Source organism: Fredinandcohnia onubensis (assembly GCF_002734215.1).
GTDB classification, from domain to species: Bacteria; Bacillota; Bacilli; order Bacillales; family Bacillaceae_L; genus Ferdinandcohnia; species Ferdinandcohnia onubensis.
In genome coordinates, this window is record NZ_NSEB01000020.1 from 1 (window position 1) to 57,671 (window position 57,671).

At 38.6% G+C, this 57,671-nt stretch carries 42 protein-coding genes, 16 tRNA genes, 1 rRNA gene and 2 riboswitches (1 of these 61 running past the window's edge); of the genes, 45 read left to right on the forward strand and 14 right to left on the reverse strand.

Annotated elements, in window-relative coordinates:
* The first annotated feature begins 135 nt into the window (after positions 1-135).
* The 17 genes from rrf (at position 136) to CKK03_RS20330 (ending at position 1,873) form a co-directional block, all read left to right on the forward strand.
* Positions 136-251: ribosomal RNA gene (gene rrf / locus CKK03_RS20250) — 5S ribosomal RNA — on the forward strand.
* Between the two features lie 10 nt (positions 252-261).
* Positions 262-336 (forward strand) — tRNA-Asn (locus CKK03_RS20255).
* A gap of 3 nt (positions 337-339) precedes the next feature.
* A tRNA-Ser gene (locus tag CKK03_RS20260) sits at positions 340-431 on the forward strand.
* 25 nt (positions 432-456) lie between these two features.
* A tRNA-Glu gene (locus CKK03_RS20265) sits at positions 457-531 on the forward strand.
* Between the two features lie 4 nt (positions 532-535).
* A tRNA-Val gene (locus tag CKK03_RS20270) sits at positions 536-611 on the forward strand.
* A gap of 24 nt (positions 612-635) precedes the next feature.
* Positions 636-712 (forward strand) — tRNA-Met (locus CKK03_RS20275).
* Positions 713-795: 83 nt separating this feature from the next.
* Positions 796-871: transfer RNA gene (locus tag CKK03_RS20280), tRNA-Asp, on the forward strand.
* Between the two features lie 8 nt (positions 872-879).
* Positions 880-955 (forward strand) — tRNA-Phe (locus CKK03_RS20285).
* A gap of 7 nt (positions 956-962) precedes the next feature.
* Positions 963-1,038 (forward strand) — tRNA-Thr (locus CKK03_RS20290).
* A gap of 16 nt (positions 1,039-1,054) precedes the next feature.
* Positions 1,055-1,139: transfer RNA gene (locus CKK03_RS20295), tRNA-Tyr, on the forward strand.
* 44 nt (positions 1,140-1,183) lie between these two features.
* A tRNA-Trp gene (locus tag CKK03_RS20300) sits at positions 1,184-1,257 on the forward strand.
* Positions 1,258-1,268: 11 nt separating this feature from the next.
* Positions 1,269-1,344 (forward strand) — tRNA-His (locus CKK03_RS20305).
* A gap of 41 nt (positions 1,345-1,385) precedes the next feature.
* Positions 1,386-1,460: transfer RNA gene (locus CKK03_RS20310), tRNA-Gln, on the forward strand.
* Between the two features lie 26 nt (positions 1,461-1,486).
* A tRNA-Gly gene (locus tag CKK03_RS20315) sits at positions 1,487-1,561 on the forward strand.
* A gap of 2 nt (positions 1,562-1,563) precedes the next feature.
* Positions 1,564-1,637 (forward strand) — tRNA-Cys (locus CKK03_RS20320).
* Between the two features lie 39 nt (positions 1,638-1,676).
* Positions 1,677-1,762 (forward strand) — tRNA-Leu (locus CKK03_RS20325).
* A 29-nt stretch (positions 1,763-1,791) separates the two neighbouring features.
* Positions 1,792-1,873 (forward strand) — tRNA-Leu (locus CKK03_RS20330).
* A gap of 125 nt (positions 1,874-1,998) precedes the next feature.
* Here CKK03_RS20330 and CKK03_RS20335 read toward each other — a convergent pair.
* A complete protein-coding gene (locus CKK03_RS20335) occupies positions 1,999-2,598 on the reverse strand; it encodes a DedA family protein (RefSeq protein WP_099364331.1) in 600 nt (199 codons plus the stop codon).
* 241 nt (positions 2,599-2,839) lie between these two features.
* On the opposite strand from CKK03_RS20335, the gene CKK03_RS20340 reads away from it, so the two are divergent.
* On the forward strand, positions 2,840-3,418 hold the full coding sequence (locus tag CKK03_RS20340; RefSeq protein WP_099364332.1) for a Crp/Fnr family transcriptional regulator: 579 nt from the start codon (positions 2,840-2,842) through the stop codon (positions 3,416-3,418).
* Positions 3,419-3,512: 94 nt separating this feature from the next.
* Positions 3,513-4,481, forward strand: a complete 969-nt coding sequence (locus tag CKK03_RS20345; RefSeq protein WP_099364333.1) for an NAD(P)-dependent alcohol dehydrogenase — start codon at positions 3,513-3,515, stop codon at positions 4,479-4,481.
* A 70-nt stretch (positions 4,482-4,551) separates the two neighbouring features.
* On the opposite strand, the gene CKK03_RS20350 is transcribed toward CKK03_RS20345, so the two are convergent.
* The 3 genes from CKK03_RS20350 to CKK03_RS20360 form a co-directional block, all read right to left on the reverse strand.
* Positions 4,552-5,652, reverse strand: coding sequence for a C40 family peptidase (locus CKK03_RS20350; protein WP_099364334.1), 1,101 nt, complete (start codon positions 5,650-5,652; stop codon positions 4,552-4,554).
* A 215-nt stretch (positions 5,653-5,867) separates the two neighbouring features.
* Positions 5,868-6,071 carry a protein YkzT gene (locus CKK03_RS20355; RefSeq protein WP_099364335.1) on the reverse strand — a complete coding sequence of 68 codons (204 nt, stop codon included), beginning with the start codon at positions 6,069-6,071 and terminating at the stop codon, positions 5,868-5,870.
* Between the two features lie 224 nt (positions 6,072-6,295).
* A complete protein-coding gene (locus CKK03_RS20360; RefSeq protein ID WP_099364336.1) occupies positions 6,296-7,144 on the reverse strand; it encodes an MBL fold metallo-hydrolase in 849 nt (282 codons plus the stop codon).
* Positions 7,145-7,728: 584 nt separating this feature from the next.
* Between CKK03_RS20360 and CKK03_RS20365 the strand changes: the two genes are divergently transcribed.
* The gene (locus CKK03_RS20365) at positions 7,729-8,580 is read left to right on the forward strand and encodes a DegV family protein (RefSeq protein WP_099364337.1); all 852 of its coding nucleotides are present in this window, start codon (positions 7,729-7,731) and stop codon (positions 8,578-8,580) included.
* 147 nt (positions 8,581-8,727) lie between these two features.
* On the opposite strand, the gene CKK03_RS20370 is transcribed toward CKK03_RS20365, so the two are convergent.
* Together CKK03_RS20370 and CKK03_RS20375 are read right to left on the reverse strand one after the other, a co-directional pair.
* On the reverse strand, positions 8,728-9,591 hold the full coding sequence (locus CKK03_RS20370) for an AraC family transcriptional regulator (RefSeq protein WP_099364338.1): 864 nt from the start codon (positions 9,589-9,591) through the stop codon (positions 8,728-8,730).
* 205 nt (positions 9,592-9,796) lie between these two features.
* A complete protein-coding gene (locus tag CKK03_RS20375) occupies positions 9,797-15,709 on the reverse strand; it encodes a lamin tail domain-containing protein (RefSeq protein WP_099364339.1) in 5,913 nt (1,970 codons plus the stop codon).
* Between the two features lie 207 nt (positions 15,710-15,916).
* Here CKK03_RS20375 and CKK03_RS20380 point away from each other — a divergent pair, with 207 nt between their 5' ends.
* Together CKK03_RS20380 and CKK03_RS20385 are read left to right on the forward strand one after the other, a co-directional pair.
* Positions 15,917-17,551 carry a thiamine pyrophosphate-binding protein gene (locus CKK03_RS20380; RefSeq protein ID WP_099364340.1) on the forward strand — a complete coding sequence of 545 codons (1,635 nt, stop codon included), beginning with the start codon at positions 15,917-15,919 and terminating at the stop codon, positions 17,549-17,551.
* A 107-nt stretch (positions 17,552-17,658) separates the two neighbouring features.
* A riboswitch (cyclic di-AMP (ydaO/yuaA leader) is annotated at positions 17,659-17,812 on the forward strand.
* Between the two features lie 110 nt (positions 17,813-17,922).
* Positions 17,923-19,185: a cation:dicarboxylate symporter family transporter gene (locus CKK03_RS20385; RefSeq protein WP_099364341.1), complete on the forward strand. Its 1,263-nt coding sequence runs from the start codon at positions 17,923-17,925 to the stop codon at positions 19,183-19,185.
* Positions 19,186-19,268: 83 nt separating this feature from the next.
* Here the strand turns inward: CKK03_RS20385 and CKK03_RS20390 are convergent, their stop codons facing one another.
* Positions 19,269-20,657 (reverse strand): LysM peptidoglycan-binding domain-containing protein, encoded by a 1,389-nt coding sequence (locus tag CKK03_RS20390; RefSeq protein ID WP_099364342.1) that lies wholly within the window; start codon positions 20,655-20,657, stop codon positions 19,269-19,271.
* Between the two features lie 583 nt (positions 20,658-21,240).
* Positions 21,241-21,921, reverse strand: a complete 681-nt coding sequence (locus tag CKK03_RS20400) for a phosphoribosylaminoimidazolesuccinocarboxamide synthase (RefSeq protein WP_099364344.1) — start codon at positions 21,919-21,921, stop codon at positions 21,241-21,243.
* Between the two features lie 327 nt (positions 21,922-22,248).
* Here CKK03_RS20400 and CKK03_RS20405 point away from each other — a divergent pair, with 327 nt between their 5' ends.
* On the forward strand, positions 22,249-23,970 hold the full coding sequence (locus CKK03_RS20405) for a sulfate adenylyltransferase (protein ID WP_099364345.1): 1,722 nt from the start codon (positions 22,249-22,251) through the stop codon (positions 23,968-23,970).
* A gap of 54 nt (positions 23,971-24,024) precedes the next feature.
* On the opposite strand, the gene CKK03_RS20410 is transcribed toward CKK03_RS20405, so the two are convergent.
* Positions 24,025-25,005 carry a diaminopimelate dehydrogenase gene (locus CKK03_RS20410; protein WP_099364346.1) on the reverse strand — a complete coding sequence of 327 codons (981 nt, stop codon included), beginning with the start codon at positions 25,003-25,005 and terminating at the stop codon, positions 24,025-24,027.
* A gap of 375 nt (positions 25,006-25,380) precedes the next feature.
* Here CKK03_RS20410 and CKK03_RS20415 point away from each other — a divergent pair, with 375 nt between their 5' ends.
* The 7 genes from CKK03_RS20415 (at position 25,381) to CKK03_RS20445 (ending at position 33,493) form a co-directional block, all read left to right on the forward strand.
* Complete coding sequence (locus tag CKK03_RS20415) at positions 25,381-26,508, forward strand: NAD(P)/FAD-dependent oxidoreductase (RefSeq protein WP_099364347.1); 1,128 nt, start codon at positions 25,381-25,383, stop codon at positions 26,506-26,508.
* A gap of 194 nt (positions 26,509-26,702) precedes the next feature.
* Positions 26,703-28,055, forward strand: a complete 1,353-nt coding sequence (locus tag CKK03_RS20420) for an MATE family efflux transporter (RefSeq protein WP_180271332.1) — start codon at positions 26,703-26,705, stop codon at positions 28,053-28,055.
* Positions 28,056-28,357: 302 nt separating this feature from the next.
* Positions 28,358-29,311 carry a pyrroloquinoline quinone biosynthesis protein PqqB gene (pqqB, locus tag CKK03_RS20425; RefSeq protein WP_099364349.1) on the forward strand — a complete coding sequence of 318 codons (954 nt, stop codon included), beginning with the start codon at positions 28,358-28,360 and terminating at the stop codon, positions 29,309-29,311.
* 2 nt (positions 29,312-29,313) lie between these two features.
* On the forward strand, positions 29,314-30,045 hold the full coding sequence (pqqC, locus tag CKK03_RS20430; protein ID WP_099364350.1) for a pyrroloquinoline-quinone synthase PqqC: 732 nt from the start codon (positions 29,314-29,316) through the stop codon (positions 30,043-30,045).
* Positions 30,046-30,073: 28 nt separating this feature from the next.
* Positions 30,074-30,376: a pyrroloquinoline quinone biosynthesis peptide chaperone PqqD gene (gene pqqD, locus CKK03_RS20435; protein ID WP_180271333.1), complete on the forward strand. Its 303-nt coding sequence runs from the start codon at positions 30,074-30,076 to the stop codon at positions 30,374-30,376.
* Position 30,377: 1 nt separating this feature from the next.
* The gene (gene pqqE, locus CKK03_RS20440) at positions 30,378-31,478 is read left to right on the forward strand and encodes a pyrroloquinoline quinone biosynthesis protein PqqE (RefSeq protein WP_245864230.1); all 1,101 of its coding nucleotides are present in this window, start codon (positions 30,378-30,380) and stop codon (positions 31,476-31,478) included.
* A 758-nt stretch (positions 31,479-32,236) separates the two neighbouring features.
* Positions 32,237-33,493, forward strand: a complete 1,257-nt coding sequence (locus CKK03_RS20445; RefSeq protein ID WP_099364353.1) for an MFS transporter — start codon at positions 32,237-32,239, stop codon at positions 33,491-33,493.
* Between the two features lie 31 nt (positions 33,494-33,524).
* On the opposite strand, the gene CKK03_RS20450 is transcribed toward CKK03_RS20445, so the two are convergent.
* Entirely contained in the window at positions 33,525-34,616 is a 1,092-nt protein-coding gene (locus CKK03_RS20450; RefSeq protein WP_099364354.1) for a DUF1648 domain-containing protein, read from the reverse strand.
* A gap of 2 nt (positions 34,617-34,618) precedes the next feature.
* On the reverse strand, positions 34,619-35,011 hold the full coding sequence (locus tag CKK03_RS20455) for a GntR family transcriptional regulator (RefSeq protein ID WP_099364355.1): 393 nt from the start codon (positions 35,009-35,011) through the stop codon (positions 34,619-34,621).
* Between the two features lie 111 nt (positions 35,012-35,122).
* Positions 35,123-35,224, forward strand: a riboswitch (purine riboswitch).
* Between the two features lie 107 nt (positions 35,225-35,331).
* On the opposite strand from CKK03_RS20455, the gene CKK03_RS20460 reads away from it, so the two are divergent.
* The 10 genes from CKK03_RS20460 (at position 35,332) to CKK03_RS20510 (ending at position 50,168) form a co-directional block, all read left to right on the forward strand.
* The gene (locus tag CKK03_RS20460; protein WP_099364356.1) at positions 35,332-36,624 is read left to right on the forward strand and encodes an NCS2 family permease; all 1,293 of its coding nucleotides are present in this window, start codon (positions 35,332-35,334) and stop codon (positions 36,622-36,624) included.
* A 126-nt stretch (positions 36,625-36,750) separates the two neighbouring features.
* Positions 36,751-37,440 carry a response regulator transcription factor gene (locus CKK03_RS20465; RefSeq protein ID WP_099364378.1) on the forward strand — a complete coding sequence of 230 codons (690 nt, stop codon included), beginning with the start codon at positions 36,751-36,753 and terminating at the stop codon, positions 37,438-37,440.
* 1 nt (position 37,441) lies between these two features.
* Complete coding sequence (locus CKK03_RS20470) at positions 37,442-38,446, forward strand: sensor histidine kinase (RefSeq protein ID WP_099364357.1); 1,005 nt, start codon at positions 37,442-37,444, stop codon at positions 38,444-38,446.
* Between the two features lie 105 nt (positions 38,447-38,551).
* The gene (locus tag CKK03_RS20475) at positions 38,552-39,235 is read left to right on the forward strand and encodes an ABC transporter ATP-binding protein (protein ID WP_099364358.1); all 684 of its coding nucleotides are present in this window, start codon (positions 38,552-38,554) and stop codon (positions 39,233-39,235) included.
* Entirely contained in the window at positions 39,232-41,820 is a 2,589-nt protein-coding gene (locus tag CKK03_RS20480; protein ID WP_099364359.1) for an FtsX-like permease family protein, read from the forward strand. Before CKK03_RS20475 ends, CKK03_RS20480 begins: the two co-directional genes overlap by 4 nt.
* A 276-nt stretch (positions 41,821-42,096) precedes the next feature.
* Positions 42,097-43,365, forward strand: coding sequence for a mechanosensitive ion channel family protein (locus CKK03_RS20485; RefSeq protein ID WP_099364360.1), 1,269 nt, complete (start codon positions 42,097-42,099; stop codon positions 43,363-43,365).
* Positions 43,366-43,962: 597 nt separating this feature from the next.
* Positions 43,963-45,459: an extracellular solute-binding protein gene (locus tag CKK03_RS20490; protein WP_099364361.1), complete on the forward strand. Its 1,497-nt coding sequence runs from the start codon at positions 43,963-43,965 to the stop codon at positions 45,457-45,459.
* 887 nt (positions 45,460-46,346) lie between these two features.
* Positions 46,347-47,525: a M20 metallopeptidase family protein gene (locus CKK03_RS20500; protein ID WP_099364379.1), complete on the forward strand. Its 1,179-nt coding sequence runs from the start codon at positions 46,347-46,349 to the stop codon at positions 47,523-47,525.
* Positions 47,526-47,546: 21 nt separating this feature from the next.
* Positions 47,547-49,073: an AbgT family transporter gene (locus tag CKK03_RS20505; RefSeq protein WP_099364362.1), complete on the forward strand. Its 1,527-nt coding sequence runs from the start codon at positions 47,547-47,549 to the stop codon at positions 49,071-49,073.
* A gap of 204 nt (positions 49,074-49,277) precedes the next feature.
* Positions 49,278-50,168, forward strand: a complete 891-nt coding sequence (locus tag CKK03_RS20510) for a DMT family transporter (RefSeq protein WP_099364363.1) — start codon at positions 49,278-49,280, stop codon at positions 50,166-50,168.
* A 43-nt stretch (positions 50,169-50,211) separates the two neighbouring features.
* Here the strand turns inward: CKK03_RS20510 and clpP are convergent, their stop codons facing one another.
* Together clpP and CKK03_RS20520 are read right to left on the reverse strand one after the other, a co-directional pair.
* Positions 50,212-50,814 (reverse strand): ATP-dependent Clp endopeptidase proteolytic subunit ClpP, encoded by a 603-nt coding sequence (gene clpP / locus CKK03_RS20515; RefSeq protein WP_099364364.1) that lies wholly within the window; start codon positions 50,812-50,814, stop codon positions 50,212-50,214.
* A gap of 4 nt (positions 50,815-50,818) precedes the next feature.
* Positions 50,819-51,535 (reverse strand): sigma-70 family RNA polymerase sigma factor, encoded by a 717-nt coding sequence (locus tag CKK03_RS20520; RefSeq protein ID WP_099364365.1) that lies wholly within the window; start codon positions 51,533-51,535, stop codon positions 50,819-50,821.
* 185 nt (positions 51,536-51,720) lie between these two features.
* On the opposite strand from CKK03_RS20520, the gene CKK03_RS20525 reads away from it, so the two are divergent.
* Positions 51,721-52,458: a pirin family protein gene (locus CKK03_RS20525; protein ID WP_099364366.1), complete on the forward strand. Its 738-nt coding sequence runs from the start codon at positions 51,721-51,723 to the stop codon at positions 52,456-52,458.
* A gap of 62 nt (positions 52,459-52,520) precedes the next feature.
* On the opposite strand, the gene CKK03_RS20530 is transcribed toward CKK03_RS20525, so the two are convergent.
* Positions 52,521-53,444 carry a DsbA family protein gene (locus tag CKK03_RS20530; RefSeq protein WP_099364367.1) on the reverse strand — a complete coding sequence of 308 codons (924 nt, stop codon included), beginning with the start codon at positions 53,442-53,444 and terminating at the stop codon, positions 52,521-52,523.
* A 179-nt stretch (positions 53,445-53,623) separates the two neighbouring features.
* Here CKK03_RS20530 and CKK03_RS20535 point away from each other — a divergent pair, with 179 nt between their 5' ends.
* The 4 genes from CKK03_RS20535 to CKK03_RS20550 form a co-directional block, all read left to right on the forward strand.
* Positions 53,624-54,205, forward strand: a complete 582-nt coding sequence (locus tag CKK03_RS20535; protein WP_099364368.1) for a TetR/AcrR family transcriptional regulator — start codon at positions 53,624-53,626, stop codon at positions 54,203-54,205.
* A gap of 78 nt (positions 54,206-54,283) precedes the next feature.
* Complete coding sequence (locus CKK03_RS20540) at positions 54,284-54,508, forward strand: DUF378 domain-containing protein (protein ID WP_099353257.1); 225 nt, start codon at positions 54,284-54,286, stop codon at positions 54,506-54,508.
* Between the two features lie 175 nt (positions 54,509-54,683).
* Positions 54,684-55,739: a C45 family autoproteolytic acyltransferase/hydrolase gene (locus CKK03_RS20545; protein ID WP_099364369.1), complete on the forward strand. Its 1,056-nt coding sequence runs from the start codon at positions 54,684-54,686 to the stop codon at positions 55,737-55,739.
* A 224-nt stretch (positions 55,740-55,963) separates the two neighbouring features.
* Positions 55,964-57,671, forward strand: partial view of a helix-turn-helix domain-containing protein gene (locus tag CKK03_RS20550; RefSeq protein ID WP_099364370.1) — the 5' portion only. 89 nt of this gene lie beyond the right edge of the window; 1,708 of the gene's 1,797 nt are visible here — the first part of the coding sequence; its start codon is at positions 55,964-55,966; the stop codon falls past the right edge of the window.

Consider the following 57,671-nt stretch of genomic DNA (forward strand, 5'->3'; position numbering starts at 1 on the left):
TGATACTAATCGATCGAGGACTTAACCAAATCACTTCTAAAATGAATGTAAATACGTTATCTAGTTTTGAAGGAATGAAAATTTCTTCTTGAAATATTTTCTAAAGATAGTATAATAATACTTGTCTTTACTTTATCTAGTGACGATGGCGAGAAGGTCACACCCGTTCCCATACCGAACACGGAAGTTAAGCTTCTCAGCGCCGATGGTAGTTGGGGCATTGCCCCTGTGAGAGTAGGACGTCGCTAGGTTTTGTATCATTCCGCAGTAGCTCAGTGGTAGAGCTATCGGCTGTTAACCGATCGGTCGTAGGTTCGAGTCCTACCTGCGGAGCCATTTGGAGAGCTGTCCGAGTGGTCGAAGGAGCACGATTGGAAATCGTGTAGGCGGTCAACACTGTCTCAAGGGTTCGAATCCCTTGCTCTCCGCCACTATATATATATTTACAAGCAAGTTGGCCCGTTGGTCAAGCGGTTAAGACACCGCCCTTTCACGGCGGTAACACGGGTTCGAATCCCGTACGGGTCACCATTATGGAGGATTAGCTCAGCTGGGAGAGCACCTGCCTTACAAGCAGGGGGTCGGCGGTTCGATCCCGTCATCCTCCACCATTTTAAAAGTTGTTTTTCTATTATCGCGGGGTGGAGCAGTCTGGTAGCTCGTCGGGCTCATAACCCGAAGGTCGTAGGTTCAAATCCTGCCCCCGCAACCAAAAAAAGTTGTTGACTAGAACGAAATAATATAGTAATATAATATTTGTTCTTAAACAAAAGACGAAATATTCAATAAAAAATTGGTCCCGTGGTGTAGCGGTTAACATGCCTGCCTGTCACGCAGGAGATCGCCGGTTCGATCCCGGTCGGGACCGCCATATGTAGTGGCTCAGTAGCTCAGTCGGTAGAGCAAAGGACTGAAAATCCTTGTGTCGGCGGTTCGATTCCGTCCTGAGCCACCATATTTATGCCGGTGTAGCTCAGTTGGTAGAGCAACTGACTTGTAATCAGTAGGTCGTGGGTTCGACTCCTATCGCCGGCACCATTTTTAATTTAATAGTGGAGGGGTAGCGAAGTGGCTAAACGCGGCGGACTGTAAATCCGCTCCCTCCGGGTTCGGCGGTTCGAATCCGTCCCCCTCCACCATTTAATTTGTAACATTTTATATTAACTTAAATATTGTATAACATAGGGGTATAGTTTAAAGGTAGAACGAAGGTCTCCAAAACCTTTGGTGTGGGTTCGATTCCTACTACCCCTGCCAATCTAATTGTGGCGATTGTGGCGAAGTGGTTAACGCATCGGATTGTGGTTCCGACATTCGTGGGTTCGATTCCCATCAGTCGCCCCATTTTATTTTTATAATGTTTCTGCTGATACGCAGCTAATCATTGGGCTATAGCCAAGCGGTAAGGCAACGGACTTTGACTCCGTCATTCGTAGGTTCGAATCCTGCTAGCCCAGCCATTTTCTTTTATTTATGATAATATTTTGCGGAAGTAGTTCAGTGGTAGAACACCACCTTGCCAAGGTGGGGGTCGCGGGTTCGAATCCCGTCTTCCGCTCCAATGGCGGCATAGCCAAGTGGTAAGGCAGAGGTCTGCAAAACCTTTACCACCGGTTCGAATCCGGTTGCCGCCTCCAGACTTTTATTCTGAATGTAAGTGCTTTTTTTATAAACTTGCCGGGGTGGCGGAACTGGCAGACGCACAGGACTTAAAATCCTGCGGTAGGTGACTACCGTACCGGTTCGATTCCGGTCCTCGGCATCTTCTGATGTCTTTTTCTTTCTATATACGCCGGTGTGGCGGAATTGGCAGACGCGCACGACTCAAAATCGTGTTCCTTCTGGAGTGTCGGTTCGACCCCGACCATCGGTATCACAAAAACACTTCTCATTAAATGAGAAGTGTTTTTTTATGCTTTAAACCAGTAATAACTGCAAGAATAGACAGTATCGATTTGACCGCTTCTTTAAAGATGCGGCCATTCAAAGAGATTGCATTCACCGTACCAATTTTCTTTTGCGCCATTTTGTAAATAGATAGACTACAATCATCCCACACAAAATTAGTAAGATCACCTTCATAAATTGTTCAATCCAAGAGAAAACGAACTGCCATTGGTTACCGAATATATAACCAATTCCGATGAAAAAAGATACCCATAACACGGAACCTGAATACGCATAAAGTGCAAAAGTTCGAAATGGTACCTGAATGATTCCTGCAAAATAGCTATTGAACTGTCTGACACCGGGCAAGAAGAAACCAAATAATAGCATTTTGTTTCCATATTTCTCATAGGTCTTTCGTGTTTTCTTAATATGTTTTGGCTTCAGAAACAACCATTTGCCGTACTTTTCGATTAGTGTCATCCCAAACTTGTTTCCGATCCAATAGGTGGTTGTTATTCCTAACACGGAACCAGAATATGCAGCAGTAAGTGCTGGGAGAAGACTAAGTACGTGCTTGTGCGATAAATAACCAGTGTATGCAAGTGTTGAGTTACCAGGTGGAATCGGAGAAGCAATTAGTTCTAAAGGTAGACCGATTAGCAACACAAAATATCCATATTGAGCAAATAAGCGTTCAACAATCCCCATTATCCTTCCTCATTCCTGACTAGCATGAGTCTAATTAATCCGATAAAATTAGCGTTTGTTAACAATCAAACTTTATACGTAAACGACGTTTAAATCGAGGATTGTCCTTTGTGAAACATTGCTTGCCGTTGCAAATTTACATACTGGGAAAGAATAAAGATGGATAATCGGCATATTTTGAAAAGAAGAAATGGTACTATTGTCATAAAGAGCCCATAAATTGAAAAATGGAGGTTATGACATGAAAGAAATCCTCACTAAATATATGGCTAAATATACAACGTTAAATGAAGCTGAGCAACAAGCTGTCTTGGACGCTTTAACTATAGAGAAGTTTAAAAAAGGGAGCTATCTGATTAAGCAGGGAGATTCTCCAACAGAGAGATGTTACTTTGTTTTGAAAGGGTGTGTCAGACAGTATCAAATTCATAAGTATGGAAAAGAGGTGACCACCCATTTTTTCACCGAAGAACAGGCTATTTTGTTGTTCAATATTGAAGAACGAGAACAATTATCCAATTTTTCATTAACATGTCTAGAAGACAGTATATTGGTTGTGGGTGACATGATATCTGAACAAGAAATCTATAAGCAATACACGGAACTTGAAACCATGACTCGGCGCATGATGGAAAACTACCTTACCAAAGCACAAAATGAATCCGCAACATTTATTCGATCTTCTCCAGAAGAACGCTATAAAACGATCATCAAAAATCGACCAGACCTTCTTATACGTGTACCACAACATCAATTGGCAAGCTACCTCGGTATGACACCAGAGTCCTTAAGTAGAATTAAAAAGAGAATTCAATCATAAACTTTCCAACTTTACACACATCTTAACTTAAGTCAATGCTGCCTCTACATTTTCCAACTACAATAAATGAAAAAGGGTTATAAGGAGGACGGAGATGAAAGCAATTATCTCAGAAAGATATGGATCACCAGATACACTTAAACTTAGTGAGGTCACTACGCCCACACCTAAGGAAAATCAAGTTTTAGTAAGAGTGCATGCATCCTCGATTAATTTTGGAAATTTTGTTTTATTATCAGGCAAACCACGGCTAGCCCGATTGGTATTTGGACTAATGAAACCTAAATTCCCTATTCCTGGTGGAGACATGGCTGGAATTGTCGAGGCTGTAGGTGCTAAAGTGACCCAATTTCAGGTAGGAGATGAGGTGTTCGGAGACTTATCAAGCAGTGGATTCGGTGCTTTTGCGGAATATGTAGTTGTTGATGAAAAGACACTGGCTTTGAAACCTAATAATCTATCATTTACTGAAGCAGCTGCCGTGCCCATGGCGGCTACCACAGCTTTACAAGCAATAAGGGATAAAGGGGGGGTAAAGGCTGGACAGAAAGTGCTGATTTATGGTGCATCCGGTGGTGTGGGAACATTTGCTGTCCAAATTGCGAAGGCATTTGGTGCGGAAGTGACGGCTGTAGTGAGTACTAGAAACATAGATATAGCAAGGTCACTTGGTGCTGACCATGTGATGGATTATAAAAAAGACGACATTAAGAACCATGACCAGACATATGATTTAATTCTTGGAGTGAATGGCTGCCAATCGATGAGAACCTATAAAAGACTACTAAAAGAGAATGGGATATTTGTTCATGTAGGTGGCGAAAGTAGTCAAATGTATCAGACCATGATACAAAGATCTTGGTTATCCATGAGTGGAAAAAAGAAATTTATGACCTTTTTACAGAGGGCGAACCAAAACGATTTAGTGTCGATGAAAGAGTTTATTGAAGATGGGAAAGTAAAACCAGTTATTGATAGAAGTTATTCCTTAAGTGAGGTTCCAGAAGCATTTCGGTATTTTGAAAAAGGACATTCACAAGGAAAAGTAATAATAGAAATCTAAAATGAGAGAATGGTTTGGATTATAAAAGAAGAGGAAGTCATTCCCTAAGAACTGACTTCCTCTAAATCTGTTAATAAAACCTCTTAAAGCTTTCAAAATGTTTTTTCCAATAAGAGTCATTTACATTTGAAATGACAACTCCGTCATTTGAAGCATGAATGAATTGGTTGTTTCCAAGATAAATTCCGACATGAGAAATACCAGATTTATAAGTTCCCTGGAAGAATACTAAGTCTCCAACCTTAGGTGTATCAACATAATAAGAGCGCATATGATAACCCTCGCTTGAATAACGAAGAGTATCTAATCCTGCTGACTTATATGCATAGTAAATGAATCCACTGCAGTCAAATCCATTAGGTGTAGATCCACCCCATGCATAGCTGATTCCCAATTGGTCTTTAGCTACTTTGATCAACTGATCTACGTTATAGCTACTATTATTTGGTGGGGTTTCAACTGTAGGAGTTTCTACTTTTGCACCTTCATCAATATTTAGCTTTTGACCAATGTAGATCATATCTGATTTCAAGTTGTTCCATTTTCTAAGGTTTGGAACTGTCACTTTATATTCAAGTGCAATTCTTGACAGAGTATCGCCTGACTTAACTGTATAAACAGTAGCAGATTGAACTTTTTCTTCTTGAGGTTTCTCTGTTTTTTCGGTAGTAGTGTTGTTTGGTTTTTCAGGAGTAGAGTTACTTGGTTCCTGAGTAGTTGTAGGTTGACTTACAACAAACACGTTTCCTGGGAATATTAGAGTAGAATTTAAGTTATTCCACTTCATTAATTCGTTAATTGAAATCTTATGTTTCACGGCAATACCACTTAGTGTATCACCAGATTTAACTGTATATGTAGTTGCCTTCGATGTACTAGGCTTTTGGGTTTCTTTTTCATTTGTAGGTTGCGTGTTATTGTTTGTTGAATTGTTGTTGCTTGAAGTTAATTCCGTTTTAAGGACTTGATTTGGGAAAATAATATCGCTATTTAAACTGTTTAAGGACTTCAATTGTGAAACCGTAAGATCATGTTTTTGAGCAATCTTCCACAGTGAATCACCACTCTGAACTTTGTACGTGCTTGCTGCCTCAGCCTCTTGTGTAGCAAATAGTGCAGAGGCAATGACTGCAGTCGTAGTCACGGACATATATAATTTCTTTTTACCCAACTCTTGGACCTCCTCATAATTCTATTATTCTAGTTAATAATTATACTATAGAATTGTCTAGGTATGTAGATTAATGTGGAAATAGAGGAATAGTTATCCATTATAATAAGTCGATTTGCCATAATTGCTCATTCTCTGTCGATTATATAAAAACAAAGCTTGCAGTTAATTACATACTGCAAGCTTTGTTTATGGGATGAAATATTGTCTATGAATTAATAACCGTATTCCCAGTCGATTGTTTCTTCATACCAAACGACTTTATCAATGGGGTCAAATTGAACTACTTTGTCATTAATGGTACATTTTATATTCTTAGAATCTTCAAGACTTACTAGATCTTCGTATACATCATGGTCAACGTTTTCTAATACTGTCACAGAGTGGTCTTTATTGATTAATAATGCTGTACCTTTCATTACCTAGCACCTTCCTTGGAAGATTATTTTTAAACTACTTACAGTATATCTCGAATAAGTTGTTTGAAAATACATTTGTGAAAAGGTTCACATTACCTTCATATTTCTGTTTGAAATGTTGTAACAATCTAAGTTCATTTATGAAGATGGAGGGGAAAAATGGGCAATTTCGCTACAAATAAATAAACCCCAAGGTAAATAATCACCTCGGAGTTACTGACATGTTACGCATACCCATTCACAAAGTATGTGATAATTTCTAAATCCTCTTCCGTTAACTCACGTTGAAAATACGATGCCATTTCTGTTTTGACTTTTTCAAGGTTTCCTTTATGTTTCTCAGTCAATAAGGCACTCGTCTTTAGTAGTGTTACAAAAGAAGAAAATTCATCCTTAGTTAGTGGTCCTGGATGATGAGAGAGGAAATAGGTATCTGCATCGTATTTTTCGACTTTCTCAAGAAGTTTACCCATTTTTTTAATGGTATAGTGCCATTTTTCTGCGTACAGATTTGCATAGAGGCAATCACCGAGAATGATCGTTTTTTCTTCCGAAATATAGAGGAGATTTGAATCCGCTGAATGGTCTCCACCAATATGTTCGATGATGCAGGTAACCCCACCGAGATTGAGTTTTATTTGCTCTTCAAAAATAATTGTGGGATTCGGTATGATTATATCTCGGTCATTTCGAAGCTCAAGTTTAATCGCGTCAGCACAAAACGGAATCTCAATCCCAGCTTCAACACGTTCATCCAATTCCTTATCTTCCCATGATAGTTGCTGCAGTTCTTTTATTTTTTCATAGGTCATGTTATTTGCGATTGAAGGCATGTCCATTTCATTCAAACCAAATATATGATCCCAATGCCAATGTGTAAGAGCGAGTATATCTCCTGTGACATGATAGGAAGCTAATTGCTCTTTGAAAAGTTTAGCATGATTAGAAGAGTTTCCAGCATCAATTAACAATGTCTGGTTGTCTCCCACAATAGCTACCAAAATCGGACGGTCTGTTTGTTGAACTGGAGGTAGGTAGAAGAGACGATTGGAAAGCTTTTGCAATGTTTGCATGTGTATGAACTCCTTCAAGATTGTATGTACCGTTCATTATATCCTATTTGTAGAGGAGATAAAATTGAGACTTTATAAAGTCACAGTGACGCCCCGAAACGGCTCGAAGTTTGTCGAGAGTTTATAGGATAAACTTCAATCAACTTTCAGTACTTGTTTTCACTTCTTCCTCACTAGAATCCTAAACTCACAATACGCGTAACCTTCTTTGTCTTTATCCATCTTTTTGAACGAAAATGAGGGGGAATTGTTGACTTCGTAATCGGAAGAGGGAAGCCATTCAGAATAGGTTTTTGCCATATTATTTGTCTTGCTTTTTTTGGGGGAAAGTAGCAACTCGTGTGGAATTTCTAAAAAAATAGTATAAAAGATATCGTTGAGCAATGGAAGGTGATTTTAATAGGATCATTCTACTCATAACGGAAACCATACTTTTGAACTGATTCTTTTCGTTCTTATTTTCAAGCCACATTGCTTTATTTCTACTTAAAAAAATCTGTAAAACGCTTTCGAATAATGTATAGTTAGTTTAGGTACGATGGTTAACAACCGACCCGTAATGGGAGATGAGAGGGGAATTATAATTGGGTAGAATTATTTTAACTACGGAAAGTGGCGCGGATTTACCTTTAGATTGGCCGAGCATGCACTCTGTTCAAGTGGTTCCGATGCACGTTATCATGGGTGATAAGGATTATTTAGATGGGGCGTTGCCGGTAGAGGATATATATGATTATTATGAGCGAACCAAGAAAATCCCCTCCACAACTGCAACAAATGTTTATGAATATGAGGAATTCTTTAAACAGATAAAAACGGACTTTCCCGGTTGTGTCATTATCCATATTGGTTATACGTCTAAGGCATCTTCTTCCTTCCAAAATGCCATTATTGCAACGGAAGAGTTGAATGATATTTTCCTAATTGATGCGCTGAACGTCACAGGCGGACTAGCTGCTATTGTGATGTATGCAGTAGATGTATTAGCAAAAGAACCTACGATTGATCCTGAACAGTTAGTCAAAAAAATCGAAGCTATCGTCCAGAAATCCAGACTGGCTTTTGTTCCTGGCAGTCTAGAGTTTTTAAAAGCGGGTGGAAGAGTCAGTAACCTTGCTTATCTCGGAGGAGCTTTGTTGAAAATTAAGCCATGTATCGAATTAATAGATGGAAAACTCACATCTACTAAGAAGTATCGCGGGAATATGAGTACCGTCACGGAAAAACTGATCCAAGATTATTTAAATCAATACGACATTGATAAAGGTCAAATATACTTAGTATACTCCCTTGGCCTAGATGAAAAGATTAAGGAAAGAATGACCGATGTCGCAAAAGAACATGGATTTGATAATATCAGTTGGATACAGGCCGGCGCCATGATCTCCACCCATGCTGGACCAGGCGGATTTGGAATTGCGGGCTTGGAGAGATAGAATATAAAGTCACAGTGACGCCCCGAAGTTTGTCGAAGGTTTATAAAGCGGATGGGTTGCCCCCACCTTCCTACAGAAGGGAGGTGGGGAAAATGACAACCTATTAAGCAATATCTATAGCATTTTAATCAATTTTAGTGCTTGTTTTCACTTCTTCCTCACCGGAATCCAAACCTCACTATACGCGTAACCTTCTTTGTCTTTATCCATTTTGGTAAACGAAAAAGAAGGGACATTGATGACTTCATAATCGGAAGTGGGAAACCATTCCGAATAGGTTTTGGCTATGGTTTCTTGTAGTGTAGATGGAAAGGGTCCTTCATTTGGGAAGATTGCCCACGTACATGCTTCGACTGGCACTATGTCTAATCGGTCACTTACTTGATTTTCCGTTGTTAACACACCGATCATGTGGGTTAAATCTCCTTCTTCTTTTAAGAAATTTGCGTCCGCGTTATAAGATGCATTCACGATTTCATGTGGTTCTAAGTTCTGAAGGGCATGCATTTCTGATTTTTGCTCCTCCGTTATGCTTTGTGCTAGCTTTACAATCTCGTTATTTACCCCTTCAAATTGCATAGGCACTCGTTTACTTACACCGACTAAGTTAAATGCCGGTTTGTCTTCAATTCTAAACTCCATGGAAGTTCCTCCTTTTACTGTAATGACGAATGAAAGCTTGGGAAACGACTTGGTTATCCCTGTTTTGATGACATCTGAGGGTAAGAAGCCACTCCATTTTTTAAAGGCTCGCGTAAAGCCGTCTACTGACTGATACCCATATTTGAAAGCGACATCCGTTACTTTTTCTCCGTTCAATAAATTCTTATTGGCCTCTGACAATCTTCTGTTTTTGATATATTCACTAAGAGTCAATCCTGACAGGTAAAAGAAAATCTTTCTAAAGTGATAGTCCGAAACCCCCGCATATTCGGAAATACTTTCAAGAGGTAGGTCATCTGTTAAATGATTTTCAATATAGTCGATCACCTGGTTTAATTCTTTTAACAAGTTATCCCTCCTTGTCATGTCTATATCATAGCAAAGTCGCTTTATTCCTACTCGACATTTTTAACATGAAAAATATCGAATCGAATGTGTATACAGATTCTAGGTCACAGTGACGCACCGAAGTTTGTCGAGGGTTTATAGGATGAAAATAAAAAATCCAATAGTTAAAGGCATGGTTCTTTTTTAGAAACCATGCCTCTTATTATTATGCCTGAAGTTTACGTTTTTTTATGACAAGTATCGATCCACCCACAATCAATAAGATAAATCCTGCTAACAGCAAGTTATAGATATTGGTTGCTGTAACGGGTAGAGTGTCACCATTCTGCTTTAGTTGTTTATCAGTCTCGTCGTTATTTACGTCTTCAGCTTGCTGGTCATCTTGATCTTTATTCGGATTGTCGTTATTAGTTTGATCTTGATTATCGCTCTCTGGTTTTTCAGGTTGCTCTGGTTGTTGCTCCTCATCTATTGGTTGTTCGGGTTGCTCAGTTGGTGGCTCCTCAGGATCATTTTCATCCTCTGAATCTGAACCAGCTGCTTGTTTTGTGAAGGACCAAATGTCAGACATTGTTTTTCCAGTATGATCGTCTTCAGCAACCGCATACCATGAGTAGAGGTTTCCGTTTGCTAGGCCTTTCCAAACGGTTTCCGCGATTTCGCCACTTTCTACGTCCTCATCTTTGCCGATTTCTGTATCGCTATACACATTTACAGAGAAGTAATCAGTCGCAACTTGTTTTTCAACGGCGCTTAAGTCCAGGTTAATGATGAACTCATCTTTTTCAGGATGGGCATCGGTATCATAGTAGTTATAGTCATCTAAATATGGTGAATACGTATTTACGATAATTCGATTATTATCCTGGTCAAAATGCAAGAGTCTCATGTAGCCTTGGCCACCCTCTGGGCCAGCCTGATAATCTGCCAGCATTTGATACACAGTACGATCTGGTGTACCGTCTCCATTATCATCAATCTGGTCGATTAACGTTTGTGCTTCATGATAATGCCCACTTAATACCGCAATGACATTTTCATTTGGAACGACAATCTCGTTATAAAGCTTTTCACCTAGTGGATGTCTTGTTCCAGTTGCAAGTAGGTACTCATGAAAGTTTAATATCGCCATCCGATCAGGGTGAGCAGCAAGGACGTCATTAACCCATTGAATACTTTCATCAGTTACACCCCAACCTAGGTACATCATAATATAGTCATTTCCGCTGGTCGAAATTAAATCATAGTGTCCACGGTTGTTTAGATATGAGCCTCCATAATAAGGTTTGTTCTCAAATCGATCTGCACCAAAGTAACGATAATAATCAGTGTAATCATTGTTTACTTGATTCACATCATGATTACCAGCTAAGACACCATATGGAATATTATGCTCGTCTAAAACTCCCATATATTGGTCTGCGTAATTCCATTGGCTTTCGTCTGTCGAAACGTTAACCAAATCCCCTGTATGGAAGACATATTTAATCTTCATTTCCTCTTGATTTTCTGCAATCCATTGTGTTTGACGGTCAAAGATATACGGGAAGCTCTCTGCATAAAATTGAGTGTCAGACATCCATACAAAGGTATAGTCGTACTCATCCGGAGTGCTTGGAATTTCATCCTGTACAAGGACATTAATTTTATGATCCTTAACATAAGCATCCACTGCCACATTGCCTGTCAATTCAAAATCATCTTCTCCAGCAACGCGATAATCGATTAACTCCCAATCACCCTTTTTATGATTCCAAGCGTACATGGAAACCTTTCGTCCTTCTAGTGACTTTCCTTTCCAGTTGAGTTCGACAATGTCATTTTCATCGACAGTAGAATCAACCTTTACATCAAAGCGATGATATGGAAATTGTGTGTGTGAATTGTTCGTTAAATATTGTCCATCCTGTTGTGCAACAAGGGCAATATCTTCTTCCGTAAAGGCTTGTTCTCCTGCCGGAACCTGTGTTTGTGGTGGTTCCGTATCAGAAGCGTTTTTATAGCCTCTAATATGTTCAGTTCGACTCGCATCGTATTTGTAGCCTTGATAAAATGTAACATCGACTTGATCGTTCGTCGGATCTGTTACTTTTACTTTTAAAACCGGGTCACCATTGACGGTTGCTCCATCTGCAGGTGAAGAAGCTTCAGGCATTTCAGGATTTTCATTCACTACCGAGAAGTGAACAATGTGTTCTGTTTTATTGCCAACTTTATCAACCGCAGTCATGATTAGTTTGTGTTCTCCAGGTGCTAATTTGGAGGATGCTGTTTCATATGGAAGTGAAATAACCTCACCATCTAGGGTGGTTACGAATGATTCAACACCCGCAATTTCATCGATTGCGCTTCCTTCAATTGTAAATGCACCTTTATATTCGTTGCCTTCAACGAGATTTGAATCAATCTCTGGAGCGCTATTATCCACAATTACCTTTCTTTCAAGTGTTTCATCAGCATCTTGAACGGTGATCACATGTTCTCCGTCCGATACGGTTGTTGTATTCCATTTCACCGTTTTAGAAAGCGCATGATCGTTTGTGATTGTAAAATGAAAATCAACGAAAGGATTGGCATCATTCATTTTCAATACTTGATTTGGATTTTTGTAGGTAGGGTCTGTTAAAACCGTACCATCAGAAAGCACTAGTCGAACGTTTTTTAAGTCATAATCATCGCGGTTTTCACTAGATTCTAAGTCAAATGGCGATGCTTTGTTTCCTGAGCGAACCGTGATGGTATTATCTCCTAGTGATAAGCGGTCAGGCTCAATCGGAATACTAAAGGTTTTCCACTGTGTCAACCAATCCTTATCCATTAGGTAGAGCACTTCTTCTCCCATCGTCACTGCATTTTGGAAGTACGTATTCAAGCCATTTACATCTAATGCAAAATACGCAGTTCGCTCCACAGAATGATACGTATCGCTCGTTAGCTCTGTGCCATCTACCATTAATGAGACGTTGTCAGGTGCATCCTCAGCAGATGTTCCTTTAAGAATCACATCGCCAGTCATGATGTCTTCTTCCTTTACATTCATACGAAGACTCGATTGATCATGGTCGGTTGTAATGTCGACACGATAGGTATCACTTGTTTTTTCATTCCTTCCATCTGAAGCGACAAAGTAATAGTCGACAAAGTCTTTCCCAATTAACTCAGGAGAGTAGATGGTTGAATGGAATAAACCACTCGTAGAATCCTGTTGTAAAATTTTCATTTGGTATTTATCTTGGTCCGAAATTTTATAGAAAAGACGAACCGATTTCACTTCTTGGTCATCCGTTACTTTCGCTGCAATTTCGATATTATCCTTTTCCGCTATTTCAGTAACCTCTGTTTGATTATCAATTACAGGTGCAATTGTATCTTCAGGAAGCTGCACAGCTTCTCGTGGAACTTGGTGTGTCTCAACACTTCCAGGAGTTGCATCTTTGATGTCTAGTTTGATTTGCTGTGTCGACTGATCGGTAGGATACCCGTAGACAATTCCTTTGTCAGCATAAGTATCATCCACATTTGGTACATCATTATAGTAGGCAAGTGCCACTTCTTTATGAGCATTCGTACCGATCACAATACCACGCATACTGCCATTCGCCATACCGCCTGTATAAACACGAACAATATTCTCATTTTCTACTAAATTTGAACCATAGTTTTGGTTAAAATCCTCTACAGTTGAATCGCCATTTTGGTCATTTATGATCCAAAAAACGAGTGTTTTTCCGGCTGGTATGGTGACATCTTCCGGAATCGAAGGCCATACAACATCTGTACCTGGGTCCGTGCCATAGCGGTAATAAATTTTATAATCTTTAAAATTAATATCTTGATTGCTATTGTTATAGATTTCAATAAACTCATATCCGTCAGCTGAGCCAACATTTGTGGTGTCTGGAACAACCTCTGTAACCAATAAATGTGGGAGCGTACTGTAATCAATATCAATCTGTTTCACGTTGATCGTGTATTCACTAGTTTTCTCAGCCTGAATCCCATCTGATGCTTCAATATAATAGATAAGATCCGACGTGACACTCGCAGCTGGAATCTCAGCTGAGTACGTGCTCGAGTTCTCCACACTTGGATCCATCGAGATGGCTGTGAAATTCTCGGCTTCCTTTTCTTTATAATGGAGAGTGACCAATGGGATTGCTAGATTATCTGTTACTTTCGCTTCGATTTTGACTGTTTTATAGGCATCAACTTCGTCTACCTGGGTATGCTCAATCACAGGTGCTTCCGAATCCGTTGGAATTTCTGGGAGTTGCACAGGAACAGCGGGTACCTGTTTATCCGTAATTACACCTGGTGACGGAGGGGCCATACCCTGTAATTTTTTCATTATTGTTCCTTGGTTAGGATATTCGTATTGGATAACAGCGCCAGTATTGTCATTGTCACTTCCTAAATAACTTGCAGAAATAACCTCTGCTCCTTGTAGGTCTTTTAAAACCAATGCACGATTGCCGCCGTTTGCAAAGCCAGGGAATGCATCGGTAAATTCGACAACTTGTTCATTTGCTAGGTCAACACCAAAATGTGCATTAAAGTCTGCTAATGCTTTATTGCCATTATTAAACCAGAAGACTATTTTTTCCTGAGGTTCAATCGTTGTCACCGGCACTTGGAAAGGAAGTTCTTTCCCCGTATCTGTGTAATGATATATAAATGAATAATTTGTTAACACCTGCGGTTGGTCAGAATTGTTATAGAGCTCAAAGTACTCGTAATAATCTGTACCGCCACCTTCTGAATTAGGAGAAATCTCCGTAATTAATAAGGGTGGAAGAGTGTTGTAATCAAGTTCAACTAAATTTTCGATTGAGACCTCAATTGCATTATTATCGGGAAAGGATACACGATGATTTGGATCGGTTACTTCAATGAAATAACGCAATGTTTCATTTGTTAACGATTTTTTTGGAATGGTAGCTTGATAGATTTGTCCTTCGGCGTGAGTCATCGCGATCTTTTTAAACTCACCATTCGGTTCTGTTTGATAATAAACACCAGCTAAAGAATCATGATGATCGTCTGTAATTGTTGCTGAGATGACAAGGTCTTCTTTTGCACTCGCATTTGTGATTTGTTCATGAGTAATAATTGGCGCTTGGTTTTCTTCCGCTACAACTTCTTGTTGGGGAACCTGCTCAGCCACAATGGTACCCGGTGATGGTTGTGCTTTTGTTTCAAGCTTTTCCATCTCCACGCCGGAAACTGGGTATTGGTATTGAACAACTAGTCCATCTCCAATGTCATCTTTTAAGTAATTGGCGACGAGTAGTTCATTTCCAGCTTGGTCTTTTATCACGACTGCTCGATTTCCACTATTGTAAAAATTAGGTGGTCCACCAAATTCGACTACATGGTTTTCAGTTAAACTTGTTTGATATTTTTGATTAAAATCAGCAAGTGTTTTCTGCTTTGAATTATGCCAAAACACCATACTTTCTTTTGGTGCTAATTTGGTTGGGGCAAATTGCATATCCACATCCTGTGTGTCACTTCCATCCGTATAGCGCAGACTAAACGTATAGTGGTCCAATACAATCGGTTGATTCGTGTTATTGTATACCTCAAAATATTCATAATCGTCAGCGCCTAGATTATTCGGCATGATTTCAGTAATCAAAAGAGGCGGCAGTTGTTGATAATCAATTGGTTCCTCAACTAGCTCGATTGTTTGTTCAGTTTCATTACTAGTTGTGTTCTCTTTTGGTTGTTCAGGAATAGAAGTTTGTTCCACTTCCTCTTTGTTGGATGTAGAAGTAGGTTCACTTTCTTTTACTTCCGTATTTTCTGTCGTTACTTCTTCGCTAGGCTGACTTTCCGTTTCTGTAGTTGGAGAAGCAGGGGCTTCCGTCATTTCAGTGTCAGCTTTGTTTTCGTTCGGGAGAGTAGTGGAATCTTGTACATCAGACTCCTGGTTTCCCGAATCTGAAATGGAATCTTCTTGTTTTTGGACTTGATTTTCTGATTGCACTTGTGAAATTGGAATTTGTGAAGTTTTTTCTGCCATAGCTGACGGAACGGCTAATCCTAAATTCGATACGAGAATAGCTACTGTGGTTGTTACGGCTAACCCTTTTTTCAGTTTTGCTTTTTGCCTCATAATGCCTCCTTAAAAATGTAAAGATTTTATGTATTCCACTACAGAATAACGACAAAGTATTGATTTCATTTATCTGAAATGTAAAAAACCTGTAAATATTACGAATTTCGGCAAAAGTTGTCATGTGGCTGTCATAACCTGTCCTTGAATATAAAACTCCACTATTTGGAAAGGTAAGGAAAAACAATCAAAGGAGACTTACCTATCGTGAATGTACAATCTGGTCAATCAACAAAGGAAACTGTTGCTAGTCTTATGTTAAAGCAACTTGGGATGTGGGGAGTTAAAAGGATCTATGGGGTTGTGGGTGATGCCATTATTGAGTTTATGGATGAACTAGCAAAGCAGAATTCAATCGAATTTATTGCGGTGAAACATGAATCGGTTGCCGCCATGATGGCTTCAGCTGAGGCAAAGTTAACGGGCAGGCTTGGCGTTTGTCTTGCAACGATGGGTCCTGGTTTAGGAAACTTACTCAATGGTCTAGGGGATGCTTATTTGGATAAGGCACCCGTATTGGCTATTACTGGTCAGGCTCCTAGTCAAAAAATCGGGACTGACTTTAAGCAGTATCTTAATCAACAAGAATTAATAAAACCACTCGCAGAGTATACGTCTTTGCTCGCACACCCTGACGCCATTATAGATGTTTTAACAAAAGCAATGAAAACATCACTGGTAAAAGGTGCGGTCACTCATCTATCGATTCCAAAGGATCTTTTTTCAATGAATTCAACTGCAAAAATTCAGTTGGAACCAAAAATGATACAGACTACCACATCTATAGATGAAAAAGATATCACAGAGGTTGTTGAATTAATGAAAACCGCAAAAAAACCAATGATTTTAGCTGGTCTGGGAGCAAAAGATTCAGTTCTTGAAATCGAAAAATTAGCAGAACTTTGGGGAGCGGGTATCCTTGTAAGTTTAGGTGCAAAAGGGGTCTTTCCTCAATCCTGTACGAACTTTTTAGGAGGAATTGGACAAGGCGGAAACCCTCATGCTAAAGATCTTTTTCAAGAGTCAGATGTTGTTTTATTAGTAGGGAACTTGTGGTGGCCGGAAGGATATGTTCCAGGGCATGCAAAATTGATTCAAATTGACGTTGCGAAAGAGAATATCGGGAAAGGTATACCTGTTGAGTTAGGTATTGTAGGTTCAGCTGAAATGCTGGTCCCACTGATAACGAGAAGTCTTCATAGCGTTTCACAAAATCAAACATGGGTAACAAATCTCCAGAAGATAAAAGAAACGTGGGAGACACAAAACGAGCAAGAAGGCTTACAATCTTCCCAACCGCTCCACCCATCAAGAATCGTTAGAGCCATTGAAAATACTGTTCAAGACGATGCGATTATTACTCTAGATACGGGTGATGTAACCGTTTGGTTCAATCGTAATTTTCGCTCAACTGATCAACAAATTATTTTTTCGGGTGAATGGCGAACAATGGGATTTGGGTTGCCTGCCGCTCTTGCAGCCAAACTGTGCTTTCCGGAGAAGCAAGTGGTTGCTGTCGTTGGAGATGGCGGGATCGAAATGACTTTAGCCGATTTATTAACGGCCATCCGATACAACTTAAATATCACAGTCATCATTTTCAATAATCATGCGTTACAAATGGAACGCGATAAAATGATAGCCGGCGGAAGCATTCAAAAGGATGTGGATTTAACGAATCCGGACTTTGTTAAAATTGCCGAAGCTTGCTCATGGAAAGGCTATTTAATCACAGATGAGAGTGAATTAGAGGATACCCTTGAAAAAGCACTTTTACATAATGGACCAGCATTGATAGAGGTCGATACTGCACCAATTTTTCACCCGGAAACAAAAAGCTGACCGTGGAAAGTTAGTTTCCCGCCCCCAATAGTTAATGGGGGTGGGAAAATCAAACTGGAAATGATTCGATAGTTTACTAGAATAATATTTTAGTATAAAATAATTGTAGAGCATTGTTGCTTAATCTTTATCTGGAGCGGGGGACCCAAATTCTTCATGCGGGATTTTTCCGCTATTGGTGAATTCTTAAATAGAAGGGGCTTATTGTTTCCCATAGTCCTAACCTGAAAGCTAACCTCGTAAGCAATCGAGAGGAAACAGTATGGTAGAATAGTGAATCGGCAACAGCCGGTTTTTTATTACCTTATCTTTCTATATGTTTTCCTTACCTGAGTAATCAGAATCAAATTATTAAGAAGGTGGGGTAATTTATGAAAAAATTCAAGTTAAGTTTGGCTAGTCAAATTTTGATTGGTCTTATTTTAGGTATTATCGTTGGTGGCATTTTCTATGGAAGTGAAACTGCCCAAAGTGTCCTGCAGCCATTCGGAGATCTTTTCTTACGATTAATTAAAATGATTGTCGTGCCGATCGTTCTTTCAAGTATTATCGTTGCGATAGCTGGTGTGGGTGATTTAAAATCAGTCGGTAAGTTAGGTGCTAAATCACTGACATATTTTATTGGAATGACCTTGGTTGCCATAGCTGTCGGCCTTATTTCTGCAAACTTATTCCAACCTGGTGCTGGACTAGTAATGGACCAGTTACAACAAAGTGATATCTCTGGTTATGTAGAAACATCAGAAGCACAAGAAGGAAAATCTATAACAGATACACTCCTTCATATTGTTCCTACAAATCCGTTCCAAGCTATGGTTGAAGGAGATATGTTAGCAACTATTTTCTTTGCAGTTGTTTTCGGTCTTGGAATTGCAGCTATAGGTGAAAAAGGGAAACCAGTTTTACGATTCTTCGAAGGTATGGCAAATGCCATGTTTTATGTGACGAACCTATTTATGAAATATGCTCCGATCGGTGTTTTTGCATTAATTGGTGTAACTATTTCAAAATATGGATTTGAATCACTTATCCCATTAGGTAAGTTAGCCATTACTGTTTATGGAACTATGATTTTCTTTGTAGTAGTTATTTTAGGCTTATTAGCTAAATTTATCGGTTTAAATATTTTTAAATTATTGAAGATGATTAAGGAAGAGTTAATCCTTGCTTTTTCAACATCCAGCTCGGAAACCGTACTTCCGAGGATTATGGATAAAATGGAACAGGCAGGAAGTCCGAAGCATATAGCGACTTTCGTTATACCAACAGGTTATTCTTTTAACTTGGATGGGTCTGTTCTATATCAAGCTATAGCGTCTTTATTTATCGCCCAAATGTATGGAATTCACTTAAGCATTGGGGAACAAATCATGCTAATGTTAATATTGATGGTAACATCCAAAGGTATGGCTGGAGTGCCAGGGGTATCCTTCGTAGTGCTATTAGCGACGTTCAGTACAATTGGTTTACCAGCTGAAGGATTGGCATTTATTGCTGGTATTGACCGTATTCTAGATATGGGACGTACCGCGGTTAACGTAGTAGGTAACTCGTTGGCAGCACTGGTTGTAGCTAAATGGGAAGGTCAATATAACCCTCCAACTAAAGTTGAAGCTGTTCAACAAGCATCGTAAATATGTGATATTAGTAAGCACATTCCATCAAAATAGGAATGTGCTTATTTTAGTTTTGGGACAAGGGACCTGTCCCTGTGTCCCTAAAAGGCAAATACGTGGTTGCCTATTGTGGTTGAAACGGTACGACTTCTTAAATAGGAGCTCGATGTTTTATCAGGGTTGTAAAAGAATAATGCGCCATTTGTTGGATCTTCACCACTAAGTGCCCGTTTTGCAGCTTCTCTATGTTGGTCGTTAGGAGTTGCTGTAAGTAACGCACCATTTTCTGCTGGTGTAAATTGATAGTAACCGTAGCTTTTTTCAAACAAGACATCTTTAATAGTGTTAGGGAATAAGGGACTATTTACACGATTCACAATTACAGCACCAACGGCAACTTGGCCTTCTAAAGATTCACCTCTCGCTTCACTGTGTATCATTTTCGCAAGCCATTCGACTTCTTCCTTGTTCACTACTTTCTGGTGTTCAGCGGCGAATGCTGTTTCGCTTGGAACCGGTGCCGGTGCACTTGTAACACCAGAAGGAATCGTCAACGTTTGTCCAATCTGCAAGCTATCCGAAGAAAGATTATTCGCCTTTTTGATCCCATCCACAGTAGTGCTGTTACGCGTGGCAATACTATAAAGCGTATCACCAGAAACAACCTGATGTGTAGTTATATTGGTTTGAGTAGGAGCGGTACCATTACCAGAAGGAATCGTCAACGTTTGTCCGATTTGCAAAATATCCGAAGAAAGATTATTCGCCTTTTTGATCCCATCCACAGTAGTGCCGTTACGCGTGGCAATGCTATATAACGTATCACCGGAAACAACCTTATGTGTAGTTGTATTGGTTTGAGTAGGAGCGGTACCATTACCAGAAGGAATCGTCAACGTTTGTCCGATTTGCAAAATATCCGAAGAAAGATTATTCGCGCTTTTTATGCCATCCACGGTAGTGCCGTTACGCGTGGCAATGCTATATAACGTATCACCAGAAACAACCTGATAAGTAGTTACATTGGTTTGAGCCGGAATGGCAGTAATGCCAATAGGAATTGTCAATGTTTGTCCAATCTGTAGAGAATCCGAAGAAAGATTATTTGCGTTCTTAATTGCATCCACGGTTGTTCCATTAGCTTGGGCAATGCTATATAGCGTATCACCAGCTACTACAGTATGGGATAGAGACTTCGTTTGTGTCTTCTTTCCGGTTGCTTCAGCTGCAGAGGCTTGAGTTGCAGGCAATGTACCAAGACCTAAGGCAGATAATAGCACTCCACCTGCCATAATCTTAACGGTTTTAACCTTCAATGCAGGAAATATTCTTTTTACAAAATGAACAGCTTTTCTTTCCATATCAGACTCTTCCACTGGGGATGAGAGTCCTAACTCAGTTGAGTACTCGGTTAAGTTTTCATCAAGGTATAAGATCACTTCAATTCCGTCTTCTGTTTCGTTTAATTTATATCGTGAAAAACCTTCCACCTATTTCACCATCCATTTGTCCTTTTCTACCCTTTACTATTCCCAAGTTCTTCATTTTTATAGGTAGAGTGGAAGTACTAGGACTGGTTACGTTTAGAGGCCGTTTTTAGGACAAAAAAAGAAATGTGTATGCTTTTATATTGGTTGGTGTATGAAGTCATTCGTATAATCCAAAAAAAGGTAGAAATAATTCAAAAGGAGATAGTGAAAGTAAAAATTATCCATTTGTGTATTGTTTTCAAGGAAGAAAGCGACAAAAGCATACGGAAAGAAGAAATGCGTATGCTTTTTTATAGGTTGGCAGGATAAAGTCATTCGTAAAATCCAAAAAAAGGTAATGTGATTTCGTAAACGACTATAATGTTCTTTGAGTAGTGATAAGCAAAAGAACAGCACCCTTATTTGCACGACGTTAAAAGCTATCGTCATGTTGTTAATAAGGGGGCTGATTCCTTTACTATTTTGTGTCTATTTTTTATAAAACCATTTTTATATAAACGAAAATAGTGTTGCTTTTTAACTATTAAAAGAGACGCTAATTCTTATACTATTTATAATGATTCTGCACAATGGCTGCTTTTTTCTATAAAAACATCTTTTCTAATTTTAATGGTTCAATGTATTCTCCTTCTTTGTATGCGCGCATGTTTCCACCGGAGATTTCATCGATAAGAACAATTTGTCTGTCATCGCCAGTGCGTCCGAATTCGAATTTAATATCATATAATTCGATTCCTTTATTAGCAAGCTCGTCTTTAACGATACCGCCGATTTGTTGTGTAAGTTTTTTTAATACCTGATATTCCTCTTTAGACAGGATACCGAGCATGTCCAAAGCGTCTTCACTGATGGGAGGATCTTCACGACCGTCATCTTTTAAGGTTACCTCAACAAAAGCATCGAGGGCTTGCCCTTCTTCTGCATATAAGCCGTATCGGCGAAGAAAGCTTCCAACAGCACGATATCTGCAAATAACTTCAAGACCTTTTCCGAAGACTTCAGCCGGTTTTACTGTCATGGTTGCTTGTTCGATATCAGCGTCAATATAGTGAGTTGGAATTGCTCTTTCATTTAATATTTCGAAAAAATATTTAGTTAATTTTAATCCAGCACGACCTGCACCTTCAATTGTTAAACCAACAGTATTTGCACCTGGATCAAAAACACCATCAACGCCTGTTACATCGTCTTTAAATTGAAGTAAGTAATTTCCGTCCTGCAATTCATAGACATCTTTTGTTTTACCTGTGTATTTAAGCTTCATGTCAATCCCCCTATGCGAAATTCAATAACATAATAATCATAAAGATAAAATGGTGTTTGCACAAGAGTAAACACGAAATATTTTAGTGTAAATACATATGAATGTTAAGGTTTTGGTGAAATTTAAGGGATTGATGATAAAAAATATAAAATTCCTGCGGATTTAAAGCGAAAATCCATTCGCTTTTAACTATCATTCATAGACTAGTTTTCCATCCATGTTATTAAAATAACTTACGTTTAACTGAATTTTCTAAAAAAATATTCAGCTTAGGAAGGATATAAAGTATATCAATAGAATATAAGTGGTAATAGGAGGGTGATATGATTGAATCAGTTTACTGATGTGTTGGATGAAAAAGCATTAGCAAGCTATCCACAACAGCCACATGGTGGCAAATTGGTGAATCGTGTTCTTACCGGGAAAGCACAAGATGAAGCAATGGAAAGAGCAAAGCAAATGCCAATGATTATGGTAGATTTGGAGGCCGTCATTACTCTTGAAATGATTGCAACAGGAGTGTTGTCTCCTAATGAAGGTTTTATGGATGAAGAGGATTACAAGTCTGTACTTACGAAAGGCCGCTTGAAAAATGGAGTGGTTTGGCCTGTGCCGCTAAGTTTCGCGCCAATTGGTGACCGAAATCAGCAGGTGATTAAAACTTTATCCGTCGGGGATGAGGTCGCACTTGCAGATGAAACAAGAGAACCCGTCGCTATTCTAAAATTGAATGATATCTTCGACTATGATCGTGAATTCCGTGCAACTCATCTTTTTGGCACAACTGACCGCAACCACCCTGGAGTTGATTCGATTTACCGTCGAATGGGAGATACAGCTTTGGCTGGCCCGATACAATTGCTTAGACGAGTCCATTGGGGGCCATTTGAAGATATAAGAATGGAGCCGAAAGAAACATGGAAGCTTTTTTATGAGAAAAAGAAGTTTAAATCTGTAGGTGGATTTATTACAGGAGCAAATCCTTTACACCGCGGACATGAGTATATTCATAGAAATGCTTTAGAAGAGTTAGAAGGTCTATTTGTTCAGCCCCTAGTAGAAATGGCAAAGCGTGAATATACGCGACACGAGTTTCGAATGTTGTCTTACCGCAGTGTGCTAGATACATATTATCCAAAAGAAAGAACGATTCTTGCACCATTACGAGTTACCTATATATTCGCTGGTCCACGTGAAGCGGTCCTCCATGCTTTGATCATGAAAAACTATGGATGTACCCACGCTTTAATCGGACGAGATCATGCAGGTATTGGTGATTTCTATGAAAAATATGCAAGCCATACGATATTTGATGAATTTACACCTGATGAATTAGGCATCGATATCCGCTTGTTCCATGAAGTGTTCTACTGTACGCGCTGTAGTACGCAAGCAACTGATCAAACATGTCCACATGATGAGCAATATCGTATTAATATCTCTGGGACTGGGATTCGTGAATTGTTGCGGTATGGGGTATTACCACCTAAAGAAATAGTAAGGCCAGAGTCTGCTCGGATTGCGATGCAAGGCGTGCAGCCAAAAGGTGTGGATGAGAACGATATGGCCATTTCACCTGTCGGTAAAACGATAAAGAGTATTTTCCCATATTATTTAACGAGATCAAGAATTGGTGGTCCAAAACGAAGAAGACCGCTTCAGGTTGAGGAACTTACCATAGAAGATTTGGAAAATGTTATCATGGATGCACGTGATAATGCCGATAAGATATATAGAGATATTTTCGAAGAGTTCAGCTATGTATCTGACACGCTTCGCACCACTCAGCCAGATTGGGTGGCATCAGCCAGAGAGTCTATCCATAAACAACAAGAAATGGTGGTTGACTATTTAGAAGAAAAGGTAAATAAAGCATTGGAAAAAGCTTCCGATGAATTTATGTATCAGGATAAATCCGAGGCAGAACGTGAACTAGAAGTGGCACGAAAAATCTTTGATGATATCCCATCACCACTTCGTTCGGAAGACTTAAAATATCGAGTTTGGAACCCATTGCCATACAAGCGATACAGAGGCAGTGATGAATAAGTAAGAAAAAATCACTCACAAAAGTTGTGAGTGATTTTTTTAAAAAAGAGCTTCTTATAAATAATCTTTTCTTAGTCCTTCTGGAGAACGTGGTGAAATATAGCTTGGTGCAACATCAAATACCGTTTTAGCACCAAATTGCTTTTCTTGGCTTAAGCGGTATGCTGCTCTTGCATATGCAACTAATACAGCAGACGTAAATTCTGGATTGCTGTCTAATTTTAAAGAGAATTCATATACCTGTGTAGTGTCTTCACTTGTTTTTCCACCGCGAATGACAAATCCACCATGTGGTGCTTTGGAGTGCTCACGGTTTAATTCTTCTTCTGATATAAAATTCACTTCTGTATCATAATCAGCGAAATAGTTTGGCATTGTTTTAATTTCATTTTCGATAGCTGCTTTGTCTGCACCTTCTTCAGCAACGATATAGCAGACGCGGCGATGCTTTTCAGCAGTTGTTAGTTCTGGATTTGAACCACTGCGAACCTTTTCGATTGCATCCTCAGATGGAATCGTATATTGTACACCATTTTTAACACCATCTACTCGTCTTATTGCATCAGAATGTCCTTGGCTTAGGCCTTTACCCCAGAATGTATAATTTTCACCATTTGGTAAAATCGCATCCGCCATAACACGATTAATTGAGAATAAACCTGGATCCCAACCTACTGAAATAATAGCAGTCGTATTTTTCGCAGCTTCGTTAACAGCTGCAAAGAATTCAGGGATTTTTGCATGGGTATCAAAACTATCTACAGTATTGAACATGCTAGCAATTTGCGGAGTTTGTTCAGGTAGGTCTGTAGCAGATCCCCCACAAAGTAGCATAACATCAATTTTACCTTGATAATCACTTGCATTTGAAAGATGCTCAGCTTTTACATTTGGCTCATCAAGAACGAGAGTTTCTGGATCTCTTCTCGTAAAAACTGCTACTAATTCCATATCAGGAGATTGTTTAATAGCTTTAATTGCGCCTTTTCCAAGATTACCGTAACCTACGATACCTAGTCTAATTTTGTTGCTCATATACATTTCTCCTTTACTTCTAATACTATCAAAAAAATTATGTCAAAGTTTAAATTGCCCAGTTAGCTTCTATGTAAACCTATTTGGGGTCATTCGATTTCCAAACTTTTTTGATAATACTTATAATAATAGAATAAGCTCTTACTGCCAATGATTTTCTTCGATAATCGAAAAGTTTTTTAAGCAACACATTGGAATTTGGACATAAATGGCCCTCATACTAAAAAGTTATTTTAATAATGAAAAGGTAGTAAAATTCATACATGGTAAGCAGTTTGGCATCTTTGGTCCAATTGTTTAAATCGGATGATTCTAAAGTAGTTAGGGTAAAGTCCATGAGAGTTAAATACAATAGAATTAGAGGGAGTGATTGACATGAAAGTTATTGTAATCGGAACAGGAATTGTAGGTGCAAGCGCAGCGTATCACATGGCCAAAAATAATATAGATGTCATCATGATTGATAAACAACAAAAAGGTAAGGCAACTTCTGCTGGAGCGGGGATTGTCTGTCCCTGGCTCAAAGAGATTGAAAATGAAACTTGGTATAGCCTAGCTAAGGAAAGTTTTGTTTTCTATCAAGATTTAATTTCTACCTTGCAAAAAGAGGGCGAAGATGAAGTAGGTTATAAAAAGGTTGGGGCATTATGTGTCTCGTCAGATCCTGGTATATTGGATGAAATTGAAACGAGAGCGAAAACCAAACGGAAAGATGCACCTGAAATAGGAGATATACTGCGTCTTAATGCAGAGCAGGCCCGAGAGGTCTTTCCGCCACTTAACCCAAATATGGAGGCTTTGTTTGTATCAGGAGGTGCTAGAGTAGATGGTGCTTTACTACGTGATGCGCTAAACCGCGCTGCACAACGTCACGGTGCTGAGTTTGTAGAAGGAGAAGCACAATTAGTACATGAGAACAGAAAAATAATTGGCGTTAAGGTTGGAAATAAAACAATTTTTGCTGATAAAGTCCTTATTACTACAGGGGCTTGGGCTCCCGAATTATTGGAACCGTTTGGTATCCATTTAAATGTCAATCCACAGCGTGGGCAGATTGCTCATATCAAATTACCTGGAAAGGACAGTTCTGATTGGCCGATTATTATTCCTCAATCCACCCATTATATTGTTCCATTTGACAATGGTAAAGTCGTAGCAGGTGCGACTAGAGAAACTGGGTCTGGATTTGACTATCGATTGACTGCCGGTGGGGTGAATGAGGTGTTGACAAAAGCGCTAGAGGTTGCGCCTGGTCTAGAAGATGGATCTTTGGAAGAGGTTCGAATCGGATTTCGACCAATGGGACCAGATGTGTTGCCAATTCTAGGAACTGTGGATACACTTGAAGGCGTTATACTTGCTACTGGATTAGGACCATCCGGGCTTACGATGGGTCCATATATTGGTAGTTTAGCAGCTTCAATGATCCAAGATGAAGAGATTGAATTGGATCTTACACCTTGCCGACCTGGTCGTGCAATTGAGATTAAGAAGCATGTGTAAGGTGATTGTTTTTATGGAAGAGGTTATTTAATAAATTCATATTCTGGAAAAACAATAGAGGAAAACTCCTTTATTGTTTTTTTAGTTATGCAAAATTATTAACTCATTTCTGGAAGTAAAGGAATCAGACAGCACAGAGAAGGTGTGGTATCCTATAGAACATAAGAATGGAAAAAATAAGGAGTGCTAATGTTTTGACGCAACAGGATTTCACGCAAGGCTCAATTCGCAAGCAATTAATTACCTTTGCTGGACCCATAATGTTAACCAATCTGCTTCAGGTTTCCTATCAATTTATCGATAGTTTGTGGGTAGGAAATTTACTAGGTGCAAATGCACTCGGGGCGATTACAATTTCATCTACAATTGTTGTCACGGTATTGGCGTTCATAATTGGAATTAACAACGCCACACTGACAATTCTCTCCCAACAAAAAGGGATGAATGATGAGCAAGGATTAAAAAAATATGTGAATGCTTTCGTTGTTATATTATCAACACTTTCGATTGTAGTTGGTTTATTTGGTTACTTTTTTTCAGAATCCCTATTATTATTTTTAAATACGCCAAAGGAAATGCTCAATGAGGCAAAGGCATACTTAGAAATAAATTTTATTGGTATTTTGTTTATTATGGGATATAACTTTATTGGCACTGTACTTAGGGCGTTGGGTGATAGTAAGACTCCGTTACGCTTTGTGCTTATAGCAGTTGCGCTAAATGCCGTTTTGGACCCATTATTCATTTCCTATTTTGAGTGGGGAATCCATGGAGCTGCATGGGCAACTGTGTTTGCACAAGGAATTTCATTTTTGTTGGCATTAGCGTATACGTTTCGACGCAATCTTGTTCCATATTCGATACCCCATTTACCAAGTAAAGAGGATATTTGGTTAATTTTAAAATTAGGAATTCCTGCGGGGCTGCAAATGATGGTGATTTTCGCTGGGGTTACGGCGATTTTATCAGTGGTAAATTCATTCGATGGGGCTGTGGTAGCTGGCTTCGGTGCTTCACAACGAATTGATAGTTTAATAACCATTCCGGCGATGGCATTAGGCACAGCCGTGAATAGTATGGCAGGTCAAAATATTGGAGCCAACCAATGGGAGCGAGTCCGTCAGATTGCGGTGTACGGTACAATTTTCAATTTGATTATTACGGTGTCAATTGCATTAGGTGTGTTCTTGTTTGCCGAAGGACTCACGAAGTTGTTTATTCAGGAAAAAGAAGCGGTCACTTTTGGAACGGACTATTTGAAAATTGTCGCTTTCTTTTATCCATTCATTGGCATTAATTTTATTTTGAATGGTGTCGTAAGAGGAGCGGGAGCCATGTACCAAGTTTTAATATTAAACATCCTATCCTTCTGGCTGCTCCGATATCCACTTACTTTTTTCTGCTCGAGCCTAATTGGGCAGAACGGAATTGCACTAGGGATTGGGATTAGTTTTATCATTAGTAGCATTTTTTCATTTTCCTATTTTAAATGGGGTGGATGGAAAAAGAAGGAGTTATTTAGTTCGAATGCCGTAATAAAAAAATAATGATTGATTAACAATGCTCTTGAGTTATTTCAGGGCATTGTTTTTTTTACCCATGTATAGGTTCGTCCCGTTCAATTTGGCAAATTGGACAACTTTATGTCGAAATTCATGGTTATTTTGCGCCTGTTTTTATCATAAGAATAGCTTGAAAGGGCGAATTTCAATCAATTTCTATATACATTTATCCTTTTGAAGGGGGTGAAAAGCATGTGGGTCATTCCTGAGTATGAAGTGATTAATACAGCCGCTGAGGTGACAATGTATTCCTACATCCGTGAGTAGTACCACTAAACTTGCCTTACATGCTTTATTATGTCTGTTTGAAAGGATGGAGTAAAATTCGAATCAGGGTCTTAGGAGTAGCAGCGGGAGGAGGCTTTCCACAGTGGAATTGTGCATGTCCCAATTGTAACGGTGTTCGCGACGGGGACATAAAGTTAAAACCGATGTTACAATCCTCCCTTGCGATAAGTGCAAATGATAAAGACTGGTATCTCATCAATGCAGGCCCAGATGTGAGTAGGCAGATTGAAACCTTTTCTGAACTTCATGCGGGACCTGGTATTAGGGAAACACCACTTGCTGGTGTGATTTTAACCGATGCAGAGCTTGATCACTCAATCGGTTTATTGTCGTTACGAGAAGGCTCCCATTTAACGATATATGGGACGGAAACGGTAAGAAAATGTTTACACGCAGCCTTTCCTGTTATCCCGATGCTAAAAAATTATTGTTCTTGGGAATGGCAGACACTCAATCCTGATTATAAGGAACGAATTGGAGATACAAGTGAGGGTTCGCTCCTGATCGAGACGATTCCCGTTTCAATAAAACCACCTCTATATGCTCAGTCAAATCCTGATAGTTCCACGGAAATATGGGAGGTTGGTCTACTTTTACAAAATGAAAGGTCTGGAAAATGTGTGGCTTATTTTCCGACTTTAGATACGATGACACCAGAAATTGAGTCTGCTTTACATAAAGCAGATATTTTGTTAGTCGATGGTACATTTTGGTCTGAAGATGAATTGGTTGCATTGGGTGCAACGAAACGGAATGCAAGGGATATGGGGCATCTCCCAATTAGTGGTACGTCAGGAATCATCGAGAATTTAGCATCGTTTTCAGCAGAACGAAAAATATTAATCCACATTAACAATAGCAATCCGATTTTGAAAAAAGGTTCAAAGGAAGCAGATATGTTGGAGCAACACGGTATTGAGATTGCCTATGAAGGTATGGAATTGGAGGTTTGAATATGCCACAACAAGGAGGGTTAGCGAGGGTGTCTCATGAAGCTGGAGAGCCATGGTCTCGGGAGGATTTTAAAGAACGATTAATCAATGTCGGGCGGTCCTCCTATCATGATAAACACCCCTTTCATGTGGCGATGCACGAGGGTACTCTAAGTCGAGAGCAAATCCGAGGTTGGGTAGCCAATCGTTATTATTATCAAAAATCTGTTCCGATTAAGGATGCGGTTATTTTATCAAAACTTCCAACAAGGGAGTTTAGACGTGAATGGATCCAGCGGATTATTGACCATGATGGCAACCATGAACAAGAGGGCGGAATTGAAGCTTGGTTAAGGCTTGGGGAAGTAGTGGGACTTTCACGGGAAGAGGTCTTAAGTGAAGAACATGTGGTACCTGCTGTTCGTTTTTCGGTTGACGCTTATGTGAACTTTGCGAAAGAAAAGCCATGGCTAGAGGCAGTTGCTTCTTCATTAACTGAACTTTTTTCACCCATTCTTATTTCAGAGCGGATTAAAATCCTTGAACGATTGTATCCGTGGATTGACCGGTCCGGACTTGGGTATTTCCGAAATCGCTTAACACAAGCACCGCGTGATACAGAATTTGCTCTAAATGTAGTACTGGATTATTGCAAGACATTAAAAGAACAGCAGCTTGCAGTTGAGGCTTTACAATTTAAGTGTGATGTACTTTGGGCACAGCTTGATGCGATTGAAAAAGCTTTTCCAAATTAAGTTATAAGGAAATGGTGGTGGGGAAATTTTGACTACTAGTTTTCCAAGACTCGCACAAAAAGGGCGACTCAAGTTTGATAAGGTAAGAGAAAAACATCTTCTTTTGTTACCTGAAAAGGTTGTGGTTCTGAACGAAACTGCCGCGTCCATTCTTGCTCTATGTGACGGAAATGAATCAGTTCACACCATCACCGAAAAAATGAGAAGTTCCCTAGAGTCTGAGAATTTGCCTGATTTCGAAGTCATGCAGGCGGATATCACAAAGTTTATCTTACAAATGGTGGACGAAGGATGGGTGGTGATGCAAGATTCTAGAATCAAAGAATTATAGAGTGCAACCGCCCTTCTCGTTGCTTGCAGAGTTAACGCATCGTTGTCCCTTACATTGTCCATACTGTTCAAATCCAATCGAAATGACACTAAAAGAAATGGAAATATCAACAAAGGATTGGAAGCGGGTATTATCAGAAGCAGCCGATCTTGGAGTTGTTGAGATTCATTTTTCAGGCGGAGAGCCACTTTTAAAGCAGGATCTAGATAAACTGATCCAACATGCGAATTCATTAGAAATGTACACGAATCTAATAACAAGTGGGATTGGCTTAACTGAAGAAAAGGCAAATCAGTTTATGGAGGCCGGATTGGCCAATGTCCAAATTAGCTTTCAAGCTGGAGAAGAAAAGCTCTCGGATGAGATTGGTAGATTTAAGGCGTTTGAAAAGAAACGGAAGGCTGTTGAAGCAGTCAAGAGGACGGGAATGCATTTATCTTTAAATGTGGTGTTGCATCGGTTGAACATAGATACATTGGATGAAATTATTACGTTTGCCCATGAAGTGGGCGCAGAACGTCTGGAATTAGCAAATACTCAGTTTTATAATTGGGCTTTACTCAACAGGGATCAGCTCATGCCAAGTCGAGAGCAGATTGAGCGGGCGAGTGAGGTTTTTGAAGCAGCAAGAGAACGTATTGGTAAGGAAATGGAAATCATTTGGGTTATTCCTGATTATTATGAAACAACTCCCAAGCCATGCATGGGCGGTTGGGGAGCGATCGCTTTAACTGTGGCCCCCAACGGAGACGTGTTGCCATGCCCAACGGCAGGGATGATAGAAGGTATTACCTTTGAAAATGTACGTGAGCGGTCATTGCAACAAATTTGGTATGAATCGAATTCGTTTAATCGATTTCGAGGGGATGAGTGGCTACCAGAAACTTGCCGTTCTTGTGATTTGGTACAGCAAGATGGTGGAGGATGTCGATGTCAGGCCTATGCCTTGACTGGAGACGCTCATGCAACAGACCCAGTGTGTCACCTGGCACCAGATCATCATATCGTTGAAAAAGCAGTACAGGAAGCAACTAGTACGCGAGTGGGCGAGGCATCACCATTGATTTACCGTAAAATCACAACATCAAAAATAAGATCATGAAATAGATGCTAGGGGCGATTTGTAAAATTGAATTGCCTTTGGCATCTATTTTGTTGTGGACGTAGATACTATGGTTTTGGAGAGGTTTGTCTAATTTGGTGATGAAGGAGCTAGTGGAGCCGGGGCCTTTGTGCAAAGTCCTTCATCGGGATGATGAAGGACCGAACGCAGGTAGGGCGTCGTTGTAAAGTCCTTCATCGAGGTGATGAAGGACCGAGTGCAGTCAGAGCCTAGGTGTAAAGTCCTTCATCGGGGTGATGAAGGACCGAAAGCAGGTAGGGCATCGTTGTAAAGTCCTTCATCGGAAATATGAAAGGGAAAACGCGAGCATCCCCGTCACCCAATCCTCTTCATCGAGGTTATGAACGGGAAAACGCGAGCAACCCCGTCCCCCAATCCTCTTCATCGAGGTTATGAACGGGAAAACGCGAGCAACCCCGTCTTCCAATCCTCTTCATCGGAGCTATGAAGAGGAAAACGCGAGCAACCCCGCCTCCCAATCCTCTTCATCGCGGTTATGAAGAGGAAAACGCGAGTAGCCCCGTCCCCCAATCCTCTTCATCGGAGCTATGAGCGGAAATGGATGAATCCCCAGCTCTAACTATCAAAAAAAATCATCCGGAAATCAGAAAATCCAGTAATAAAACTATCCCTCTGAATAATTGCCACCTCACTTTGGAAGGCTTTTAAATAGGACTACACAAATTACCTATTTTAACCAAGTCCAATCCAATTTCTGAATCCGAAGTGGTGAAAATATGCTAGTCAGAGAAGACCATACAGATAAAATACATCCCGTGGTAAAAAAGCTAATGTTAGTTAATCTGATACGAAGTATTGGACAAGGTATGATGGTTGTTGTGCTAGCGCTGTACCTTGATGCTTTAGGGTGGAGTTCTGTTAAAATCGGAGCGGTGCTTGCTGCCGGTGGATTGCTTAGTGTTTTCCTTGCTCCGTTAGTTGGTATATTCAGTGATCGCGTAGGCAGGAAACCCTTTGTTCTGCTTTCGGAGCTTTCGACGGCAGGGTGTGCGTTGATCGGAATTCTCTCTATCAATCCTGTTCTATTGTTTATTGCGATTACTTTTTCCGGTTTTGGAAAAGCAGATGCAGGTTCAGCAAGCCCGTTTGCTCCGGCAGAACAGGCATGGCTCGCTTCCTTTATCAAACCCTCGGAACGAGGAAAAATATATAGTCTCAATAATGCGCTAAGCTTTTTCGGAATGGCGACAGGGGCGATGCTGGTCGGTACGTTGAGTTTTGGCAACCTCTCACTTGGAATCTCTGTCTACGATCTCGCCTTTTATTCTACATTTGCATTTTCAATTGCCACGGCTGCAATTGTAGTAACAGTTAGTGGAGAACCTTTTAACCGAAAAGAAAAACCAATGGAGAAGATGACCCAGATAGAAGAAATGAAAATTACAAAAGAAGAAAATGCAGCCATTTTAAAGTTAGCAGGTATCAATGTGTTGAATGGAATCGCAATTGGATTGACGGGGCCGATGATGGCTTACTGGTTTTCCGTGAAATTTGGAGTAAGCAGTGCGCAAATTGGTAGTACGTTAGCTCTTACCTTTTTTGCGACCGGTATTATTTCGATTTTTCAAGCTGGCATTTCAAAAAAATATGGAACAGTTCAATCGATTGTAATGGTCCGATACATTGCATGCCTTCTTCTAGTATTGATGCCACTGTTGTCATCATATGCGCTTGTATCCATTCTTTATATTCTGAGAACGGCATTAAATCGAGGGTCCCAAGGAGCAGGTCAAGCACTAAGTGTTAGCTTAACGCGTGGAAAAAGAAGTGGATTTGCGTCAAGTATTAATCTTTTATCCATGCGTCTGCCAATTTCAATTGGTCCGTATATTACTGGATACCTTTTCGGGTTAGGTGCTTTGGCTTTACCTTTTTATCTTGCGGCTAGTTTACAAGGTAGTTTTGCTTATTTCTATGGCAAGGCTTTCCGAGCCTACGATACCAAAATGAAACTAAATCCATCGTCCGGATGAAAAAAATCGACAAGCAGCGCTTGTCGATTTTTTAAAGAAAGCTAAACAGGATGATGAGTGCTAGTGGTATTAAAATAATAAAATACCCAATTGGGTTACCGAAGTTGATTGTCCAGCCAACACCAAAGCGTTTTTCAACAAAGATGGATGGATCACTTTTGTTGACATAAAAGAGGCCACCAACCCAATGCCTGTCATCGTCATAATCTGTTATTCCTGCAGTTGCTTCATCCATAGATTGTTTATCTGAACGGCCAACTTTTAGAGCGAATGCAATCGTAGATCCTAAAGTAATAATTAGGAAAATAATGGGTACGGCCATTACAATTTTTCCGTCCACGATATCAGGATGGATCGTTCTAAATTGAAAGAAACAAAACATTCCCGTTAATAAAATAGACGTTAAAAGTAGTAGCCAGCTTGTATATTTACGTAATGTTAATTGTCGTAATCGTGAAGCATTGGTTGCTGTTGCACTCAATTTGATACCAGACTTTTTTGTGCTTACGATAATCGCTAGAAACATTGCCTGCATCACTAACAACATGAGTGGTGAGGAAATGGCTGAAACGGGTGTTTTCTCAGTAAAGGCATCAGCTTCTCCGTTAATTCCCCAGTGAGTTGGAATCTGGTCCGGAAGAAGATTGTATTGAGAAATGGTATAACCGATCACACCAACTGTGATGAGTATCGGTACTAAAAAGACATACCATGGCAGCATTTCATCCTTAGCGCGTGCTGACAGATCCGCGATTTGAATTTGTTTTGTATTTTCTCCCCATTTCATTATCTTCTTTAACTGAAGTGTCTTTCCGTGAAAATAAAAATAGAGGGTAAAGCTAAACAAAATAATCGAAAATTGAATTATGGTTCCAATCAGAACGGTCTGTTCTTCTGAGGCGTTGCTTGACTGTACCCATATTGCGTAACTTGCCAAAGCGATAATAGATAAAAAAGAAACAAGTAGGGAATATTTCTTTTTAAAAGAAGAAAGTTTTTCATTCTTAATGTGTTTTTCGGGAACTGTAATCCCGAAGATAACTGTGCGTTTCACAAGAAAAGGAACTGCGGTTTGGATCCCGGCTAGAATAACGGCGATTATGAGAAAGATAGCTAACGTCATAATTATGCCTCCTTATTTGATGAGCGTTTTAAATGATTAATCGTAGAAGAAACTAATTCTTGAATTTGTTCATCGGACATACCGACAACGATTGATTCCGCGATGAGTAATTTATAGTTTTCCTTTAAGTTGTCAAAGGAAGAATCGTTAAAATCCTGTGGGGAAGAAATCACCGCTCCAGACTTCGGAACGATTCGGATAATTCCTTTTTTCTCAAGTTGGTGATAGCTTTTGTTAACGGTGTGCATGTTAATGCCAAGGTCTGCGGCAAACGTTCTCACGGAAGGTAGGGAATCACCTGGCTGAATCGACCCTATAGCAATTCCTTCGATGATTTGATTGGTGATTTGTTGGTAAATGGGAATATCGGATTCAGATTCAATTCGAATCAACATTTTCGATCCCTCCTATCTGTTCTATGTATAGTATAACACGTTTGTTATACTAAAACTATAACAAAATAGAAAAAAGCTTGACGAAACCTAAAATCACTGATAGATTTTTAAAGTTATATGAATAAAGTAATTTGTATATGTTCGGGGATATGGCCCGATTGTTTCTACCAAGCTACCGTAAAAAGCTTGACTACAAATGGTTTATAAGGATATCAAATGTCCTTTTTACTCCTATTTGTACGTGCTTTGGTAGGTCTATACTATCAAGGCTTTTTTTATTTTAAAAAAATAAATCACATCAAAATGGGGAATATAGAAATATGAAAAATTATTTTGAATTCAATACACGTCAAACTTCATATAAGCAAGAATTTATTGGTGGACTAACAACATTTCTATCGATGGCCTACATCCTTGTGGTCAATCCTATCGTTTTAGGTGAATCAGGGATGGATAAAGGTGCTGTTTTTACGGCAACTGCGATAACCATTATCCTTGGTTCACTGCTTATCGGGATACTCTCTAATTATCCGATCGGGATTGCCCCTAGTATGGGTCTAAATTCATTTTTTACATATTCAGTTGTGATCGGGATGGGAATTCCATGGCAGACAGCATTAACGGGCGTTTTCGTCGCAGGTATTTTATTTGTCCTTTTAAGTGTGTTAAAAATCCGTGAAAAAATTATTAATGTGATACCACAGGATTTGAAGTATGCGATTGCGGGTGGGATTGGATTTTTTGTCGCTTTTATTGGACTAAAAAATGCGAAGATAATTGTAGGGAACGAGGCTACCTTTGTTTCACTCGGAGACTTTACATCTGGTGCGACTGTACTTGCCTTATTTGGATTTATCATTACCTCCGTAATGCTAGTTAGGGGGATTCGTGGTGGTATATTTTACGGCATGGTTATTTCATCAATTGTTGGGATGATCTTCGGGATTATTGAGAAGCCGGCAGGTATCATTGGTAAAATACCAAGTCTTGAACCAACATTTGGAGTTGTTTTTTCTGAGCTTCCAAATGTATTTACACCAGATTTAATTATTGTTATTTTTACCTTTTTATTTGTTGGATTTTTCGATACAGCAGGCACATTGATTGCTGTTGCGAGTCAGGCTGGCATTTTAAAGGAAAACAAAATTCCAAACGCGGGGCCTGCATTATTATCGGATGCTTCCGCAACTGTTATCGGTTCTGTTCTAGGAACGTCTCCGACTGCTTCCTTGATTGAATCTACTGCAGGTATTGCAGCGGGCGCACGAACTGGTTTTTCATCAGTTGTCATCTCAGGCTTTTTCTTTTTAGCCCTCTTTTTCTCGCCGTTGTTAGCGGTTGTTACGTCTGAAATAACAGCTCCAGCCCTCATTATCGTGGGTGCAATGATGGTGGCAGAAGTTCGACATATTGACTGGACGAAGCTCGATATTGCCATACCGGCATTTACGACAATTATTATGATGCCATTAACATTTAGCGTTGCAACAGGGATTGCTTTAGGATTCATTATGTATCCTATTACGATGCTTGCGTTGGGAAGACATAAAGAAGTACATCCAATCATGTATGTTCTTTTTGTTACGTTTATTGTCTATTTTATCTATGTTTAAAGGAATATCCCCTGGAGATGTACAATCAACATGTCCAGGGGATTTTCTTTTTGATAAAATAACTTAGAACAGACTAAGACGATGGGGAGGGTTGGGACAAGGGACCTGTCCCTGTGACCCACTATGATGAAGATATTGGTTGTTGAGGATGATAGGACGATTGCTTCTGGGTTGGATTATACGTTGAAGCAAGAAAATTATGAGACGATTGTTTGCCATAATGTTGAGGATGCTAAAAAGGTTATTTCAGATAGTTGGAATAGTATTGATTTGTTTTTATTTGATTTATCTTTACCAGACGGAAGTGGGTATGAATTATGTGAGTTAGTAAAGAAGCAAGGTGATAAACCGGTTATTTTTTTAACGGCTTTGGATGATGAAGTGAATGTTGTGATGGGGTTAGACATGGGTGCGGATGACTATATTACAAAGCCATTTCGTATTCGTGAGTTACTTTCACGGATCAAATCGGTGCACCGTCGATATAATAGGCAAACAACGGCACAAACCAAGAACGTCATTGATATAGAAAGTATTCGTATTAATACGTTAGAAGGTAAGGTTTATAAAAATGGCGAGGAGGTACTTCTAACTTCTTTAGAGTACCGTCTATTCTTAATATTCGCGAACCACATTGGTCAAGTTCTTACTCGAACACAATTACTTGATCGAATTTGGGATGTAGCGGGTGATTTTGTGAATGATAACACATTAACCGTTTATATCAAGAGATTACGAGAGAAGCTTGAAGATGAACCACAAAGCCCGAAGATTATTAAGACCGTCCGTGGAATGGGCTATAAGGCTGGTGATTAATATGGTGCGTAACCGGGAAATCCAGTTCTTACTTCTGGCTCTTTTTATTATAACGTTAGTTGCATCCGTGTTAGCCTATATATTGATTTCGGGACTGGCTGCACTCTTCGTTCTTTTCACATCCGTTTTATTGATTGGATGTAGTTTGGGATTTACGAAATGGAGATATCGTGAAATTGAAAAACTTTCTAGATATTTACGTAAGATAACGAGTGGTGATTATAGTTTAGATGTAAGAGACAATCATGAGGGCGAACTTAGCATCTTAAAGAGTGATATTTATAAAGTGACATTAAAGCTATCTGAGCATAGCGCTCTTTTGCAACAGGATAAATTAAAACTTACGAATGCTATTTCGGATATTTCGCATCAGTTAAAAACACCACTCACCTCTATGATGGTGATGGCTGATTTATTGGGGGATGCGAAACTGGATGATGCAAAACGGGTTGAATTTACAAATAACATCCGCATTCAGTTAGAAAGAATTGAGTGGCTCGTGTCATCGTTATTAAAACTCTCAAAAATAGATGCTGGAACAGTTTCCTTTAAAAAGGATATAATCTATGTTTCAGAGTTGATAGAACGTGGAATCCAACCTGTTTTAGTTCCAATGGATATTAAGCAACAAAACCTGCATGTTGAAGGAAACAAAGAGGTATCCTTTCTTGGGGATTTCAACTGGACGTCGGAGGCACTTATTAATATTTTTAAAAATTGTGTTGAACATACGCCGGAGGGTGGTAAAATATCCGTTTCATTTTCTGAGAATGCATTATATACCGAGATTCGTATTTCGGATAATGGAAAAGGCATTGCAAAAGAGGACCTCCCTTATATCTTTAAACGTTTTTACAAGGGCAAGAATGCAGGTGAAGATAGTGTCGGAATTGGTCTAGCTATGGCCCATAGTATTATAAATAGTCAACAAGGTGATATTGAAGTGAAAAGCGGTAAGGAAGAAGGGACACAGTTCATTATAAAACTGTACAAACAAGTGATTTAGCAGCATGTTCCATCGAAAGTGAATAAAATGTCACTTTAGTAGTCACTTTAGAGTCATCTTAGACAGATATACTGAACTCAACATCGAAAATATGGAGGTTTACGGATGAATATTTTACAAATCGAGAATCTGTCTAAGGTATATGGAAAAGGTGAAACAGCAGTTAAGGCACTTGATAATGTTTCATTTTCAGTGAAAAAGGGAGAATTTGTAGCCGTTATCGGCCCCTCAGGTTCAGGTAAATCAACACTTCTGCACCTGCTTGGTGGTGTGGATCGACCATCTAGCGGTAAGGTTCTAATTGATAACACAGATATTTATGATTTAAATGAAATACAACTCGCGATTTTTAGAAGAAGACAAATTGGGTTAATCTATCAGTTTTATAACTTAATTCCGATTTTAACGGTAGAAGAAAATATTACTTTACCTATGCTATTAGATGAACATAAGGTTGACCCGAAGCAGTTTGCCAATATTGTAAAGATTCTCGGTCTAGAACAACGCTTAAATCATTTGCCAAATCAGCTTTCAGGAGGACAGCAGCAGCGGGTTTCAATCGGTCGTGCTCTTATTAGTAATCCAGCCATTATGTTAGCAGATGAACCGACTGGAAATCTAGATAGTAAGAATAGCAGCGAAATCATTGAGCTTTTAAAGATGTTCAATAAAACCTATAATCAAACCCTGCTTGTCATTACCCATGATGAGCGAATTGCCCTTCAAGCTGACCGTGTCATTTCAATAGAGGACGGAAGGATCGCTAAGGACGAGGTGATTCGTCCATGAACATCATTAACAAACTGACGATTCGACATTTGAAGGAAAATAAACGAAGAACTCTCGTCACAATCATTGGTGTTATCATTTCTGTTGCGATGATAACAGCTGTAGCAACACTGGGTGTCTCTTTTTTAAACCTAATGATTCGAGATAACATTGCTGACAACGGCGAATGGCACGTCAAATATAATGAAGTTAATGTGGAACAAATCCAGGCGATTGAAAAGGATAGTCAAACGAAAAAATTGGTCCTTTCAAATGACCTAGGCTATGCAAAGCTTGAGGGTTCGGAAAATAAAAGTAAACCTTATCTGTTTATTAAAGAGTACAACACAGCAGGGTTTCAACAATTTCCAATTGAGTTAGCTGAGGGACGTTTACCTTTAAAGGATGATGAAATTGTTATTTCTGAAGCAATTGCCGAGAATGCAAAAGTTGAATTTAACATCGGTGACAAACTGTCGGTGGAAGTCGGAAAAAGACTAGCAGCCGGGGAAGAGGAACCGCTGGGTCAGAATTATTCTTTGCAATCCGATGAAAATGGGGTTACGGAAAAACTTAAGATTGAGTCTAGTGAAACTTTTACTATTGTTGGGACCATTAAACGACCAACATGGGAACCAACATGGTCGCCAGGATACACGGTGATTAAATACGTAGACAAAAATACTTTGGGTAAAACTCATACAGCAGATGCAGTTGTGGTATTAGAAAAAGTGAAGGGTTCATTATATAAACATTCAGAAACCATTGCTAAAGAAAATGGAATCAACTCTGTATCCTATAATAAAGAATTATTGCGCTTTTATGGAGTCACAGACAATGATAGTCTACGTCTGACCTTATTTTCTGTGGCAGGTATTGTCATGGCCGTTATTATTATTGGTTCAGTCGCATTAATCTATAATGCTTTTGCAATTAGTGTATCGGAACGATCTAGACATTTAGGAATGTTATCAAGTGTAGGAGCGACAAAAAAACAGAAACGAAATTCCGTCTTCTTTGAAGGGGCTGTAATTGGTGCGGTTAGTATTCCAGTAGGTATCCTTTCGGGTCTTGCTGGAATTGGGGTAACCTTTTCGTTTATTAATACTTATCTTGAAGGTGCGCTAAATGTTGCTGAAAAACTAAATGTAATCATTACACCAGCTTCACTTTTAGTAGCCTGTGTGATTTCAATTGTAACAATATTTATCTCCACCTATATTCCAGCGATGAGAGCGTCAAAGGTTTCAGCGATTGATGCGATACGACAAACACAGGATATCAAATTATCAAGAAAAACAGTTAAGACATCAAAACTTGTACGTAAACTTTTTGGAATTGAAGCTGAAATTGGCTTGAAAAATTTGAAACGAAATAAGAAAAGATATCAAGCAACTGTTTTTTCGCTTGTCATCAGTATCGTCCTCTTTTTGACAGTGTCATACTTCACAGAGGACCTAAAAAAGTCGTTAGAACTATCTGTAGATAATATAAATTATGATATTCAAGTGATTAATGATCAGATGGGCAAAGAAGATCTAGTACCGTTTACGAAACTTGATTATGTAACGAATTCAAGTATTGTTCAAACAAGCTATTTAACTACATTAATAGAGAAGGATCAACTACCAAACGAGTTATTAAAATCTGTCGAAAATGACCCCTCCATTTTACAAGATGGTAAATTTACTTATTACGTAAGATTACATGGTTTAGACCATGACAGCTTCAGGGCCTATGCTGCAAAAGTAGGAACGGATTCTGCGAAATTTGAAAATACAAATGAACTTAATGCTATCATAATCGATAACATCAACTATCAAGATTATGAGACGGGGAAATTTGTTGAAACAAAATCAATTCATACTAACGTAGGGGATACGTTAGCACTTAATTTAATGAACTATGAGACTGAAGAACAACAATTTCTTGCTAATATAAAAGTTGTAGCATTGACCGACCAGTTACCAATGGGGATCTCAACTTCTAGTCTTGGTGGATTAAATATTATAGTTTCAGAGGAGATATTAACAAATATTGTTGCAGGAAATGAGAAGGCAAGTAGTGAAATCCAAACTGAATTATACATGAATAGTTCAGATCCCTTGGCAACACAGGATGAGTTGGATAAAATCACAGACTCTGGTACGCATGTCTATAACGTCTATCAAAGAAGACAAGAACAAGAGCAAGTGATCGTACTTATGTCTATTTTTACCTATGGCTTTATCGCCCTGATTTCCTTAATCTCCATTGCAAATATATTTAATACAATTTCAACGAGTATCTCGCTTCGAAAACGTGAATTTGCAATGCTTAGATCAGTAGGGATGACGCCAAAAGGTTTTAATAAAATGATCAATTATGAGAGTATATTTTACGGTGTGAAGGCTTTGCTCTATGGACTTCCAATAAGCTTTGTCATCATGTATTTAATTTATTGGTCACTTAGAAATACGTTTGAATATGGATTTAATCTCCCGTGGATGAGTATCTTATTTGTTGTGATCATCATCTTTATTATTGTAGGGGCAGCCATGCTGTATTCAATACAAAAAGTGAAGCAAGAAAATATAATCGATGGGTTGAAACAAGAAAGTATATAAAGAGGATAATCCGTTACCCTTTCCAATCAAAAAAACTTGGCTACTATATTTTGTGGCCAGGTCTTTTTTTGTGTGGAGCACCATTTAATAGTATGTAGACGTAATTTAATGTTCCTATTCGAATGATTTGTATGGAGATTAGTTCTTCAAAATCTAATGAGTGTTTATGAAGGAATGGGAGAAATTATTTGATATAATAATAAGCATCTCACAACACGTGGTGAACTTCATACAACTTAGCAGATGACAGAAATATACATACCATGGAGGAGACATATGACATTAATTCGGGAATTTCTTTCAGATTATGAATTGGACCCAACAGTAGTTAAATATCTTTCAACGATAATCATGATTCTCTTTATCACGATTCTTTGTATTATCGCCAATTTTATTACAAAAAAGGTGATCATTAGGATCATCACAAAAATTGTGAGAAGTACAAAATTCACATGGGATAACATGCTTCTTGAGAGGAAGGTTTTTCGTAGGCTGTCACATATTGTTCCAGCGATTATCATTCATTTCTTCGCTTCAGCTTTTGAGCCGTATGATGATTTAATTCGGATGGGGGCAAATGTCTATATCATCATTGTGGCATTAATGGTTATTAATGGTATCTTAAATGCTATTAATGATATTTATCAAACCTATGAAATCTCTAAAACTAGGCCTATAAAAGGGTACGTTCAGGTTGTGAAAATTGTTGTAATTACACTTGGGTTCATTTTGGTTATTGCAAACTTGATGGGGAAAAGTCCATTAATTCTTCTAAGTGGAATTGGTGCTCTATCAGCCGTATTCATGTTGGTTTTTAAAGATTCATTATTAGGTCTTGTTGCAGGAATTCAGTTGACTTCTAATGATATGGTACGCGTTGGAGACTGGATTGAAATGCCGAAGTATGGGGCAGATGGAGATATCATTGATATATCTTTAGTTACAGTTAAGGTGCAAAACTTTGATAAGACGATAACAACACTACCTAGTTATGCTCTTATTTCCGATTCTTTTATCAATTGGAGGGGAATGCAAACCTCAGGTGGACGTCGGATCAAGCGCTCATTGTTTATTGATTCAACAAGTATTTCATTTTGTACGGAAGAGATGATTGAGAAGTTTAAAAGTATCCACTATCTAGCGGATTATATTACAAAAAGGGAACACGAAATTGAAGAATACAATATCAAGCATGATATTGACCGTAGTAATCCTGTGAATGGTAGGGCTTTAACAAATATCGGAGTCTTTAGAGCGTATATAAGTAATTACCTTCAAAATCATTCCGGCATTAATCAGAACATGACATTGATGGTTCGACAACTAGCACCCACCGAAAATGGGTTGCCAATTGAAATATATGTCTTTACTAATGATGTAAGATGGGATGTGTACGAAACAACCCAAGCTGATATTTTTGACCATCTTTTTGCGGTCGCTCCAGAATTTGGAATACGCTTATTCCAAAATCCATCAGGGTATGATTTAAAGAGCTTAACTGATATAACAGATTATGAAGGAAAAGTAAGGGAATTGGGAAATTAGGAACGGTTCCCTCTGATTATTGAAAAAGACAGGATGATGGGTCCTGTCTTTTTTCGTTTTCCTTTAAGAAGTATAAGAAAGTCACTTTGTTTATTTAATGGATAAACTTCACTGTAAAACCTTGACAATATTAATGAAAGCGATTAAATTTATAATAATAAATTAAAAAAACACCCCACAGATTAGTAAACTACGCCTATTACGGTTTTCAATTTTTAAATATATATTCTATCCACTAACTAGAATAAATGACTACCACTTCTGAGATTACATATAAAATTTTCCTTGAATTCTTAAAAAAGTAACAATCTTATGGATTGATTGTTTATTAGATTTACAAAGTTATTATTAGAACATTTGAATCTTTTCTAGATTACTTCATCCTTTATACTTATGAACACACAAGCGCATCTTAAGTTATTTGAATATTGAGATAAAAACTAACAAACTATTTATTTTTCTTTTGATAGCTATAAGTTCAACTGCTAAAGGGGGGGAATGAAAAGGAAAAACATACTTGTTTTATGTAGCACTTATTAATCGAGTGTGTGGGTACTAGGAAAAAATAATGAAAAGTAAAAAAGGGGAGTGAGTTAATTGAAAAATGTTCAAAAGAATCTTTTAATTTTTAGTTTGGTATTATTAACTTCATTATTATTAGTTGCTTGTAATAGTGACAGCAGTTCAGGTGATGCAAATGGGAAGAAGTCGAAAGATAAAGACGAGCGATTTAAATTATCTCTCATGTTAAATCTGCATACACCAGAAATACCACAAGATCGGTTAGAGAAATTACTAGAGGAAAAGACAAATACTGATCTTGATATTCAATGGGTACCTGATGGCACCTATGACGAAAGGGTAAATTCCGCTTTTGCTTCAGGTACTCTTCCACATGCCTTTTTAGTTAAAGCTGGACAATTTGTTCAATTTAAAGAAGCAGTGAGGGACGGTCAGTTTTGGGAAATTGGTCCATACTTAGATGAATTTGAGAACTTGAGTAAACTTAGAGAAGGTACTTTGAATAACTCAATGATTGATGGGAAGCTTTATTCTTTATATATGGGAAGACCGCTTTCACGAGATGGTATTATATATAGAAAAGATTGGGCTGACAAATTAGGTATAAATACCCCAAAAACAACAGTTGAGTTTTACGAAATGTTGAAGGCTTTCACAGAAAATGACCCCGATGGTAATGGTAAGGATGACACAATCGGATTAACTGTACGAGAAGGGTTAGGATCATTTAATGTGATAGCTTCATGGCATGGAGTACCAAATCGGTGGGGTGAAAAAGAAGGAGAATTATTGCCAGATTTTATGTTCCCTGAATATATTGATACACTAAATTATTTTAGGGACCTACATAGCAATGGATATATGAACCATGATGCACCGGTTACAAGTAAACAGGATCAGCAGGCATTGTTAAAAAATGGGTCAGCCGGAACTTACATTGGATCGATGCAAGATGTCTATGGTATGTACAATGATGCAGTGGCCTTAAATCCAGATATAGTTTTTGATGTGCATAACTATGTAGAAGGTCCACATGGAGAATATGGTGTTCGTTCTATTCCAGGCTATGGTAGTTTGATTATGTTCCCTAAGTCTGGGATTGAATCTGAAGCGGAATTAAAGAAGGTAATTAAATTCTTTGATTATTTAATGTCAACTGAAGGTGCTAATACGCTTATTTGGGGAGTAGAAGGAGAACATTATGAAATCGTTGATGGTCATGCAAAAGTGCTTGATCAAGACAAATTTGATACAGAAATTAAACCGTATACACCGCTCGAAATTGGTGAACCTTTAACAAATGGACGATATGAAGCATTTTACGACTATGAACCAGCAACTAAATCGAATGAGTTATATATTGACAATGATAAGTATGTAATTGAGGATCCTACAGTGACTCTTGACTCTGATACATATAACAAAAATGCTGGTACATTAGATCAAATTATCGAGGATGCCACAATTCAATATATTCTGGGTAATATCGATGAAACAGGTTTTAAGGATTCAATTGAAAAATGGAAAAATGCTGGTGGAAATGATGTAATTAAAGAATACAATGAATCGTAGAAAAAATAATTTTGGGAATTATCTTAGTTACAAATCGTGTTTATTATAAATTAAGACTCTTTTCTAAAAAATTGTTGCTTCACCTGAAATTGAGGAGTTATTAAATTATCTAGATACAGGAAAAGACTATAAAAAAGCTGATAATATCAATAAAGCATTATAACATTTAAAAGCAGAGGGTCTATAATGGGATCTTCTGCTCTTTTATTTTTGGGACGGAGGATCCCACTTAGGAGAAGGAAAATGAAAGCTAAATTTATGTTTAGCGTAGTTATGCTGATTTTTGGTAGTATTGGGTTGTTTGTTAAGAATATTGATCTTTCTTCGCCTCTACCTTTGAGCCATATGATGATTTAATTAGAATGGGCCCAAATGTATATATCATCATTGTGGCTTTAATGGTTATTACTAGTATTTTAAATGCAATAAATGACATTTATCAAACGTATGATATATCAAAAAACTAGGCCTATAAAAGGGTATATTCAAGTTGTGAAAATTATTGTTATAACACTAGGAATCACTGGCCATGATTTGAAGTTGATTGTGGCTGAAAATGGAGAGGATATCATGCATAGAGAAATGGAAAACTGATATAGTACAAGAGGTATAGTTATTAAAGGTGATATCCTATGGGGTATTGCCTTTTTATTTTTTAAAATAGGGATTATTCCGGAAAATACAGAGTAATTCAGGTGCTGTGTACTCGTATTGATACAAAAGACAGAATGAAACTATTAATTCCGAATAATATTAATATAATTTTCCATTGAAATAGTTTTTATATTCTTATATCATGGTAACGTACTAAAGTATTTTTGCTAATAAACTATATATCAGATTTGTTTTATAAAAATTACTAACGAAATGGGAGATGTTACTTGAAAATGGATGAGATTCTACAACAAATAGAAGATGTATATCAAGAGGTAATCGAATGGCGTCGATATTTACATCAAAACCCAGAACTTTCTTTTCAAGAGGATCATACCTCTCAATTTGTATATGACCTTCTTGAAAGCTTTGGTGGTTTTGAATTATCAAGACCGACAAAAACGAGTGTAGTAGCCCGCTTAAAGGGATCTAAGCCAGGAAAAGTCATTGCTCTCCGTGCAGATATGGATGCTTTGCCTATTAAAGAAGAAACTGCGCTTCCATTTGCCTCAACAAAAGATGGTGTCATGCATGCTTGTGGACACGATGGTCATACATCGATGTTGTTAGGAGCTGCTAAGATTTTGACAGCGCATAAAGAAGAGCTAAGTGGTGAAATCGTCTTTCTTTTCCAACATGCAGAGGAACTACCTCCTGGAGGCGCACAAGAAATGGTTGCCGCTGGCGTTCTTGATGGAGTCGATGAGGTTGTCGGTGTCCATTTATTTTCAACAGTTCCATTTGGTACGGTTCACATCCGTTATGGAGCTTTAACAGCAGCAAGTGATGTGTTTGAGATTTCTTTACAAGGTAAAGGAGGACATGCTTCAACTCCTCAATTAACTATTGACCCTCTTGCGACTGGTGCACAAATTGTTACAGGTCTTAACCATATTGTCTCACGGTCCATTGATCCACTAGAACCAAGCGTGGTGTCTGTGACTAAATTCCAAGCTGGTGGGTTAGCGCTGAATGTCATCCCCGATACTGTTGAAATTGGTGGATCCGTTCGAACGTTAAGTCCTAAAGTACGTGAACTTGTTAAAAATCGTATCATTAAAATTACTGAAGGTATTGCGAAAGCAAACGGTGTTGAAGTAAAGGTAAACTATACGTATGGCTATAGTTCGGTAATGAATGACAAACACGTAACAGATGAAGTTGTACAGGTGCTTGAAGAGTTTTTACCAGATCGAACACTTGAGTGGGTTGATCCTCTTCTTGGTGGAGAAGATTTTTCTGCATTCAGTAATGAAAAACCTGGTTGCTTTGTCATTATTGGTGCAGGGAACGAAGAAAAGGGAATCACATATCCACATCACCATCCGAAATTTGATATTGATGAACAAGCATTGAAAGACGGATTACGATTCCACGTCTTTACAGCATTAACTTTAACCAACAATAAATAAGCATCACTGAAGGGAGATAGTATGTCGCAAACTATAACGAAAAAAAATAAAACATTCTTTAATCGAATGCTTGATTCGATTGAGTACGCAGGAAATAAGCTACCCGATCCAATCGTATTGTTTATTATTCTTTGTGCCATTACCTTGTTTTCATCTTATATTGCATCGTTATTCAATGTATCAGCAACACATCCCACGACAGGGGAAGCGGTGGAGGCAATTAATCTCGTAACTGGGGATGGTCTAGTTGCAATATTGCTAAATTCTGTGACGAACTTTACCTCTTTTGCTCCACTTGGTATGGTTCTTGTAATGATGATTGGGATTGGAATGGCTGAAAATAGTGGATTCTTCTCAACAATTATGAAGCGTGCGGTCTTAACGACTCCAAAAAAGCTAATTATTCCAATCATTATTTTAATTGCGATTGTAGGGAACGCAGCTGGTGATGCAGGTCCAATCGTATTGCCGCCACTTGCTGCAAGTGTATTGATGGCTTTTGGATATCATCCACTCGTAGGACTCGTCATGGCATATGCCTCCACACTTGGAGCATTCGCTGCAAACTTCATTATCGGAATGTCTGATACACTTGTTGCTGGCTTCACCGGTCCAGCTGCTCAGACAGTAGATCCAAATTATGTAGCAAATCCTGCGATGAACTATTATTTTATTGCGGTTTCAGCAATTGTCCTGTTATTTATTTCTGTATGGGTCACGCATAAATTTACGATTCCGAGATTTGGGGAATATTCAGGTGAAATTGAGGCAATAGAAAATATTTCATTAGAAGAAAACCGCGGACTAAAATGGGCAGGAATATCTACGGCTGTCTATGTGATTGTTTTATTGGCACTGATTATTCCTGAAAACGGCATTTTGCGTAATCCGGAAACTGGTTCAATCATTGATGGCTCCCCATTAATTTCAGGGATTGTACCATTATTAACGATTTTCTTCTTTATTCCTGGTTTCTTCTATGGAATTGGTGCCAAGACGATTACTAGTTCAAGAGACTTTGGTAATATCTTAGGTAAATCAATGAGCACAATGGGACCATACATTGTCTTAGTGTTCTTTGCTGCACAATTACTTTCATTCTTTAGCGAGAGTAATCTAGGTCCAATCATTGCGATTAAAGGGGCTAACTTCCTTAACGATATAGGGATAACAGGCGTTCCATTAATCATTTTGTTCATCATTTTTGTTGCATTTGTAAATCTACTAATTGGAAGTGCATCAGCAAAGTGGGCGATTCTTGCTCCAATCTTTGTACCGATGTTTATGTATTTGGATTACCACCCGGCTTTTACACAAGCCATTTATCGCGTTGGAGATTCCATTACAAACCCTATTACACCAATGCTTCCATATCTAGTACTTCTATTATCTTTTGCGAAAAAATACGATAAAAACATTGGATTAGGAACACTGATTTCTGGACTGTTTCCATACACCATCTTTTTCGGTATCTTCTGGATCATAATTGCTGTGGTTTGGTACCTAATCGGTGTTCCAGTTGGACCACAGGGACCGATTCATTTATAGAGGGACCGATTACGAGATTAAGAATTTTACGTAATAGATACAGGAAATGAAAAAATAGGCTGACAATTTAAATAAAGCAATGTAATTATGTGAAACAGAGAATCTCATAATCGAGATTTTCTGTTTCATTTAGTTTTAGGACATTTTGTGCCTGCCCTCGTGTCCCATAGGAAAGAGGGAGAGACTTTAAATAGGAGTAGGGAAATGAAGGCAAAGTTTATTTTTATAGTAGTGATGCTGATTTTTGGTAGCATTGGGTTGTTTGTAAAAAATATCGATCTTTCTTCGAGCGAAATGGCTTTATTTCGGGGGACAATTGGGAGTTTGTTTTTAATTGGTGCTAGTTTTCTAGTCAAGCAAAAGTTTTCATTAAAAATGTCAAAACGGAATCTTATCTTACTGCTTTTATCAGGCGCGGCGTTGGGCTTCAACTGGATTTTTCTATTCGAATCTTATCGATATACAACTATTTCGAATGCCACGCTAAGCTATTATTTTGCCCCAGTGTTTGTTATGATTTTGGCTCCGCTATTATTGAAGGAAAAATGGACTTGGATGAAGGGAACTAGCATTGTATTCGCATTTGTAGGTTTGCTTTTAGTTGTTAATCCTGGTGCTGAATCAACGGTAGGAACATATAACCATCCTGTTGGCTTATTAAATGGCTTACTGGCTGCAGCTTTTTATGCAAGTATGATTCTGATCAATAAGTTTATCAAAGGGCTATCAGATTTTGAAACTACCATTATGCAGCTTTCAATGGCTTCGATTGTACTGTTTCCATACGTTCTAGCTACACAAAACCTGAATTACTCAGGACTTGGTCTACAGTCAATCAGTTTATTACTAATGGTTGGGATCATCCACACAGGGGTTGCGTATCTATTATATTTTTCTGCAATAAAAAAATTAAAGGGACAAACGATTGCCGTGTTAAGTTATATTGACCCCATTTCCGCCGTAATAATGGCAGCCATTATCTTAAATGAAAGTATGAACCTAATACAAATAGTCGGTGGCATCTTAATCTTGGGATCTACTTTCATCAGCGAAATAAATTGGAAACGAGGTGGGACGGAGGGACAGGTCCCGTGACCCACCAAATTTTTACAGGGACAAGGAACCTGTCCCTTTGTCCCTATTTAATGATTCCATCAATTATCCCGTATTCCTTTGCCTCTTCCGCACTCATAAAATAGTCTCGATCAGTATCCTTTGCTACCTTCTCAACAGGTTGACCTGTGCGTTCTGAAATGATTTGATTGGTATGTTCTCGGAGCTTAAGGATGCGTTTTGCAGAAATTTCAATCTCAGTTGCTTGGCCGCGCACCCCACCTAAGGGCTGATGGATCATGATTTCACTATTTGGGAGGGCAAATCTTTTCCCTTTTGTACCGGCTAGCAAAAGCATCGCACCAAAGGATGCGGCCATACCTGTACAAATGGTCCTAATATCTGGTTTAATATATTGCATCGTATCAAAAATGGCAAAACCAGCAGAAGTAGAGCCACCGGGACTGTTAATATAAAGGGAAATATCTTTATCGGGATCGTCAGCTGCTAAGAATAATAGCTGTGCAACTATACTATTGGCAACAGCATCATTTATTTCGTCGCCAATCAAAATAATACGATCTTTTAATAACCTCGAGTAAATATCATACGATCGTTCCCCACGACTGGATTGTTCAATTACATATGGTATCGAATTCAAATTATTTTCCTCCTTATTCGCTTGCATCTTATTATGCAGCCATAGCCATAGAGACAGTGCTTGAAGGAAATTTGTAGGAACGTGATTTTTGCATAGAACAAGTTGGATTTGTGTTTTTCGATAAAGAATGGATAGAAGGTATCGTCCTGATTAATATGAATGGATCTTGCGTGTTTAAAGATTCATATAGTACTTTTTGAATCTGCTCACGATCCTCCTCTGTCCAATATTGCTCGATAAGTGGAATTTCTTCTTTCTTCTCCATTTTCTGTTTTGCACGATACATGGCGGCTTTCACAGCAGTCTCATTTGTGTTTAATAGTTTAGCTATTTCAAGTAGTTGAAACTGAAACCCTTCTTTTAAAACAAAAATGACAGCTTGCTTCGGTGTAAGCTTACTCATAAGCTGTTGTACAGCCTCAAAGCGCTTTTCAATTTGCAGGGATTCATCATATCCATCATCAGTAATAGCTTCAAGAGACTCTTTGCCTCGTTTCCGCACCGTGTCTATCCATACATTTCGAGCGATTTTATTCATTAGAGCTCTAGAGATTGTAGGCTGGTGCCTATAATGCTTCCAAGCCTTAATCAAGGATTCCTGCACGAGATCTTCTCCATCCCAGCTGTTTTGGGATATAAACCGGCAATATCTCCGGAGCATCGGATAGAGATCATGAAGTTGTTCCTCAGTAAAAAATTCCTTCTGTTCTTTAAAGTCCTCTGAACCATTCCAAAGCTTACTATGCAAAACAATCACTCCTTCAGCGCGTCTCTACTTTATAAACGAATAAAAGGGTATGAAAAGATACGGGGGTAAAAAAATTTTTTCAAGGGTTACTTAGTTTCCATTATATGCAAGGTGAAAGCTCTCGAACAAGAAACGATTAGTAGGGTTTGTTATAATATACAAAAAGGACAAAAGGTGACCTTTCAATGTTACAAAAACTTTCTGCCGAAAAGCATTGGCAACCATACAAGGGTCCATTTACAATCACAAGAATTCAGCCTGGCGATATTTTAGAGGAGAATAAAGATTTTGCGTTCTGCTCGTTAAGTATTATCGATCATGCTGTGATGAAAAAAGGATTAACGATAAAGATGCATGAGCATGTCAACGATGAGATTTTGAGTTATGTATGGCGTGGTACAATGCATCATAAGGATTCAACTGGGATAGAGGTTCCGATAACGACTGGGCACTTAATGATGATGAATGCGGGTCGGAGTTTTTGGCATGAGGAAAAAGTGAAAAATGATCAAGTCGAAATGCTCCAAATTTTTGTTCGACCCTATGAATCCGATCTTGAACCAACGATTCATTTTCATGAAAAGCCCATCCGAAACCGTGATTGGTATCTCATGGTAGGACCTGAAGAAAGTAAAGCGCCACTGAAGGTTCGACAAAATGTCTATATTCTTGATGCGCATTTGAGGCAAGGGGATCAGTTAGAAATACCTGTTTACCAAGGCTTATCACCATTTTTATATGTTGTAGATGGTGAGCTTACTGTTGGGGATTTTCGAATTAAAAAAAAGGAAGCTGTTACAGATTTAGAGGAGCCTCTACCTTCAATAACTGGAGTAGCGGATACAACAGCTGTACTATTCTATGTCGACATGAATGCACCAGTGTCGATGGAGGGAACGATCAGTGGGAAAAGAGCATATTAGTGGGACGAGGGGACAGGTCCCTCGTCCCATATTTCTTACTGGGACAGTGTACCTATGTCCCATTATTTTTTCACAAAGTACTTTTCGCCAAGGAGTTCTTTTTCTTCATACGTATCTGGCTTTAATTGGTTCTCAACGAATTCTGGTAGTGCAGAAGGTTCCAAGTCGTACATAACTTCGATTTCCTTTGCAAAAAGAATTTCTTTTTCTAGCAAGCCAGATAGCGCAGGTTGCTGCTTTGCTTGTGGTTCATCTTCACCTGTAATTTTCGATAGTCCGGAAACGTAATAATCCAATGGACGGCTACCTACAATTTTAACGCCTTTGTTTTCTTCATTCACCATAATAATTGTTGGAAAGCCTCTGGCACCAAGTTTCGCTGCAAGAGCAAAGTCTTCGTTTAATAATTGTTGGCCAACTTCAGATTCTGCTTCTTTTACAATGGCTTCTCCATCTAAACCTAAATGATTCACATTATCAATCATCACAGATTTTTCAGCGATGTTGTTATTGAAGGCAAATAATTCTTCCCTTGCATGGCGTAAGTATTCATTTGCTTTGTCATCACCATGATTTTTTTGAATGACTTTATACACTCGAGATGGTGGGAAGGAAGATTGAACGGGATTGTCAATCATCAATGATCCATCAATCGGCATACGTGAATATTCCCCAACTTCTCTCCAATGGCCAGCTACATCTGCAGGACCATTAATTCCGTTTGCCGGATCAACAGGCCCGCCATGCCATTTTTCAAGTAATCCACCTAAGACGGTGTGGAAGTTGAAATAATGTCCATACTGCTCTTTGAAACGACGGAAAGTAGGTTCAAGTGCCCAGCAATGTGAGCAGATTGGATCTGTCACATAGTACAAATCAATCGTTTTCTTTGGTTGGTTAAAATCAATTACTTCCATGTCATCGTCTCCTGCTATACCACAAACGCCAGTTTCCAAATCACACATTAAATTATTATTGTTTGTCATAAGAATTCCCTCACTTTTTAGTTTTTAGCTCTGGGACAAGGAAGCTGCGTCCCATTTTGTTTGCTTTGTACTTTCAGTTTAGTGGATAATAGAAAGTATATATACCAATAGATGACTTGATTTGTCGGATATCCAACACATCGCCGAAATTGTTGGAAAAGTGGGAGGGGGAGAATGAAATGACACAAGAAAAAACAGACCCGCGAGTCTTACGTACACGAAAGTTAATTATGGATTCATTCATTGAGCTTTCAGGAAAAAAAGAATTTAAAGACATTACGATAAAAGACATCACTACGGAAGCCATGATTAATCGGGCAACCTTTTATTATCATTTTGAGGATATTTATGACTTGTTGGAAAAGGTTTTATCAGAAGTCTTGCTCATAAATTTAAATAGTGAGTCCTATCAACAAAGTGCTTTAAATGAAGAAACATTTATCGGCATCTTTAAGGCAATTACTAATTTTCAACTGTCATTATCAAATCGATGCCATCGTGGTTATGAGGATACGATTGCTCGCATTATCCGGGATCAGCTTGAGGTCATTTTTTATAAAATGTTAAAGAAGCGGTATCCTACAGGTGATGAAAATACCTTGAAAATCACATCAGTCATGTTGAGTTGGGGAATGTACGGGACTTCCGTTGAATGGAGAAGAAATCCGGAAAGTGTCAGCCCAGAGGAAATGATTAAATCAGCTATTCCTTATCTAAAATACGGGATAAAATTGCGGGAAGAGAAAGAAGCACTAAGGTAAACTTTTTATAGAACTTGAGTGTATATTTTTATTTTTTATTGCAAAACCTAATATTACTAAAATTAAGGGGCGATAAATATGAATGGATTACAACGTTTAGCTCTAGCTTTAGTAATTATTGGTGCAATTAATTGGGGACTTATTGGTTTCTTCCAATTTGATTTGGTAGCTGCAATCTTTGGAGGCCAGGATTCCATTTTGTCTAGGATTATCTACAGTTTAGTGGGGTTAAGTGGTTTATACAGTCTTATGCTCCTCTTTAAACCTGATAGAGAAACTGTCCCTGAGACTAGTAGAACCTAAGCAATCAGGTTGAAGTAAATTCCCGTAAAAAAGGTCAAGCCCAAGGGTTTGATCTTTTTTACGTTTCTGTAAAGAAGTCTTTTCTATTTAGCAAATAGATGGGAAAATGGGATACATATCTTGTCTTGCCGGATTTTATATAGACGACGAGCCTGTCTCAAAAGGAGGAATAAATATGAAGAGAATTTTTGCGGATGTGATTCAGTTTCGGGGGAGTCATTATGATTTTGGTTTTATGCAGGGGGAACTGCTGAGGGATTCATTTTTGGTGAAGAATCGGGAGCAACAGTGGAAGCTGAGAAAACCACAATTTAAAATTGACATTGATGAGACTAAACAGGGATTTGAGCGTTTGGCTCCTTTTATTTGGGAGGAGTTTTTGGGGCTGCAGGATGCTTTGAAATGGTCACTGGATAAGGTCTTAATGGAATTTGGAGGATACAGGGTCAATATCCGACCATCAGGCTGTTCCATATTAGTTGGGGAAAATTATATGATCCGAAATTATGATTACCATCCGAAGACCTATGATGGCCGATTCGTTGCTTTTCAACCAATAGATGGAGGGTATGCCACCCTTGGTTTAACACAAAAAATTACAGGCAGATCAGATGGCATCAACGAAAAGGGGTTAACGATGGGATATACCTTTATGAATCGAAGACGTCCGGGGAACGGATTTGTTTGTTATATGATTGGAAGACTTATTCTTGAACTTTGCTCCAATGTAGAAGAGGCCGTCCAGTTGTTAAAAGAAATTCCACATCGCGGATCGTTTAGTTATGTCTTATACGATTCAACCTGTGAGATGCCATTTATTGTGGAAACTTCACCAAGAAGAGTAGAGGTGCGGAGGGGATATACTTGTACGAATCATTTTAAAATCCTAACAGAAGAAAATCGCCGAGTCCTAGATGATTCCAACAAAAGGTTACAGGCTATAGAAGAGAAAAATCATTTAAATGGGCTGGAGGCGTTTCGACTTTTAAATGATACGGATAAAGGAGTTTTCTCTAAGCTCTATGGAAGCTGGGCCGGAACCATTCATACATCTGCTTATTTTCCAACGAAACTTGAAGCCTGGTGCGCACTCGGCGGAGACCAAGAACCCACCATATTTAACTTTGCAGAATGGTTGAATAACGCTGATTTTTCACTTGCAAAAATTGAAGGGGAAGTTGACACAGATATCCCATTCGTAAACATGGAAAAAGCAGATTGGTTTAAATGAGGGTCAGAGGGACAGGTCCCTCGTCCTACCATATTTTCCCTGTGACACGGGACCTGTCCCTGCGACCCACGCCATTCGTATGATTCTGAAAGGGACCTGTCAACTTAAACATTGACATTCTTTTCTAAAGGATATAAATTTATAATTATCAGAATCTTATCGAGACACCTCGTACATATTTGTCTAGGCTATAAATAAATGCCGGGAGGTGGTTTTTTATTTCAATGAAAAATAGTACATTAAATGAAAACCAGATTGAATTACTTCAAAAGGGAATTGAAAATCTCCACAGTATACAAGAATGGAATTTATTAACTGAAGCCATTGTTTTAGAAAGCATTAAATTAGTCGGTGGTGGAAAGGGGATCTTTTTTGTTTTTGACCAAAGTTTAAAACAATTAATCCCTCAATCAAGTCAGAATCTGGACAAATTGGAAAAAAAAGAATTAACCGATCGGACACAACAAAAATTTCAGCAAATTGAGCTTCAAACTCTAAGAAACATAAAAGATCAATCTACCTACTTTTTCCCCATTACAAGACAAAAGACTTTTTCAGGAGTCTTAGTCGTTATTCCGCACCAAGAAGAGGAACTTTCAGAGAAACAGATTAATATGGTCAATTTCTTTATGCAATCAGTTCCCATTATTCTTGAAAACTCTCGCTTATTTTTGATTATGCAAAGAAAATCAAAAAGTCTTAACTTCATGACTCAATTACAAAGACTCGTTAACCATTATTCTTTTCAAGAAATTTTGGCCGAAATTGTTCAAAAAGTTGGAGAATTGTTAAATTCGGAAATGGCAGGAATCATGTTGTATGATCCTGAACATAGGGAACTGAGATTGCAAAAACCAGCATTTGGATCATGGCAAGACTCGATAATAGAACAGTATCGTGTATCACTAACAGAAAAAAGCAATGCAAGAGATGTATTTTTATCTGGGGTTCCAGCTATCACTTCCGATGCACTATCGGACGAGCGCTTTAACCAAAATTATGTAAAATTATTTAAAGCAACATCAATCATGACGGTTCCCTTAGTAGTCGATAATAAAAGAATTGGTATTCTTCATGCTATCAACAAAAATGATGGATACTTTACCCAAGATGATTTACATTTGCTTATGGATTTATCAGAACAATTAGGATTAACGATAAATGCGGCCCTTGAGATGTCTCACGTAAGAACACCAAAAGATAAGCGTATCGAAATTGAGAGGTACCTTATACATCAGCTTTTTGATTGTTTACTATTTAGTAATAAGGAAAAAGTAGAGGAAGCTTATAGCATATTGAAGACATTGGAAATTAACTTAAAACCTAAGATTTCTATTTTACGTATTGGTGCCTATAAGAATGGTGAATGGTTTAATTTAAGCTCTAAAACAATATCAGAAAGAATCGTATTAAAAATAGAACAGTTGGTAGGGAATCCGTGTAAGATCTACAAAGATGGAGCAATCGTTGCTCTTGTTTCACATGAATCGGAACATGAAATACTAGATGTAAGCTACAAGTTACAAGACATACTACAAAAAGACCTCGATTTACATGCGAAGACTAGGCAATTAGAGGTTTTCATAGGGGTGGGTGAATCTGTAGATTCAATCGAGTTGACCGAACATTCCTATCAACAGGCAAGTCAAATCTTAAGTGCTCTTCCTAGAATCAGGCATCTCGGGAATGTCGGATATTTTCCAGCGTGTGGGAGTTGGACATTGCTTTCGAGTATGGTCATGTTTGATGAAAGAAACGTAAGCGCATACACAAACCTGTATCTAAAGAAGCTAAATGAATTGAAAAATTCAAAAGAAATAAAAGAAACATTAGAGGTTTATTTAAAGCATAATGGTCAAATCAAGAGGGCTGCTGAAGAATTATTTGTTCATCAAAACACACTTAAGTACCGAATTGAAAAAATAACTGATA

What these genes read in the sequence shown, in the direction of transcription:
- CKK03_RS20525 (WP_099364366.1), top strand. Translation starts at nt 51,721, where the DNA reads ATGTTACAAAAACTTTCTGCCGAAAAGCATTGGCAACCATACAAGGGT.
- CKK03_RS20445 (WP_099364353.1), top strand. Translation starts at nt 32,237, where the DNA reads ATGCTAGTCAGAGAAGACCATACAGATAAAATACATCCCGTGGTAAAA.
- CKK03_RS20505 (WP_099364362.1), top strand. Translation starts at nt 47,547, where the DNA reads ATGTCGCAAACTATAACGAAAAAAAATAAAACATTCTTTAATCGAATG.
- CKK03_RS20340 (WP_099364332.1), top strand. Translation starts at nt 2,840, where the DNA reads ATGAAAGAAATCCTCACTAAATATATGGCTAAATATACAACGTTAAAT.
- CKK03_RS20460 (WP_099364356.1), top strand. Translation starts at nt 35,332, where the DNA reads ATGAAAAATTATTTTGAATTCAATACACGTCAAACTTCATATAAGCAA.
- CKK03_RS20540 (WP_099353257.1), top strand. Translation starts at nt 54,284, where the DNA reads ATGAATGGATTACAACGTTTAGCTCTAGCTTTAGTAATTATTGGTGCA.
- CKK03_RS20480 (WP_099364359.1), top strand. Translation starts at nt 39,232, where the DNA reads ATGAACATCATTAACAAACTGACGATTCGACATTTGAAGGAAAATAAA.
- CKK03_RS20335 (WP_099364331.1), bottom strand. Translation starts at nt 2,598, where the DNA reads ATGGGGATTGTTGAACGCTTATTTGCTCAATATGGATATTTTGTGTTG.
- pqqB (WP_099364349.1), top strand. Translation starts at nt 28,358, where the DNA reads ATGCTTTATTATGTCTGTTTGAAAGGATGGAGTAAAATTCGAATCAGG.
- CKK03_RS20375 (WP_099364339.1), bottom strand. Translation starts at nt 15,709, where the DNA reads ATGAGGCAAAAAGCAAAACTGAAAAAAGGGTTAGCCGTAACAACCACA.
- CKK03_RS20500 (WP_099364379.1), top strand. Translation starts at nt 46,347, where the DNA reads ATGGATGAGATTCTACAACAAATAGAAGATGTATATCAAGAGGTAATC.
- CKK03_RS20410 (WP_099364346.1), bottom strand. Translation starts at nt 25,005, where the DNA reads ATGAGCAACAAAATTAGACTAGGTATCGTAGGTTACGGTAATCTTGGA.
- CKK03_RS20455 (WP_099364355.1), bottom strand. Translation starts at nt 35,011, where the DNA reads ATGTTGATTCGAATTGAATCTGAATCCGATATTCCCATTTACCAACAA.
- CKK03_RS20475 (WP_099364358.1), top strand. Translation starts at nt 38,552, where the DNA reads ATGAATATTTTACAAATCGAGAATCTGTCTAAGGTATATGGAAAAGGT.
- CKK03_RS20535 (WP_099364368.1), top strand. Translation starts at nt 53,624, where the DNA reads ATGACACAAGAAAAAACAGACCCGCGAGTCTTACGTACACGAAAGTTA.
- CKK03_RS20385 (WP_099364341.1), top strand. Translation starts at nt 17,923, where the DNA reads ATGAAAAAATTCAAGTTAAGTTTGGCTAGTCAAATTTTGATTGGTCTT.
- CKK03_RS20355 (WP_099364335.1), bottom strand. Translation starts at nt 6,071, where the DNA reads ATGAAAGGTACAGCATTATTAATCAATAAAGACCACTCTGTGACAGTA.
- CKK03_RS20530 (WP_099364367.1), bottom strand. Translation starts at nt 53,444, where the DNA reads ATGACAAACAATAATAATTTAATGTGTGATTTGGAAACTGGCGTTTGT.
- CKK03_RS20510 (WP_099364363.1), top strand. Translation starts at nt 49,278, where the DNA reads ATGAAGGCAAAGTTTATTTTTATAGTAGTGATGCTGATTTTTGGTAGC.
- CKK03_RS20485 (WP_099364360.1), top strand. Translation starts at nt 42,097, where the DNA reads ATGACATTAATTCGGGAATTTCTTTCAGATTATGAATTGGACCCAACA.
- CKK03_RS20415 (WP_099364347.1), top strand. Translation starts at nt 25,381, where the DNA reads ATGAAAGTTATTGTAATCGGAACAGGAATTGTAGGTGCAAGCGCAGCG.
- CKK03_RS20470 (WP_099364357.1), top strand. Translation starts at nt 37,442, where the DNA reads ATGGTGCGTAACCGGGAAATCCAGTTCTTACTTCTGGCTCTTTTTATT.
- clpP (WP_099364364.1), bottom strand. Translation starts at nt 50,814, where the DNA reads ATGCAAGCGAATAAGGAGGAAAATAATTTGAATTCGATACCATATGTA.
- CKK03_RS20345 (WP_099364333.1), top strand. Translation starts at nt 3,513, where the DNA reads ATGAAAGCAATTATCTCAGAAAGATATGGATCACCAGATACACTTAAA.
- CKK03_RS20450 (WP_099364354.1), bottom strand. Translation starts at nt 34,616, where the DNA reads ATGACGTTAGCTATCTTTCTCATAATCGCCGTTATTCTAGCCGGGATC.
- CKK03_RS20465 (WP_099364378.1), top strand. Translation starts at nt 36,751, where the DNA reads ATGAAGATATTGGTTGTTGAGGATGATAGGACGATTGCTTCTGGGTTG.
- pqqC (WP_099364350.1), top strand. Translation starts at nt 29,314, where the DNA reads ATGCCACAACAAGGAGGGTTAGCGAGGGTGTCTCATGAAGCTGGAGAG.
- CKK03_RS20545 (WP_099364369.1), top strand. Translation starts at nt 54,684, where the DNA reads ATGAAGAGAATTTTTGCGGATGTGATTCAGTTTCGGGGGAGTCATTAT.
- CKK03_RS20360 (WP_099364336.1), bottom strand. Translation starts at nt 7,144, where the DNA reads ATGCAAACATTGCAAAAGCTTTCCAATCGTCTCTTCTACCTACCTCCA.
- CKK03_RS20400 (WP_099364344.1), bottom strand. Translation starts at nt 21,921, where the DNA reads ATGAAGCTTAAATACACAGGTAAAACAAAAGATGTCTATGAATTGCAG.